The organism is Rhizobium sp. NLR8a (genome assembly GCF_019685235.1).
Taxonomy (GTDB): Bacteria; Pseudomonadota; Alphaproteobacteria; order Rhizobiales; family Rhizobiaceae; genus Rhizobium.
Genome location: NZ_JABDWI010000004.1, coordinates 166,430 through 222,075 on the forward strand (window position 1 = coordinate 166,430; position 55,646 = coordinate 222,075).

Annotated in this window: 53 protein-coding genes, 1 tRNA gene and 3 pseudogenes (2 of these 57 running past the window's edge); 29 read left to right on the forward strand and 28 right to left on the reverse strand. The window is 61.6% G+C overall.

Annotated elements, in window-relative coordinates; all coding sequences use genetic code 11:
* From HJC04_RS09050 to HJC04_RS09060, 3 genes are all read right to left on the reverse strand, one after another.
* Positions 1–1,931: the 5' portion of a methyl-accepting chemotaxis protein gene (locus HJC04_RS09050; RefSeq protein ID WP_221145809.1), read on the reverse strand. It extends 424 nt beyond the left edge of the window; 1,931 of the gene's 2,355 nt are visible here — the first part of the coding sequence; its start codon is at positions 1,929–1,931; its stop codon lies beyond the left edge, outside the window.
* Positions 1,932–2,171: 240 nt separating this feature from the next.
* Complete coding sequence (locus tag HJC04_RS09055; protein WP_210629423.1) at positions 2,172–3,071, reverse strand: ribokinase; 900 nt, start codon at positions 3,069–3,071, stop codon at positions 2,172–2,174.
* 79 nt (positions 3,072–3,150) lie between these two features.
* Complete coding sequence (locus HJC04_RS09060) at positions 3,151–4,374, reverse strand: DNA recombination protein RmuC (protein WP_221145816.1); 1,224 nt, start codon at positions 4,372–4,374, stop codon at positions 3,151–3,153.
* A gap of 196 nt (positions 4,375–4,570) precedes the next feature.
* On the opposite strand from HJC04_RS09060, the gene HJC04_RS09065 reads away from it, so the two are divergent.
* From HJC04_RS09065 to truA, 5 genes and pseudogenes are all read left to right on the forward strand, one after another.
* On the forward strand, positions 4,571–6,067 hold the full coding sequence (locus HJC04_RS09065; RefSeq protein ID WP_221145824.1) for a globin-coupled sensor protein: 1,497 nt from the start codon (positions 4,571–4,573) through the stop codon (positions 6,065–6,067).
* Between the two features lie 98 nt (positions 6,068–6,165).
* Positions 6,166–6,681 (forward strand): peptide deformylase, encoded by a 516-nt coding sequence (def, locus tag HJC04_RS09070; protein WP_088390317.1) that lies wholly within the window; start codon positions 6,166–6,168, stop codon positions 6,679–6,681.
* Between the two features lie 17 nt (positions 6,682–6,698).
* A pseudogene (locus tag HJC04_RS09075) lies at positions 6,699–6,788 on the forward strand (type II toxin-antitoxin system VapC family toxin); the annotation flags it as partial.
* Positions 6,789–6,808: 20 nt separating this feature from the next.
* Positions 6,809–7,744 (forward strand): methionyl-tRNA formyltransferase, encoded by a 936-nt coding sequence (gene fmt / locus HJC04_RS09080; RefSeq protein WP_221145826.1) that lies wholly within the window; start codon positions 6,809–6,811, stop codon positions 7,742–7,744.
* Positions 7,744–8,544, forward strand: a complete 801-nt coding sequence (truA, locus tag HJC04_RS09085) for a tRNA pseudouridine(38-40) synthase TruA (RefSeq protein WP_210629419.1) — start codon at positions 7,744–7,746, stop codon at positions 8,542–8,544. Before fmt ends, truA begins: the two co-directional genes overlap by 1 nt.
* An 18-nt stretch (positions 8,545–8,562) precedes the next feature.
* Here truA and HJC04_RS09090 read toward each other — a convergent pair whose 3' ends face one another.
* From HJC04_RS09090 to dapD, 3 genes are all read right to left on the reverse strand, one after another.
* Positions 8,563–9,159, reverse strand: coding sequence for a hypothetical protein (locus HJC04_RS09090; protein ID WP_210629418.1), 597 nt, complete (start codon positions 9,157–9,159; stop codon positions 8,563–8,565).
* Entirely contained in the window at positions 9,146–10,339 is a 1,194-nt protein-coding gene (dapE, locus tag HJC04_RS09095) for a succinyl-diaminopimelate desuccinylase (RefSeq protein ID WP_210631702.1), read from the reverse strand. Before dapE ends, HJC04_RS09090 begins: the two co-directional genes overlap by 14 nt.
* A gap of 101 nt (positions 10,340–10,440) precedes the next feature.
* A complete protein-coding gene (dapD, locus tag HJC04_RS09100) occupies positions 10,441–11,301 on the reverse strand; it encodes a 2,3,4,5-tetrahydropyridine-2,6-dicarboxylate N-succinyltransferase (protein ID WP_085776755.1) in 861 nt (286 codons plus the stop codon).
* 194 nt (positions 11,302–11,495) lie between these two features.
* On the opposite strand from dapD, the gene HJC04_RS09105 reads away from it, so the two are divergent.
* On the forward strand, positions 11,496–12,359 hold the full coding sequence (locus HJC04_RS09105; RefSeq protein ID WP_210629417.1) for an LOG family protein: 864 nt from the start codon (positions 11,496–11,498) through the stop codon (positions 12,357–12,359).
* A gap of 58 nt (positions 12,360–12,417) precedes the next feature.
* Here the strand turns inward: HJC04_RS09105 and HJC04_RS09110 are convergent, their stop codons facing one another.
* On the reverse strand, positions 12,418–13,035 hold the full coding sequence (locus HJC04_RS09110; RefSeq protein ID WP_210629416.1) for an EF-hand domain-containing protein: 618 nt from the start codon (positions 13,033–13,035) through the stop codon (positions 12,418–12,420).
* A 108-nt stretch (positions 13,036–13,143) separates the two neighbouring features.
* Positions 13,144–13,860, reverse strand: a complete 717-nt coding sequence (locus tag HJC04_RS09115; protein ID WP_210629415.1) for a pyrimidine 5'-nucleotidase — start codon at positions 13,858–13,860, stop codon at positions 13,144–13,146.
* Between the two features lie 103 nt (positions 13,861–13,963).
* Here HJC04_RS09115 and HJC04_RS09120 point away from each other — a divergent pair, with 103 nt between their 5' ends.
* Entirely contained in the window at positions 13,964–15,037 is a 1,074-nt protein-coding gene (locus tag HJC04_RS09120; RefSeq protein WP_221145829.1) for a bifunctional transcriptional activator/DNA repair enzyme AdaA, read from the forward strand.
* A complete protein-coding gene (locus HJC04_RS09125; RefSeq protein ID WP_221145831.1) occupies positions 15,034–15,804 on the forward strand; it encodes an isocitrate lyase/phosphoenolpyruvate mutase family protein in 771 nt (256 codons plus the stop codon). Before HJC04_RS09120 ends, HJC04_RS09125 begins: the two co-directional genes overlap by 4 nt.
* Before the next feature lie 66 nt (positions 15,805–15,870).
* Here HJC04_RS09125 and HJC04_RS09130 read toward each other — a convergent pair whose 3' ends face one another.
* Positions 15,871–17,019, reverse strand: coding sequence for an alpha-hydroxy acid oxidase (locus tag HJC04_RS09130; protein WP_221145833.1), 1,149 nt, complete (start codon positions 17,017–17,019; stop codon positions 15,871–15,873).
* A gap of 557 nt (positions 17,020–17,576) precedes the next feature.
* The gene (gene argB, locus HJC04_RS09135) at positions 17,577–18,464 is read right to left on the reverse strand and encodes an acetylglutamate kinase (protein WP_210629409.1); all 888 of its coding nucleotides are present in this window, start codon (positions 18,462–18,464) and stop codon (positions 17,577–17,579) included.
* 145 nt (positions 18,465–18,609) lie between these two features.
* On the opposite strand from argB, the gene HJC04_RS09140 reads away from it, so the two are divergent.
* From HJC04_RS09140 to HJC04_RS09150, 3 genes are all read left to right on the forward strand, one after another.
* Entirely contained in the window at positions 18,610–19,149 is a 540-nt protein-coding gene (locus tag HJC04_RS09140) for a sigma-70 family RNA polymerase sigma factor (RefSeq protein WP_210629408.1), read from the forward strand.
* Positions 19,146–19,865 (forward strand): anti-sigma factor domain-containing protein, encoded by a 720-nt coding sequence (locus HJC04_RS09145; RefSeq protein WP_210629407.1) that lies wholly within the window; start codon positions 19,146–19,148, stop codon positions 19,863–19,865. Before HJC04_RS09140 ends, HJC04_RS09145 begins: the two co-directional genes overlap by 4 nt.
* Before the next feature lie 126 nt (positions 19,866–19,991).
* Positions 19,992–20,549 carry a fasciclin domain-containing protein gene (locus HJC04_RS09150; protein ID WP_221145835.1) on the forward strand — a complete coding sequence of 186 codons (558 nt, stop codon included), beginning with the start codon at positions 19,992–19,994 and terminating at the stop codon, positions 20,547–20,549.
* A 113-nt stretch (positions 20,550–20,662) separates the two neighbouring features.
* Here the strand turns inward: HJC04_RS09150 and HJC04_RS09155 are convergent, their stop codons facing one another.
* The 8 genes from HJC04_RS09155 to rpmH all read right to left on the reverse strand — a co-directional run bounded on the left by HJC04_RS09155 (position 20,663) and on the right by rpmH (position 26,366).
* A complete protein-coding gene (locus tag HJC04_RS09155; RefSeq protein WP_221145837.1) occupies positions 20,663–21,739 on the reverse strand; it encodes a sensor histidine kinase in 1,077 nt (358 codons plus the stop codon).
* Between the two features lie 232 nt (positions 21,740–21,971).
* Positions 21,972–22,247 carry a hypothetical protein gene (locus tag HJC04_RS09160; protein ID WP_210629405.1) on the reverse strand — a complete coding sequence of 92 codons (276 nt, stop codon included), beginning with the start codon at positions 22,245–22,247 and terminating at the stop codon, positions 21,972–21,974.
* A 164-nt stretch (positions 22,248–22,411) separates the two neighbouring features.
* Positions 22,412–22,636 carry a hypothetical protein gene (locus tag HJC04_RS09165; RefSeq protein ID WP_221145839.1) on the reverse strand — a complete coding sequence of 75 codons (225 nt, stop codon included), beginning with the start codon at positions 22,634–22,636 and terminating at the stop codon, positions 22,412–22,414.
* A 130-nt stretch (positions 22,637–22,766) separates the two neighbouring features.
* Positions 22,767–22,976: a cold-shock protein gene (locus tag HJC04_RS09170; RefSeq protein WP_016737600.1), complete on the reverse strand. Its 210-nt coding sequence runs from the start codon at positions 22,974–22,976 to the stop codon at positions 22,767–22,769.
* 243 nt (positions 22,977–23,219) lie between these two features.
* Positions 23,220–23,873: a ribosome biogenesis GTP-binding protein YihA/YsxC gene (yihA, locus tag HJC04_RS09175; protein ID WP_221124288.1), complete on the reverse strand. Its 654-nt coding sequence runs from the start codon at positions 23,871–23,873 to the stop codon at positions 23,220–23,222.
* A 139-nt stretch (positions 23,874–24,012) separates the two neighbouring features.
* Positions 24,013–25,809 carry a membrane protein insertase YidC gene (gene yidC, locus HJC04_RS09180; RefSeq protein WP_210629401.1) on the reverse strand — a complete coding sequence of 599 codons (1,797 nt, stop codon included), beginning with the start codon at positions 25,807–25,809 and terminating at the stop codon, positions 24,013–24,015.
* Complete coding sequence (rnpA, locus tag HJC04_RS09185) at positions 25,809–26,210, reverse strand: ribonuclease P protein component (RefSeq protein ID WP_210629400.1); 402 nt, start codon at positions 26,208–26,210, stop codon at positions 25,809–25,811. Before rnpA ends, yidC begins: the two co-directional genes overlap by 1 nt.
* Before the next feature lie 21 nt (positions 26,211–26,231).
* Positions 26,232–26,366: a 50S ribosomal protein L34 gene (rpmH, locus tag HJC04_RS09190; RefSeq protein ID WP_008524438.1), complete on the reverse strand. Its 135-nt coding sequence runs from the start codon at positions 26,364–26,366 to the stop codon at positions 26,232–26,234.
* A gap of 418 nt (positions 26,367–26,784) precedes the next feature.
* Between rpmH and HJC04_RS09195 the strand changes: the two genes are divergently transcribed.
* From HJC04_RS09195 to HJC04_RS09210, 4 genes are all read left to right on the forward strand, one after another.
* Positions 26,785–28,782 carry a methyl-accepting chemotaxis protein gene (locus tag HJC04_RS09195; protein WP_221124287.1) on the forward strand — a complete coding sequence of 666 codons (1,998 nt, stop codon included), beginning with the start codon at positions 26,785–26,787 and terminating at the stop codon, positions 28,780–28,782.
* A gap of 371 nt (positions 28,783–29,153) precedes the next feature.
* On the forward strand, positions 29,154–30,671 hold the full coding sequence (locus tag HJC04_RS09200) for an ATP-binding protein (protein WP_221124286.1): 1,518 nt from the start codon (positions 29,154–29,156) through the stop codon (positions 30,669–30,671).
* 123 nt (positions 30,672–30,794) lie between these two features.
* A tRNA-Arg gene (locus tag HJC04_RS09205) sits at positions 30,795–30,871 on the forward strand.
* A gap of 101 nt (positions 30,872–30,972) precedes the next feature.
* Positions 30,973–32,793 (forward strand): site-specific integrase, encoded by a 1,821-nt coding sequence (locus HJC04_RS09210; RefSeq protein ID WP_259668833.1) that lies wholly within the window; start codon positions 30,973–30,975, stop codon positions 32,791–32,793.
* 87 nt (positions 32,794–32,880) lie between these two features.
* Here HJC04_RS09210 and HJC04_RS09215 read toward each other — a convergent pair whose 3' ends face one another.
* Both HJC04_RS09215 and HJC04_RS09220 read right to left on the reverse strand, forming a co-directional pair.
* The gene (locus HJC04_RS09215; RefSeq protein ID WP_221145841.1) at positions 32,881–33,549 is read right to left on the reverse strand and encodes a hypothetical protein; all 669 of its coding nucleotides are present in this window, start codon (positions 33,547–33,549) and stop codon (positions 32,881–32,883) included.
* Positions 33,550–34,233: 684 nt separating this feature from the next.
* Entirely contained in the window at positions 34,234–35,019 is a 786-nt protein-coding gene (locus tag HJC04_RS09220; protein WP_311044462.1) for a recombinase family protein, read from the reverse strand.
* A 252-nt stretch (positions 35,020–35,271) separates the two neighbouring features.
* Here HJC04_RS09220 and HJC04_RS09225 point away from each other — a divergent pair, with 252 nt between their 5' ends.
* Together HJC04_RS09225 and HJC04_RS09230 are read left to right on the forward strand one after the other, a co-directional pair.
* The gene (locus tag HJC04_RS09225) at positions 35,272–36,207 is read left to right on the forward strand and encodes an STM4504/CBY_0614 family protein (protein WP_221145845.1); all 936 of its coding nucleotides are present in this window, start codon (positions 35,272–35,274) and stop codon (positions 36,205–36,207) included.
* A 146-nt stretch (positions 36,208–36,353) separates the two neighbouring features.
* A complete protein-coding gene (locus HJC04_RS09230; RefSeq protein WP_221145847.1) occupies positions 36,354–37,247 on the forward strand; it encodes a DUF2806 domain-containing protein in 894 nt (297 codons plus the stop codon).
* Positions 37,248–37,475: 228 nt separating this feature from the next.
* Here the strand turns inward: HJC04_RS09230 and HJC04_RS09235 are convergent, their stop codons facing one another.
* Both HJC04_RS09235 and HJC04_RS09240 read right to left on the reverse strand, forming a co-directional pair.
* The gene (locus HJC04_RS09235) at positions 37,476–37,721 is read right to left on the reverse strand and encodes a DUF982 domain-containing protein (protein WP_064707810.1); all 246 of its coding nucleotides are present in this window, start codon (positions 37,719–37,721) and stop codon (positions 37,476–37,478) included.
* 191 nt (positions 37,722–37,912) lie between these two features.
* Positions 37,913–38,338 carry a hypothetical protein gene (locus HJC04_RS09240; protein ID WP_221124285.1) on the reverse strand — a complete coding sequence of 142 codons (426 nt, stop codon included), beginning with the start codon at positions 38,336–38,338 and terminating at the stop codon, positions 37,913–37,915.
* Between the two features lie 237 nt (positions 38,339–38,575).
* Here HJC04_RS09240 and HJC04_RS09245 point away from each other — a divergent pair, with 237 nt between their 5' ends.
* The 9 genes and pseudogenes from HJC04_RS09245 to HJC04_RS09280 all read left to right on the forward strand — a co-directional run bounded on the left by HJC04_RS09245 (position 38,576) and on the right by HJC04_RS09280 (position 47,267).
* A complete protein-coding gene (locus HJC04_RS09245) occupies positions 38,576–39,163 on the forward strand; it encodes a hypothetical protein (RefSeq protein WP_210629395.1) in 588 nt (195 codons plus the stop codon).
* 203 nt (positions 39,164–39,366) lie between these two features.
* A complete protein-coding gene (locus HJC04_RS09250; RefSeq protein ID WP_221124284.1) occupies positions 39,367–39,687 on the forward strand; it encodes a hypothetical protein in 321 nt (106 codons plus the stop codon).
* Between the two features lie 189 nt (positions 39,688–39,876).
* A pseudogene (locus HJC04_RS31660) lies at positions 39,877–40,243 on the forward strand (cell surface protein).
* Positions 40,244–40,396: 153 nt separating this feature from the next.
* Positions 40,397–40,693 (forward strand): hypothetical protein, encoded by a 297-nt coding sequence (locus tag HJC04_RS09255; RefSeq protein WP_221124283.1) that lies wholly within the window; start codon positions 40,397–40,399, stop codon positions 40,691–40,693.
* 246 nt (positions 40,694–40,939) lie between these two features.
* Positions 40,940–41,602: a class I SAM-dependent methyltransferase gene (locus tag HJC04_RS09260; RefSeq protein ID WP_210629392.1), complete on the forward strand. Its 663-nt coding sequence runs from the start codon at positions 40,940–40,942 to the stop codon at positions 41,600–41,602.
* 329 nt (positions 41,603–41,931) lie between these two features.
* Positions 41,932–42,813, forward strand: a complete 882-nt coding sequence (locus HJC04_RS09265; protein WP_210629391.1) for an aldo/keto reductase — start codon at positions 41,932–41,934, stop codon at positions 42,811–42,813.
* A 596-nt stretch (positions 42,814–43,409) separates the two neighbouring features.
* Positions 43,410–44,687 carry an alpha/beta hydrolase gene (locus tag HJC04_RS09270; RefSeq protein ID WP_210629390.1) on the forward strand — a complete coding sequence of 426 codons (1,278 nt, stop codon included), beginning with the start codon at positions 43,410–43,412 and terminating at the stop codon, positions 44,685–44,687.
* 185 nt (positions 44,688–44,872) lie between these two features.
* Complete coding sequence (locus HJC04_RS09275; protein ID WP_210629389.1) at positions 44,873–46,123, forward strand: FAD-binding oxidoreductase; 1,251 nt, start codon at positions 44,873–44,875, stop codon at positions 46,121–46,123.
* Positions 46,124–46,229: 106 nt separating this feature from the next.
* The gene (locus HJC04_RS09280; RefSeq protein WP_210629388.1) at positions 46,230–47,267 is read left to right on the forward strand and encodes a proline racemase family protein; all 1,038 of its coding nucleotides are present in this window, start codon (positions 46,230–46,232) and stop codon (positions 47,265–47,267) included.
* Between the two features lie 264 nt (positions 47,268–47,531).
* Here the strand turns inward: HJC04_RS09280 and HJC04_RS09285 are convergent, their stop codons facing one another.
* The 4 genes from HJC04_RS09285 to HJC04_RS09300 all read right to left on the reverse strand — a co-directional run bounded on the left by HJC04_RS09285 (position 47,532) and on the right by HJC04_RS09300 (position 52,182).
* Positions 47,532–47,942: a GFA family protein gene (locus tag HJC04_RS09285; RefSeq protein WP_210629387.1), complete on the reverse strand. Its 411-nt coding sequence runs from the start codon at positions 47,940–47,942 to the stop codon at positions 47,532–47,534.
* A gap of 329 nt (positions 47,943–48,271) precedes the next feature.
* A complete protein-coding gene (locus tag HJC04_RS09290) occupies positions 48,272–49,819 on the reverse strand; it encodes a bifunctional diguanylate cyclase/phosphodiesterase (protein ID WP_221124282.1) in 1,548 nt (515 codons plus the stop codon).
* A gap of 383 nt (positions 49,820–50,202) precedes the next feature.
* A complete protein-coding gene (locus HJC04_RS09295) occupies positions 50,203–50,559 on the reverse strand; it encodes a nuclear transport factor 2 family protein (protein ID WP_210629385.1) in 357 nt (118 codons plus the stop codon).
* Between the two features lie 90 nt (positions 50,560–50,649).
* On the reverse strand, positions 50,650–52,182 hold the full coding sequence (locus HJC04_RS09300) for a winged helix-turn-helix domain-containing protein (protein ID WP_221124281.1): 1,533 nt from the start codon (positions 52,180–52,182) through the stop codon (positions 50,650–50,652).
* Between the two features lie 116 nt (positions 52,183–52,298).
* On the opposite strand from HJC04_RS09300, the pseudogene HJC04_RS09305 reads away from it, so the two are divergent.
* Positions 52,299–52,732 (forward strand): annotated as a pseudogene (locus HJC04_RS09305) (cupin domain-containing protein).
* A gap of 92 nt (positions 52,733–52,824) precedes the next feature.
* A complete protein-coding gene (locus HJC04_RS09310; protein ID WP_221145849.1) occupies positions 52,825–53,307 on the forward strand; it encodes a RidA family protein in 483 nt (160 codons plus the stop codon).
* Positions 53,308–53,325: 18 nt separating this feature from the next.
* Here the strand turns inward: HJC04_RS09310 and HJC04_RS09315 are convergent, their stop codons facing one another.
* Both HJC04_RS09315 and HJC04_RS09320 read right to left on the reverse strand, forming a co-directional pair.
* On the reverse strand, positions 53,326–53,799 hold the full coding sequence (locus HJC04_RS09315; RefSeq protein WP_221145851.1) for an RbsD/FucU family protein: 474 nt from the start codon (positions 53,797–53,799) through the stop codon (positions 53,326–53,328).
* Positions 53,783–55,030: an ROK family transcriptional regulator gene (locus HJC04_RS09320; protein ID WP_210629380.1), complete on the reverse strand. Its 1,248-nt coding sequence runs from the start codon at positions 55,028–55,030 to the stop codon at positions 53,783–53,785. The genes HJC04_RS09315 and HJC04_RS09320 overlap by 17 nt, the downstream gene beginning before the upstream one ends.
* A 312-nt stretch (positions 55,031–55,342) precedes the next feature.
* Between HJC04_RS09320 and HJC04_RS09325 the strand changes: the two genes are divergently transcribed.
* Positions 55,343–55,646, forward strand: partial view of a sugar ABC transporter substrate-binding protein gene (locus tag HJC04_RS09325; protein WP_184460047.1) — the 5' portion only. 716 nt of this gene lie beyond the right edge of the window; the window shows 304 of its 1,020 coding nt (coding positions 1–304); the start codon lies at positions 55,343–55,345; its stop codon lies off the right edge, out of view.

Genomic DNA, 55,646 nt, shown 5'->3' on the forward strand with positions numbered 1-55,646 from the left:
CCGACGAGATCGACGCCTTCCTTGACCTGGACGGCCGAGGTGTTGATCAGCGTCTTGATCTCCTTGGCGGCATTGGCCGAACGCTGCGCGAGTTCACGCACTTCCTGGGCGACGACAGCAAAACCCTTGCCGGCTTCGCCGGCGCGCGCCGCTTCGACGCCGGCGTTCAGTGCCAGCAGGTTGGTCTGGAAGGCGATTTCGTCGATGACGCCGATGATCCGCGAAACCTCCGTCGAAGACTGCTCGATCCCTTGCATGGAGGCGATGGCTTTCTGCACCACTTCGCCGGATTTTTCGGCATCCTGGCAGGCGAGGTTGACGTTGTCGGCAGCCGTGCGTGCATTCTCGGCACTCGAATCGACCTGGGCGGTGAGCTCATTCAGCGCTGCCGCCGTCTCTTCCAGGCTTGCCGCCTGTTGCTCGGTGCGTTTGGCGAGGTCGGAAGCGCTGTTGCTGATCTCCCCGGTGCCGGCGCCGATATTGACGACACTGAGGTTCATTGTAACGATGGTCTCTTCGAGGCTTGCTAGCGCGGCATTGAAATCCTGTTTCAGCTTGCCGTATTCGCCGGGAAATTCGTCGGTGATGCGGTGACCGAGATTGCCCCGCGACAGCTCCGAAAGACCGGCGCCGACGATCGAGACGATCTGGCGCTGCAGCGATAGCGATTCCTGGCGTTCCGATTCAGAACGGCCGCGCTCGGCCTCCGCGGCCCCCCGCTCTCTGGCGGCTTCGTCTTCGAGTCGCCTGGAGTCGGCGAGCTTGAAGCGGAAGCCTTCGAGCGCCTTGGCGACCGAACCGACTTCGTCGGTACGATCCTGCCCCGTGACCGGCACGGCATATTCGCCGTCGCTGAGGGTTTTGACGCTGGCGACAAGGCTGCCGAGCGGCCGCTGCACGAGTGAGCGGACGGCGAAATAGAGCGCGAGCATCACCGCGCCGAGCACGATCAGGCCGGTGGCGATCATCATGTAAGTCTGGTCTTGTACCGGCGCGTTGATCGCGGCGTGCGGGACGTCGACAAGCACGAGCCAGGTGGCATTGACGCCGGGGACCTCGAACGGATAGACGACGCGGTCGAAGGGATCGAAGCCGTCATAGGTGAGGTTGCGGACGAGGCCGGGCTGCTTGTTCGACAGCGCCGCCTTGACGACGTCGGCGCCTTCGCCGTCATATTGCTTCGTCATCAGGTCGGGGATCGGTGCGACGATCCAGTTGCCGGCCTGGGACAGCAGCGTCACCCGGCCCGAGCCGAAGGGATGCAGCGCCTGCAGCTTGTCGGTCAGCGACTTCAGCGAGATGTCGACACCGCCGACACCGATCATCTTGCCGCCCGATATGACGGGATAGGCAATGGACGTCAGCAGCGTCGGCACATCTGTTCCCTGGGCGAGGTAGGGGGTCGTGATCGCGCCCTTGCCACTGTCGGCAGCAAGCTTCCACCATTCGGCGGTATAATCATTGTCGAAGGTGGAGTACTGGATTCCACCGTCCTTGGTCTTCGACCAATAGGGCGTGAAGGCGCCGTTCTTGTTCGTGCCTTCGTCATTATTGTTGGCGATCTCGGTGGTCTTGCCGTCGAGCGCGCCGAGCTGCTCGCAGAACCAGCTGCCGAAGGCAAAGGCGTTCTGTTCGAGATTAGCTTTCAGCACGTTGATCATGCCCCTGCGGTCGAGCGACTTGCCTTCGTGGGCTCGACCGATCACGCCTGTCATGCTGCGTGCGGCACTGGCGAGTTCGCCGACATTGGCGGCGATTTCGTTGGCGATCGCTTTCGCCTCGAGATTGGCTTGGTCCATCGTCAGCGTCTGGACGCGGTCCCGGGTCTGGCCGATGAGGAAGAGATTCGAAACGATGAGAACAAGCGCGATAGCGACGCCGGTGATGACGATGAGCTTCGCCGCAAGCGATTTCATGCGAAAAATGAACATGGGGTCCTCGGGCAAGGATACGCCGAACGTGCATTCTCCGGCGCAGGAGCGAAGGCATGGCTCCGTCATGGAGCAGCCGCATCAGCCGCGGATCCGCAAGCGCGAAGACCCGGCGATCACTGGGAAGATCGCCGGAGACCTCTTAAATTTGAGTGAAACTTTAGCGGTTTGTATGATGAAAGCCGCAGAAATCTCCCTTAAAATTGAAGGAGATCTGGCGAGTTTCGCAGGCAGGCTAGCCTATATTCTGTCTGCGACTTCCTCACTCACAGGAATCGACGGTTGCGCTCCTGATTTGAGACATGCGAGTGAACCGGCGACTGCCGCCCGGTGCAGCGCCGTCCGAAAGTCGAGGCCCTCGTCGAGACTGGCGGCGAGATAGCCGCAGAAGGTGTCGCCTGCCCCGACCGTATCGACAGGATCGATCGCCAGCCCTTGCGCCCGTGAAATGACCCCATCCCGGATGGCGATGACGCCATCGCCGCCGAGCGTCACGATCAGGGTCTGGCCGGTTTCCTGATGCAGGCGGACAAGCGCTGCCTCGCGCGCTTGTGCGTCCATGCCGTCCTGTCCGGCAAGCCGCTCGAACTCGGTCTCATTGGCAATGACGATATCGGCCAGGCGACCGAGGCGCGGTGCATCGGGGATCAAGGGGGCGAGGTTGAGGATGCTGGTGATGCCCTTGGCGCGCGCGGCCGAGAGCGCGCGTTCGACGGCCGCGACAGGCACCTCGAGCTGCAACATCAGCATGTCGCCTTCGTTCATGCGGCCGACCGCGATTTCCGCATCAGCTGGCGTGACCAGGCCGTTGGCGCCCGGAACCACGGCGATCATGTTCTCGCCGTCGGCGCCGACCAGGATCAGCGCCGTGCCCGTGGGGCCGTCGACATGCTTCACGAGGGAGAGATCGGTTCCCGCCGCATCGAGCAGGGCAAGTGCATCGGCGGCAAAAGCATCCTTGCCGACGGCGCCGACCATGTGCACATAGCGGCCGGCGCGGCGGGCTGCCAGCGCCTGGTTGGCGCCCTTGCCGCCGGCAGCCGTGGCAAAACCGTTGCCGGCCACCGTCTCGCCGGGCTTCGGCAGTCGCTCGGTCGTGGCGATGAGATCCATGTTGATGGATCCGAAAACTGTGATCATCAGGCTGTCCCGTCTTTTAGAGCATGCGAATGACATCATGCCCCTGCTATTCCATGGGGCGAGACACTGCCCGAAGCGGTCACTCCTCGTCAACCACCCGAAGCTTGAGAAGGCCGGTACGGCTTTCCACCGATTTGGCCGGAGCCTCGCCATCGCGGGCGGGCTTGGCGTCACCGCCTGCCTCGAATTCCAGCGCCTCGATCTTGGCGCCGCGCCTGGTGAGCTTGTCGGCTGACGTGACCACCATGTCGATATCTTTCTGCGCCATGGCGAAGTGGCCCTGCAGCTTGCGCACCCGCTCGTCGAGGCGGCCGAGATCGTCCATCAGCAGTGCCACCTCGCCCTGGATCAGATGCGCCTGCGCCTGCATGCGCTGGTCTTTCAGCACCGCCTGGATGACCTGGATCGACAGCATCAGAAGTGATGGCGAGACGATGACGATGCGCGCTCGGTGTGCCTTCTGCACCAGCGGCTCGAAGTTCTCGTGGATCTCCGCGAAGATCGATTCCGACGGCACGAAGAGAAAGGCCGTCTCCTGGGTTTCCCCCTGAATCAGATATTTCTCCGAAATATCCCGGATATGGATCTCCATATCGCGGCGGAACTGCTGGCCGGCGATCTTGGCGGCCTCGGGGCTGCCGGCGTCACGGATGGCGTTCCAGGCTTCGAGCGGGAACTTCGCATCGATGACAAGCGGCGGCGCGCCGTTCGGCATGCGGATCGTGCAGTCCGGCCGCGAGCCGTTGGAGAGCGTCTGCTGGAAGGCATAGGCGCCCATCGGCAGGCCGTCGGCGACGATCGTCTCCATCCGCGACTGGCCAAAGGCGCCGCGCGTCTGCTTGTTCGAGAGAATCGCCTGCAGTCCGACGACGTCCTTGGCGAGCGTCTGGATATTGTTCTGCGCCGCATCGATGACCGCCAGCCGCTCCTGCAGCCGCTGCAGATTCTCATGCGTCGATTTCGTCTGCTCGGTGATCGTCGAGCTGACGCGCTGCGACATGCCGTCGAGACGTTGGCTGATTGCCTGATTGAGCTCGCTCTGACGCGCGCCGAAAACCTCGGCCATGGCCGTGATGCGGCCCTGCATCTCCGCCTGGATCTTCAAAAGCTCGGCCATGCGCGCCTCGCTTTCGCCAGCCCGCAGGCTCGCCTCCTCCGCCTGCTCGCGGCGGAGGCTGATGCCGCGCAAGAGAAGGATGATCACCAGAAGCACAAAGGCGATGAGAACGCCGCCGGCAAGCGCCAGCATGGCCGGACTGAGCGAGGCGACGGAGAGGGCGAGCGATTCGGGATGAACGGTCATGCCGCAACCATAACAGAAGATGGGGCAATATATAGATCAAAACGTGAACAAAATCGGCAATTCCCAATATCCTCTCTGTCGCTTTCCTCGCCGACGCGGAAAATCGCTGCCAGTTTAATCATTGCTCAACCATATTGGCCAAAATCTGTGCCAATGAATTCCCTCCCGCGCCGTTGCGCCAAGTACAGAGATTTCCATGACATCCCAGCAGACCGACAGTGCCCTCAGACAGCGTCTCGATTTCATCGAACTGGACGAGGCGGCGCGCCGGTCGATGCGGGATATCAGCCCCGTCATATCAGAGCTGATCGGCGCTGCCCTCGATAAGTTTTATGCCAAGATCGCCAGGACCCCCGCCGTATCGGCTTTTTTCGCCGATAAGAACCATGTCGCCCACGCCAAGAAGCACCAGCAGGATCATTGGAGCAAGCTTGCCGGCGGCGCCTTCGACGAGAGCTATGTGGACGGCGTGACCGCGGTCGGCCGAACGCATGCCCGCATCGGGCTGGAGCCGCGCTGGTATGTCGGCGGCTACGCCCTTGTCATGTCCGAACTCGTCAAGGGCATCATGGAGAAGCAGTGGCCGTCGGTCTTCGCGCGCCAGCAGGGCAAACTGCTCGCCGAGAAGCTGTCGGCGGTCATCAAGGCGGGCATGCTCGACATGGATTATTCCATCTCGGTCTATCTCGAGACGCTTGAAGCCAAACGCCAGGCTCTTGAAGAGCAGCGCGCCCAAGCCCAATCCGACCAGGCGCTTGCGCTCGAGCAGCTGCGCCGCGGCCTGGAGGCGCTGTCGAACGGCGATCTCGAGGCTACCCTGCCGTCCGACCTGCCAGGTGATTTCCGGCAAATGGCCGAGGATTACAATCGTGCCGTCAAGGCGCTTCGCCAGTCCTTTGCATCGGTGCGGGACACGTCCGGCCATATCATGAACGGCGCCGACGTCATTTCCAATGCGACCAACGACCTGGCGTTGCGCACTGCCCAGCAGGCGGCGGGCGTCGAGGAGAGCTCGGCCGCCCTGCAGCAGCTTTCCGTCAGCGTCGGCCAGACGGCCGCCAATGCCGAGAAGGCTTCGGACGCCGTACGCGAGACGCAGCAGAAGGCGAAGAATTCGGGTGAGCTCGTCACCAGCGCCGTTTCGGCGATGGCCGGCATCGAGAAATCCTCGACGGAGATTTCCAAGATCATCGGCGTCATCGACGAAATCGCCTTCCAGACCAATCTTCTGGCGCTGAACGCCGGCGTCGAGGCAGCGCGCGCCGGCGATGCCGGCAAGGGTTTTGCCGTTGTCGCCCAGGAAGTGCGCCAACTTGCCCAGCGCACGGCCGAGGCTGCCAAGGAGATCAAGAACCTGATCTCGCAGAGCTCGACCCAGGTCAATGAGGGTGTCGGCATCGTCTCCAGCACTGGCGAAGCGCTGAACGACATGATCGGCCGCATCGACATCATCAACCGCTTCGTCGCCGATATCGCCGCCGCCGCTCGCGATCAGGCGACCGGCGTCAACGAGGTCAGCGTGGCAATCCGCAGCATGGGCGAGATCACCCAGCAGAATTCCGGCATGGTTGAGCGCACGTCGGCGGAAACCGGTCGCCTCAAGGACGAGGTGGACCAATTGATCGAATTGCTGCGCCGCTTCCGCGCCCGCTCGGAAGGCCCTGCCGTCGTCGCGGCTCGCCGGGTGGCGTGAGGCGAATATGGCGAAATTCCGGGCGGGGATGCAAAAAAGCGCCTTCCCCGCGCGCCGGATAATTCCATAGCGGGAAAAGATGGGTTATGGGAACGCCCATGACCATCAAGCCACTCATCATTCTTCCCGACCCCGTTCTTCGTCAGCTCTCCAAGCCGATCGAGCGTGTGGATGCCGACCTGCAGCGCCTTGCCGACGACATGCTGGAAACCATGTACGACGCGCCGGGCATCGGCCTTGCCGCAATCCAGATCGGCGTGCCGCGCCGCATGCTGGTCATCGACGTCTCCCGCGAGGGCGAGGAAAAGCAGCCGCAGGTCTTCATCAATCCGGAGATCGTCAAATCGTCCGACGAGCGCTCAGTCTATGAGGAAGGCTGCCTGTCGATTCCTGATTATTATGCCGAGGTCGAGCGGCCGGCTGCCGTCTCGGTCAAGTATCTCGACCGCAACGGCAAGGAACAGACAGTGGAAGCCGACGGGCTGCTCGCCACCTGCCTGCAGCACGAGATCGACCACTTGAACGGCGTGCTTTTCATCGACCATATCTCGCGGCTGAAGCGGGAGATGGTGATCAAGAAGTTCACCAAGGCTGCGAAATCCAAGGCGCTCTGATAACGCAATGAGAATTGGTCGGGAACGGCGCACTGCTCGCCACCCGCAGGACCAGCGATTTCGAGGGGCTTGATCTCAAGCTCGTAAACCCGTTTGAAGACGGCTGATCCTCAACTGGCGAGATAAAATGTCTCTTCGCATCATCTTCATGGGAACCCCGGAGTTCTCGGTTCCGACCCTGCGCCTGCTCGTCGATGCCGGCCATAGCATCGTCGCCGTCTATACGCAGCCGCCGCGGCCGGGGGGCCGGCGCGGGCTCGATCTGCAGAAATCGCCGGTGCATCAGGCGGCCGAACTGCTCGGTCTGCCGGTCTTCACGCCGGTCAATTTCAAGGATCCAGAGGAGCGCGAGAAGTTTGCCGCGTTCAAGGCCGATGTCGCCGTCGTCGTCGCCTACGGGCTGCTGCTGCCGGAGGCGGTTTTGAACGGCACCCGCGAGGGCTGCTATAACGGCCATGCCTCGCTGCTGCCGCGCTGGCGGGGTGCCGCGCCGATCCAGCGGGCGATCATGGCCGGCGATGCAAAGACCGGAATGATGGTGATGAAGATGGACAAGGGGCTCGACACCGGCGCTGTCGCGCTGACCCGCGAGGTCGAGATTGGCCCGAACATGACGGCAGGCGAACTGCACGACCGACTGATGCAGGTCGGCGCCAAGGCGATGGCGGAAGCCATGGTGAAGCTTGAAATGAACGACCTGCCACTGACGCCTCAGCCGGAAGACGGCGTGCTTTATGCCGCCAAGATCGACAAGGCCGAGACGCGCATCGACTTCGCCAGGCAGGCGCGGGATGTGCACAACCATATCCGCGGTTTGGCGCCGTTTCCGGGCGCCTGGTTCGAGCTTGAGATCGGCGGCAGGCCTGAACGGGTGAAGGTCCTGGGCTCAGAGCTGGCTGAGGGGCAGGGGACGGCCGGACAGTTGCTGACCGACGATCTGGTCGTCGCCTGCGCCTCTGGCGCAGTGCGGCTGACACGGCTGCAAAAAGCAGGCGGCAAGCCGCTCGCCGCGGCCGATTTCCTCAGGGGCACGCCGCTTGCGGCGGGCACGAGGCTTTCCTGATGCCGCGTTTCCGCATGACCGTCGAATATGACGGCGGCTCCTATGTCGGCTGGCAGCGGCAGGAGAATGGGCCCTCGGTGCAGGGGGCGATTGAGGCGGCAGTACTGTCGCTGACCGGCGAGACCGTGTCGATCCGCGGCGCCGGCCGCACCGATTCCGGCGTCCATGCCATGGGACAGGTGATCCATGCCGATCTTTCCAAGGCCTGGTCGCCTTACAAGCTGCAGAACGCGTTGAATGCGCATCTGAGGCTTGCCGGCGAGCGTGTCTCCATTCTCGACGTCGAGGCGGTTCCCGATTTTTTCGATGCCCGCTTTTCGGCGCTGCGGCGCCATTACCTCTATCGCATCGTCAGCCGCCGGGCGCCGCTGGCGCTCGAAGCCGGCAAGGCCTGGTGGGTGCCGAAGGCGCTCGATCACGAAGTCATGCACGCCGCCGCCCAGAAGCTGGTCGGCCGGCATGACTTCTCCACCTTCCGCTCCGCCCATTGTCAGGCGAACAGCCCGGTGCGCACGCTCGACCGGCTTGATGTGACGCGCAGCGGCGAACTGATTGAAATCCGCGCCACCGCGCAGAGCTTCCTCCACAACCAGATCCGTTCCTTCGCCGGCACGCTGAAGCTCGCCGGCGAAGGCAAATGGACGCCCGAAGATGTGCAGGCAGCGCTGGAGGCGCGCGACCGCAAGGCCTGCGGCCCGGTGGCGCCGCCCGAAGGGCTCTATTTCATGCAGGTGGATTATCCCGAGGTGATCACCGACCGGCGCAGGCCCGCCGATGAAAACGACGATGATCTGTCGTAAAGCCTCCGCCGAGGCTGGTCAGGCCGGATAAATGCCGAGGAAGTGCTGCAGATATTCCGAAAGGATCATCGACGGCACCAGCAGCACCAGCGTCAGCGCCCCGACCATCAGCGCGTGATCGTGGCAGATCATTCTGAGAATGCGCGCCAAAGCGAAGACTTGCGCCAGCATGAAGGCGAGCAGCAGCAGCGAGACGAGGCCGACGGTGCCGGGCAGGAAGAACACCAGAGCCAGCAGCAGACCGTTGATATAGGAGAGCGGTACGCCGAGCCAGTTGACGCTGACGACGACGGGGGCGAAGCGCTCGCCCATGCGGAAGGCAAGCAGCAGCAGTCCGGCAAAGACCAGCGGCACGAACCAGTTGGCGACCTCGACGAGGCCGAGCCTGATGTAGAAGGCAAAGTCGACATCGGCCTCCGGCGGCATCGACCGCAGGAAGGCCTGTCGCCACCAGAGCCAGGAAATGCCCATCGGCGGCAGGCACCAGGCCATTGCCCAAAACGATCGGTTGACGCCGCGCTCCGACAGATCGAGGAAGCGGAAGCCGCGCGGATCCATCCGGATCAGCAGCCAGAGGCCGGCCAGGTAATACTGGACTTCCCTAAGACCCGGCATGGGCGAACCAGCGGTCGATGAAAGTCTCGTAGATCGCCGTCAGCGTCTCCAGATCGGCAACAGTGACGCGTTCGTCGACCATGTGCATCGTCTGGCCGACCAAGCCGAACTCGACGACCGGGCAATAGTCCTTGATGAAGCGCGCATCCGACGTGCCGCCGGTGGTCGAAAGCGCCGGGGACCGGCCGGCCACACTTTCGACGGCAGACGACAGCGAAGCGATCAGGGCGTTGTTGCGGGTCAGGAAGACATGGCTTGGCCGGTCGGCCCAGACGATATCGTATCTGACCGGCTCGCGGCCCGGACGCAACTGGCCATGGCCGGCGGCGGCTTCGAGTCGGCGCAGGATTTCGGCGCGCAGCGTTTCGACGGTCCAGCTGTCGTTGAAGCGGATGTTGAAGCTTGCCGATGCCTTGGCCGGAATGACGTTCGTCGCAGGATTGCCGACATCGACCGTCGTCACTTCGAGGTTCGACGGCTGGAAATCGTCGGTGCCGCCGTCGAAAGGCGGATCCATCAGCGCCTGCGTCAGCTGCAGCATGCCGCGCACCGGATTGTCGGCAAGGTGCGGGTAGGCGGCATGGCCCTGAACGCCGTGTACGATGATCCTGCCCGACAGCGAGCCGCGCCGGCCGATCTTGATCATGTCGCCGAGCCGGTCCGGATTGGTCGGTTCTCCCACAAGGCAGGCGTCCCAGCGTTCGCCGCGCTCCGCCGCCCATTGCAGCAGTTTGATCGTGCCGTTGATCGCCGGGCCTTCTTCGTCGCCGGTGATCAGGAAAGAGACCGAGCCGGCCGGCGGCCCGTGTTTTTCGATATGGCGGGCGACGGCGGCGACGAAACAGGCGATGCCGCCCTTCATGTCGACGGCGCCGCGTCCGAAGAGCTCGCCCTTTGATATCTCCGCGGCAAAAGGCGGGTGCGTCCAGGCAGCTTCATCGCCAACCGGCACGACATCGGTATGGCCGGCAAACATCAGATGCGGTCCGTCGCCGCCGAGGCGGGCATAGAGGTTCTCGATGTCGGGTGTTCCCTCTTCGCTCGCCTTCACTTTGTCGACGTTGAAGCCGAGCGGTGCGAGCATCGCTTCCAACGCCGTCAGCGCGCCGCCTTCGGCTGGTGTGACGGAGGGGCAGCGAATCAGCGTCTGCAGATTGGCGACGGGATCGGTAGCGGTCATGGCGGTCGAACTATCCGGCGGGAATGGCAAAGACATGGCAAGGCGAGGCCGCCTCGCCCAAAAAGACGTCGCCTGTTTACCGGATCAATGCCCCGGTGTCATCAATCTCTGAGCAGCTCGTTGATACCGGTCTTTGAGCGGGTCTGTTCGTCGACGCGCTTGACGATGACGGCGCAGTAGAGGTGTGGCGCCGGCTGGCCGTTTGCCATCGTCGCATTGGCCGAGGCCATCGAGCCGGCGACGACGACCGAATAGGGCGGCACCTCGCCGTACATCACCTCGCCGGTGGCGCGATCGACGATCTTGGTCGACTTGCCGATATAGACGCCCATGCCGAGCACCGAGCCTTCGCGGATGATGCAGCCTTCGACCACTTCGGAACGGGCGCCGATGAAGCAATTGTCCTCGATGATGGTCGGGCCGGCCTGCATCGGTTCGAGCACGCCGCCGATGCCGACGCCGCCGGAGAGATGCACGTGTTTGCCGATCTGCGCGCAGGAGCCGACCGTCGCCCATGTGTCGACCATCGTGCCTTCGCCGACATAGGCGCCGAGATTGACGAAGGAGGGCATCAGGATCGCATTCGGGGCGATATAGGCCGAGCGGCGCACGACGCAATTCGGCACGGCGCGGAAGCCCGCGGCGCGGAACTGGTTTTCGCCCCAATTCTCGAACTTCGAGGGAACCTTGTCCCACCAGGTGGAGTTGCCGGAGCCGCCCTTGACCACCTCCATGTCGTTGAGGCGGAAGGACAAGAGCACCGCCTTTTTCAGCCACTGATTGACCGTCCAGGCGCCGTCGGCGCCGCGGGTCGCGACGCGGGCCTTGCCGGAATCGAGCAGATCGAGCGCCGCTTCGACCGCATCACGGACCTCGCCCTTCGTCGACACGTTCACATTGTCGCGATTGTCGAAGGCAGCTTCGATGGTCTTTTCCAGGGATGCGAGGTCGGTGGCGCTCATGAGAATTCCTTAAACTTCGATCTTTATCGTGGAGACGGCGGAGTCTCCGGAGATGCGATCGGCGTGGGTTTGTCCTGCTCTACAGCATGCACCCGTAGAACGGAATGATTTTTCGAACAAGATCATACCTGGTTTCAAGGCGTTATAGCGACATATCCGGTTTCACGGCCGGCAATACTGAAAGGCATTTCGACATGGCAAAGGGACGAAACGGCGGTTCGCGGCGCAAGGATGGCGTATGGGACCCGTTGAAGAGCAGCTCGACCGACAGGCAGCGCGCCGAAGCCGTGCCGAAGACGCCGCAGACGTTGTCGCCGGCCTATCGCCTCGCCTATGTCGACGAGGATTTCCTCTGCCGCGAGGAGTTGCGGCCGATCCGGCTGCAGCTGGAGCTCTTGAAGACCGAGATGATGCTGACCGAACGCGGCATCCGCTCGACCGTCGTCATGTTCGGCGGCGCCCGTATTCCCGCCCCCGGCCAGAGTGCCTGGGCGGCGCGCAACGACATCCAGCGCGCCAATCTGGAGGCGGCCTCCATCTATTATGACGAGGCGCGCAAATTTGCCCGGCTCTGCTCGAAATATTCGGCGGGCTTCGACTTTCAGGAATATGTCATCGTCACCGGCGGCGGCCCCGGCGTCATGGAGGCGGGCAATCGCGGTGCGGCCGACGAGGGCGCACCCTCCATCGGTCTCAACATCGTGCTGCCGCACGAACAGGCTCCGAACGTCTATGTCACGCCGGAACTCAGCTTCAACTTCCACTATTTCGCCATTCGCAAGATGCATTTCATGGTGCGCGCCAAGGCAATCGCGGTCTTTCCCGGCGGCTTCGGAACGCTCGACGAATTCTTCGAATGCCTGACGCTGATCCAGACCGGCCGCATGGAACGTCTGCCGCTGATCCTTTTCGGCGAGGCCTTCTGGCGCCGCATCATCAATTTCGAGGCCTTGGCCGAATTCGGCACGATCGCACCCGACGATGTCAAGCTGATCAGCTTCGTCGACACCGCCGACGCCGCATGGAAGATCGTCCAGGATTTCTACGAACACTCGTAAGACACGTCTCTTTCCCCGTCGCAACGGGGAAAGAGCAAGGGCAATGGTTCGTCCGCCCTTACAGCAGCGGCCGATCCGGCATGTCGTCGATCGAGATGACGCCGTCCTTGTCGCGGTCCATCCGCGTAAACAGCTTGTCGAAGGCGGCGACCGCCTCCTGTTTGGAAATCTGGCCGTTTTCGTCGGTGTCGATCCGATGCATCATCATCGAGGCGTGCATGATGTTGCCGCCGTGGCGCATCCAGCGATGACCATCATGGCCGTCGCGCGGCGGCCGCCCGGATTCGCTGTCCGGCATGTCGGGCGCGGCGTTCGCGTCCTTCTCGTCGCCGGCGTCCTGCTTGTGCTGATCTCTCATCGCCTGCAGCTGCGTCTGGCGGTACTGGCGGATTTCGCCGGGCGTCAGCGACCCGTCATTGTTGGTGTCGATCGCAGCGAAGATCTTGTCGAGGCCGCTGCTCGCCTCCTCCTTGGAGACCTTTCCGTCCTTGTTCGCGTCGAACTCCTTGAGCATGCGGACATAGGTGATTTCAAGGAAGGCGTCGCGGCCCGGTCGGTCCATGCCGGCATGATGCGGGCGCGGTCCGTCGCCCGGTGCGGCAAAGCTTGCCCCGGCTGCGACGCCGAAGATAAGGACGGAGGAGAGCGCTGCCAGTATCGGCTTGTTGCGGTACATCGTATTTCCCTTTCGTAAGGTGTCCCCTCACGAAAGACGCTACGGCAGCGGGCCTCAAAGACCCAGTTAAACATCGGTAAGTTGGGTGAAACTTTCGTAACCTGGCGGTCAGCCGCCGGATCTGGTCACCTTGCCGAGAAATGCAACGAGGTCGTCGGTGACGAAATCGATGTGATCCTCGTCGCCGCTGGTCTTTTCCCACCATTCGACGACGGTCTCTTCCAGATTGCGCGGCACCAGCAGCACGGTCTGCATGCCAAGCGCCTTCGGCACGGTCAGATTGCGCGGCAGATCCTCGAACATCGCCGCCTTGTTCGTTTCGACGCGCTTTAGCGCCGCAAACTTGTCGTAGGTCGCCTGCGCCGGCTTCGGCACGTAATCGGCGGCGACGATGTCGAAGATATCGTCGAAATGCTCGAGAATGCCGAGCGCTCCGGCGGTCATTTCGGCATGTTTGACGCTGCCATTGGTGAAGATGAATTTGCGCCCCGGCAGCGCCTTGATCGCTTCTCCGAGTTCGGGCTGTGGCATCAGCGCCGAATAGTCGATCTCATGGGCCTTTTCGAGGAAGTCGTTCGGGTCGATGCCGTGATGGATCATCAGGCCCTGCAACGTCGTGCCGTGGTCGAGATAATACTGCTTCTGCAGCTTGCGCGCTTCTTCCCGTTCCATCTGTAACAGCGCCGCGACATAGGCGGTCATGTTCTTGTCGATCTGCGCGAAAAGATTGATGTGATGGGGATAGAGGGTGTTGTCGAGGTCGAACACCCAGTCTGTCACGTGTTCGAAATCGGCTTTTTCAGGCGTACGGTCGATCTTGGTCATGGCCGCCCTTATCGCACGGCTGCTCGCCCAAGGAAATCGACAAGAAAAAATAGACGCCCGATTTTCGGCGGACGCGGCCGGCGTTGGATGTTAGAAAGCGCACATGCTTTTCCAACGCCCCGACGACGATACGCTCTATGATGCCCTGATTGCGCGCAGCGCCGATTATGAGGGCCAAGCCTATGTCTGCGTGAAGACGACGGGCATCTTCTGCCGCCTAACCTGCCCGGCGCGCAAGCCGAAGCGGGAAAACACGTTCTTCCTCGAGACGATTGCCGCCTGCATGCATTCCGGCTTCCGCCCCTGCCGGCGCTGCAGGCCGCTGGAACAGCCCGGCAGGGAACCGGTCGTCGATCTGCTGCTTGCCGCGCTCGACGACGAGCCGGAGGTTCGCTGGTGTGAGGATGAGCTCGTGCGCCGGGGCCTTGATCCCTCGACCGTGCGGCGCGCCTTCAAGCGGGCGCTCGGCATGACCTTCCATGACATCGTCCGCTATATCAGGCTCGGAGAAGCGGCCCGGCAGCTGGCGGATGGGGCGCGTGTCATCGATGCCCAGATCGACGCCGGGTACGAATCGTCGAGCGGTTTCCGGTCGGCGTTCCAGCGGCTCGTCGGCAAGGCGCCGGAGCTCTCGCAGAATCGCGAGCTGCTCTTTGCCGATTGGTTCGATACGCCGCTCGGACCGATGATCGCGGTCGCCGACAAGACACACTTGCATCTTCTCGAATTTCACGATCGCAAGGCGCTGCCGAGCGAACTGGCAGTGCTGCAGAAGCGCGTCCGCTCCTCCGTCGCGATCGGCCGCACCCTGGTGATCGATCAGATCGAGGCGGAGATCCGCGATTATTTCGAAGGTCGGCTGACCGTCTTCAGGACGCCTCTGGCGCTTGGCGGCACGCCCTTCGAAAAGCATGTCTGGGCAAGCCTGATGGAGATCCCCCTCGGGCAGACGCGCGCCTATGGCGATCTCGCCAGGGAGATGGAGAGGCCGGAGGTCGTGCGTGCAGTCGGCCGCGCCAATGGCGCCAACCAGCTTGCCATCATCGTGCCCTGTCACCGTATCCTCGGCGCCGATGGTTCTTTGACCGGTTACGGCGGCGGGCTCTGGCGCAAGCAATGGCTGCTGCGGCACGAAGAGAAGATCAGTACGCAAGCAAGGATGGAGGAGACAGCATGAACCAGACTGAAAAGGCCAAGGCATTCGCCGCGCTTCACCGGAAGGGCGATCCGATCGTGCTCTACAATATCTGGGACGCCGGCACGGCAAAGGCCATTGCCGATGCCGGCGCCAAGGCGCTTGCGACGGGAAGCTGGTCGGTCGCCGCCGCCCACGGCTTTGCCGACGGCGAGAAACTGCCGATGTCGGTGCTTGTGGAGACGGCCAAATCCATCACCGATGCCGTCGACCTGCCGCTTTCGGTCGATTTCGAAGGCGCTTATTCCGCAGATCCTGACAGGGCGGCCGCCAATGTCGCCGAGCTGATGGAGGTCGGCGCCATCGGCATCAATTTCGAGGACCGTGTGGTCTCGGGCGACGGACTTTATCCTGTCGAGAGCCAGGCGGCCCGCATCCGCGCCATTCGCGCCATGGCCGACGGCAGAGACATCGCCTTCTTCATCAACGCCCGCACCGACCTTTTTCTGGCCGAGAGCGATCTCTCCAAACATGCCGGCCTGGTGGACGAGGCGATCGAGCGGGGCAGGGCCTATGCGGCAGCGGGCGGCAACGGCTTCTTCGTGCCCGGCCTGATCGAGCCCGCCTTGATCGAAAAGATCTGCGCGGCATCGTCGCTGCCGGTCAACATCATGATGCGGGCAGGCGCCCCCGAAGTGAAAACCCTGGCAAAGCTCGGCGTCGGCCGCATCAGCTATGGGCCGGGACCCTACCGGTCGATGATGGAAAAGCTGAAGCAGGCGGCGGCGGCGATTTATAGCCAGCTCTGAAGCCAATACGCTCGAGGGCCGCATCCGCACGAAAGGTTGCGGCCCGCAGCGACATCGCGTTTGCGCTCAAGAGCGGAAGCGCAGATTGCGCCGCGTCAGCTGGTCGACCGAGGTGCAGCCCATCAGCTTCATGTCGCGCTCGATCTCGGTGCGCATCGTCTCCAGCGCGCGTTCGACGCCGGGCTGTCCGGCAGCGGCGAGGGGGAAGAGATAGTAGCGGCCGAGGCCGACGGCCTTCGCGCCGAGCGACAGGGCCTTCAGAACATGCGTTCCCCGCTGCACGCCGCCATCCATCATCACGTCGATGCGGTCGCCGACGGCATCGACGATCTCGGCGAGCTGGTCGAAGGCGCTGCGCGAGCCGTCGAGCTGGCGTCCGCCATGATTGGAAAGCACGATGCCGGTGCAGCCGATCTCGACCGCGCGCTTGGCGTCCTCAACCGACATGATGCCCTTCAGGCAGAATTGCCCGCCCCAGGCCTGCACCATGTCAGCCACGTCGTTCCATGACATGGAGGGGTCGAGCATTTCGGTGAAGTAGCGGCTGATCGACAGCGCGCCGCCGTCCATCTTGACGTGGTTTTCGAGCTGCGGCAGCCGGAACGCCTCATGCGTCATCCAGTCGATCGCCCAGGACGGCTTGATGGCAAACTGCATCATGCCGGCGAGATTGAGCTTGAAGGGAATGGCAAAACCGGTGCGCTTGTCGCGCTCGCGGTTCCCGCCGGTGATGCTGTCGACCGTCAGCATCATCGCCTGCACACCGGCATTTTTCGCCCGCGCCATCATTTCGTGGTTCAGCCCGCGGTCCTTGTGGAAATAGAACTGATAGACCTGTGGCCCGTCGCTGATCTGCCTGGCCTCCTCCAGGCTGATCGTGCCGAGTGAGGAGACGCCGAACATCGTGCCGTGTTTTGCCGCTGCCGCCGCGACCGCCCGTTCCCCCTGGTGGTGAAACAGCCGCTGCAACGCCGTCGGCGAGCAATAGACCGGCATGGCGAGCTTCTGCCCCATGACCGTCACCGACATGTCGACCTCGGCCACGCCTCTGAGAACGTCGGGCACCAGATCACAATTTTCGAAAGCCGCGCTATTGCGCCGATAGGTCACCTCGTCATCGGCGGCACCATCGATATAGTCGAAGATCGGCCCGGGAAGACGCTGTTTGGCCATGCGCCGGAAATCGTGGAAATTATAGCAGTCTGTAAGGCGCATCTCTTGCTCGACCCGTTTATATTTCGGGCCGCAACCTAAAGCACGATTCGAAATCTTGCCAAGGCTTCATTATACGATTTGCGACCTCTCGAACGGGATATCGTCATTTAGGGGCGATGGATCCGCGCGAAGATCGACAACCACGGCATCTTCCAACACCTCTATTCCGGCGCCGCATACATCTCATAGCCGCGGCATCGGGCAATCTCTTCATGGACGCGGCACCCACCAACCTCCCTCTGCTGAGGTGCGCAGGCCGAAGGCCGGAGCCTCGAAGGACACGCGCCAACGCCGCTCCTTGCATTCATCAATCGTCCGAGCACCCGCCTCGCCCTTCGAGGCCCCTTCGGGGGCCGGGGTGAGGCTCTCTTGGGCTTTGGCGCTTCATCTCCGACGCAGCCGATGCAGAAGCTACGCTACCTTGCTCCGGCAAATCCTATGCCGTCGGGTCACCGGATAAACGAGCGCGGGGAGGAGGGACGAGCTGGGCAGCCGCTGCGCCCGTGCGCGGCGTGTAAAAGATGCGCCCTTCGTTCCGCTGAGGGGCGCAGCCTTGATCAGGGAACGATCAGCGTTCCGATGCCGTGCTCGGTGAAAATCTCGAGCAGGACGGAATGGGCGGTCTTGCCGTTCAGGATGACGACGCCCTGGACGCCGGCCCTGATCGCATCGATGCAGGTCTCGACCTTCGGGATCATGCCGCCTGAGATCGTGCCGTCGGCGATCAGCGCATGCGCTTCGGCGACGGAAAGCTCCTTGATCAGCTGACCTTTCTTGTCGAGCACGCCGGGCACGTCGGTCAGGAACAGCAGACGGGTGGCGTTGAGCGCGCCGGCTATGGCGCCGGCGAAAGTGTCGGCGTTGATATTGTAGGTGGCTCCGTCGCGCCCCGGCGCCACGGGCGCGATGACCGGGATCATCTCGGAGCGGGCGAGCAGATCGAGCAGCGTGCGGTCAACCTCGACCACTTCGCCGACGAAGCCGAGATCAAGCACCCGCTCGATGTTGGAATCCGGATCTTTAATGGTCTTGCGCGCCTTTTCGGCGAAGACCATGTTGCCGTCCTTGCCGCAAAGGCCGATCGCCCATTCGCCGGTCTGGTTGATCAGCGCGACGATCTCCTTGTTGATCGAGCCAGCGAGCACCATCTCGACGATCTCGACCGTCTTCTGGTCGGTAACGCGAAGCCCGCCTTCGAATTTCGATTCGATGCCCATCTTGGTCAGCATGGCGCCGATCTGCGGGCCGCCGCCGTGAACGACGATCGGGTTGACGCCCGACTGCTTCAAAAGCGCGATATCGCTGGCAAAGGCCTTGCCGAGCTCGGGATTGCCCATCGCATGGCCGCCGTACTTCACCACGATCGTCTTGTTTTCATAACGCTGCATGAAAGGCAGCGCCTGGGCGAGAAGACGTGCCTGGATTTCGCTTTCGGACTCGTTCATGGGGACCCCGCAGGAGTTGATCGCGGGCCTTTTATCGCAAGTTTCTGACAGAGGGAATAATCCAGAGGGCAATAGTTTTTCGTATCTGGCGCGGAGCCGGTGGCCCTGACCGTCCGGCATACGTGAGCATGATATGAGGAACTGCATGCAAGGCGATGAGATTGCAGACCTGATCGGCCGCGTCGCGCTTGGCGACCGCACGGCCTTTACGGCTCTCTACAACCAGACCGGACCGAAACTTTTTGCGATCTGCCTGCGCATCTTGAAGGATCGCATGGAAGCCGAGGAGGCCCTGCAGGAAGTCTATATCAGCATCTGGCAGAGGGCCCGAGGCTTCCAGGCAGCCGCGGGTTCGTCCTCGGCATGGCTCTCGGCGATTGCCCGCAACCGGTCGATCGATGCGCTGCGGGCGCGCAAGCCCGTCGCCGACGAAATCGACAGCGCCTACGATCTTGCCGATGCCGCACCCGACCCGGAAAGGCAGACGGTGACGAAGGATGAAGGAAGGCGGATTGACACCTGCATGGAAGAGTTGGAAGCTGATCGTGCGGTCGCGGTGAAACGGGCTTATGTCGAAGGGCTGAGCTATCAGGAACTGGCGGATCAGTTCGGCGTTCCGCTGAACACGATGCGGACCTGGCTCAGGCGCAGCCTCTTGAAACTGAGAGAGTGCATGGAACGATGACATCGCCCGACAAAAGCAAGGGAGACCGCTCCCGCGACGAGGTTCTCGCCGGCGAATATGTGCTTGGCGTCCTATCGCTGCAGGATCGCCGGGTGGTGGAAGAACGCATGCGCCACGATCGGCCCTTTGCCGCCATCGTCAGCCGCTGGGAAACCAACCTTTCCGCCTTCAACGACGAATATGACGGCGTCGCGCCGAGCCGGGAAACCTTCAAGCAGATCGAGTCTCGGTTGTTCGGCGATGCCGGAAAGCCCGGATCCTTTTCGCAGGGACTGTGGAATTCGGCGGTCTTCTGGCGCTCACTGGCCTTCGCCTGCATCGTCGTTGCCGTCAGCGCCGTCATCTTCGCCTCCGGCCTCGTACCCCAGCCGCAGGGGCCGGCACCGCTGGTCGCCGAACTTTCGGGCCAAAACAACGCCATCAATCTCCGCGCCTCCTACGAGATCCAGAGCGGTCGGCTGAAGATCGTGCCGGTCGCAGCCGGCAAGCCGGAGGAGAAGTCGCTGGAACTCTGGCTGGTGCCGGGCAGTGGCGTGCCGAAATCGCTCGGCGTCTTCCAGCCGGGCGAAAGCGGCGAGCTCGTCATTCCCGCCGAACTGCGCAAGAATCTTGCCGACGGCGCAAACCTTGCCGTCAGCCTCGAACCTTTCGGCGGTTCGCCGACGGGGCAGGCGACCGGTCCGGTCATCGCGAGCGGCACGGTGCACCGGCCATAACGCTGGCTAGAACGAAAATCATCTCTCCTGCCTGAAACTCTTCGGCGCTGCCTTTCGTAGTTCGAAATGTCGGGACGACGCTCAGGCATAAAGCCGGCGGACAGTGCCCGGCCAGAGGAGAAAATCATGACCAAGAATTTGTTGCGCGGCCTCACCTTCGCGGCTGCCATTTCAGCCGTGGCCTTCGCCGCTTATGCGAAGAACCCCAAGGTCGGCGGCGCTGCGATGTTCGAAACCAAAAACATCGTCGAAAATGCCGTAAACTCCAAGGATCACACGACGCTGGTCGCCGCCGTCAAGGCTGCCGGTCTCGTCGGCACGCTCGAGAGCAAAGGGCCCTTCACCGTTTTTGCGCCGACCAACGAGGCTTTCGCCGCCTTGCCCAAGGGCACCGTCGATACTTTGCTGAAGCCGGAGAACAAGGCGACGCTCACAAAGGTTCTGACCTGCCACGTGGTGGCGGCCGACGCGATGGCGAGGACCGTCGCCAAGATGATCAAGGATGACGGCGGCGAACACGACATCACGACGGTCGGCGGCTGCGTGATCAAAGCCAGGGAGGATATGGGCAAGATCACGTTGACCGACGAAAACGGCACTGTCGCCCATGTGACCATCGCCGATGTCAAGCAGTCGAACGGCGTCATCCACGTCGTCGACAAGGTTCTGCTGCCGAAGATGTAAGTGTGTGTATCGGCGGAGGGCGCGCTCTTCGGGCGCGCTCCAAACCACCTGCGATTGGTGCCCAGCGTCTAGCGGTTCCGCTAGCTAATGGAGCGGCGGCGCCGCTGATATAGCTATTGGGCCGCTTCGACTCTTGGGAACGCGAGCGAGACACTCATTCCCCTGCCGGGGGAAGAGCTGACTTCGACCTGGGCGCGGGCGTTCTGTTTCAGGGACTGGATGATCATGGCGCTCAGTTTTCCGGCGTTCGGCCAAGGCACATTCTCAGGAAGGCCGACCCCGTTATCGGCGACAGTGATCCTGCATCCGGTGTCGCTGACGACACAACGCAGCGTGATCTCTCCGCCATCCCGCCCTACGAAGGCATGCTTGAATGTGTTGGTCAGGAGCTCGTTAACGACGAGTCCGGCAGGCATTGCCACGTTCACGGAAACCGGCCAGGTGTCCACCTTCATGTCGATTCGGATCCCTTCCACAGCGTGGGCGGCCATGACCGACGCGGCGATCTGGCTCACATAGCTGCCGAGATCGATCATCGCGCCTTTGTCTTCGTCCGACAGTGCGCGGTAAAGCAGAGCCAAGGCTTCGATCCGACCCGCAAGACGTGCAAACCGCTCGCTTTCCTCGTTCTTTTGAGCATTACGCGCTTCCATTCGGATCAGCGCCGTTATCATCTGCAGATTGTTCTTCACACGATGCTGAAGTTCTCGCAGAAGGACATCCTTCTCGGCCAGCAGCTCGCTGAAGCTCTGGCCACCGGTCACCTCATTGCGGGCAGCGAAGGCGACCAGACGGAAAAGCGGGACGTCATCATCATTGACGATCGTGTTTGACCACACGTCGATAGTCACATCGCTTTCCGGTTCTGCCACGAGCGAGAAGGCGCCAATATATTCCTCCGCCGTGGTCACAGCGGCTGCAAGCGTTGTCTCCCCGGAGACTGCACTGCAATTCACCTCGATGTCCGCCCAGCGTTTCCCCTCCACCTGTCTGGCGGTCAGCGCTGTCAGCCGTTCGAATTCGAGGTTTACGTAAATTAGCTTTTCACAGGTGCCGAGCTCGGAGACCGCCACTGCAAATGGGACATGATCGAGAAAGTGTCGAAACCGATCGTCATCGAGGGCTTCGGCAAGATGGGGCAGGTTGCCGACGCCTTCTGGCGAAAGGGCTTCGTCTTTGCTGTCAGTCATGGATGGTTTCTCGCGGACGCCGCTGCGCTTCAACAGCATGAGATCAAGCGTTGCTTCAAAAACTGCGATGGCGCAAGCACAATCGATGTCGCACGTCTAAACAGCCGGTGTTCAAATGCTGCAACTGTCAGGGATCTCGATGCTCTGCAGCTGCCGTGAACGCGGCGGTCGACGTTACTGGTCGGCAGGCCTCTGTTGGCCGCAAGATCATGCGTCAGCGTCGGTCGCGAGCTTACGCCCGGTCAAAAGTGAACGAGGTCAGTAGCGTGGTGACAAAATTGCTGGCCCTTTCTTTGACCAGAACTTCCGTCCACTCGTCCGTCCCGCGCAGCCGCAAATCCGTATAAATACTGTCCACGGCTGCCTCCTCTATGCGCTTGATATGCGACTTGAACGACGCCTCGCCGCCGCCATGATACATGTCTCGGATCACCATGCGCAAAATCTCCTGGATGGCGATCTGCCATGCTGTATTGATCGACTGGAGTTCCTTCGTATCCTCTGCCATTGCGGTGTCCTTTGATATGAGTGAACTGTCAGCACGGTCTGCCCGTCCTGTTGCCGCTTTTTGAACCCGCTGAGGCGATGCGGTGCGGTTCGTGCGCGAGAACCGGCGCAGCTCGGCATGTCTGCGGGCAGCCACATAGGGCTCGCAGCGACCTTCTCCGGTGATCAGAAGGCTTTGGCGCGTTTCGCAAGGAGAGCAGACAAGGCCGAGGCGCGAGCGTCGCGTTGCTTCGCCAGCCGTGCTTCCCGCAATCGCATCGTCTTTGCCTGTTGCGACTGGGCGTGGGATTCCAGCTCTTCCATCGCCTTGTTCTTCGCGAAAAACTGGGACTGGATGTTGCCGAAGGCGATCTCTGCCCGTTGACGCGATTTGCTGTATGTTTCTGTCATTTCTTCTCCGATATTGAAGGGCTCGACTGCGAGCGAAAACAAAAAGGCCAGGCAGATTGCCCGGCCTTAAATGAATCGGTGCTTCCGGCAGTGCCAGTACATCCGTGGTCAAAGGGAAGCAGATACCGATTTAAGCCTTCTGGAGATTGCAAGCGGACATTTTGCCCGACTTGTGGTCTCGCTCGAGATCGAAGCCGATCTTCTGGCCTTCGACGAGTTCGCGCATTCCGGCACGCTCGACGGCGGAGATATGAACGAAGGCGTCAGCACCGCCATTGTCGGGCTGAATGAAGCCGAAGCCCTTGGTGGAGTTGAACCATTTAACTGTGCCAGTGGTCATGATGAACCCTTTCATAGCAATATTGAGAAACCGCAAGGCGTCAACGCGATGCGGATGGTGGTAACGATTTTTGAAAGGAAGTTCGTTCAGGCCGCGGTGCTAATCGCGCGATAACCAAGCCAGCAAGCAAAATTCGATAAGCACTATATAGGTCGCCTATTCCGGCGCGTCAACCTTTAGTTTTTCTGTTTGATGGTAAAATAAACTTTTAGCTGTTTCAGCGAGTGCATGGAGGTCGGATCGTTATTTCCAGTTTGCTATCCCGACAGTTTCCGCGATCGCCTGGCGTAAATCATCGAGTCCGTCGCCCTTTTCGGACGAGGTGGACAGCACATAGGGATAGGCGGCCGGGCGCTTGCGGATCTTCTCCGCCGTTTCAGCAAGAAGCTTCGGCACGGCCGGCGCCTTGATCTTGTCGGTCTTGGTCAGCACCACCTGGTAGGAGACGGCCGCTTTGTCGAGCAGATCAAGCACCTCCTCGTCGTTCTTCTTGATGCCGTGGCGGCTGTCGATCAGCACGTAGACGCGCTTCAGCGTCGCACGGCCGCGCAGATAATCGAAGACGAGCTTCGTCCATTTGTCGACCTGCTCTTTCGGCGCCTGCGCATAGCCGTAGCCCGGCATGTCGACGATCGCCATCGGCGGCAGGTCGCCCGCTTCGCCGGAATAGCCGTCCGGAACGAAATAATTGAGCTCCTGCGTGCGTCCCGGCGTGTTCGACGTGCGCGCCAGGCCCTTCTGGCCGACCAGCGCATTGATCAGCGACGACTTGCCGACATTCGAGCGTCCGGCAAAGGCGACTTCCAACGGCCCTTCCGGCGGCAGGAAGTTGAGCGACGGGACGCCGCGGATAAAGATCCATGGGTGGCCGAAGAGCGGCTTTTCGGTTTCGGGCATGCGGGCTCGGCAATCTCGGGGTTCGGTCTTCTGTCGGCTTCGTGGTTTTACGGGCGGATGTCAAGCTTTCAGGCGGGCAGCGTCTTGCGTACGAGGCGGCCGGAAATGAAAAGCCCCGCCGGAGCGGGGCTTGTGGGCATCATTTCGACGGCGCCGTCTTTCGTCGGAACAGACCCTTCAGATTGTCGAAGAGTTCGATCTTCACGCCGTGGCGCTTCATGATCACCGACTGCTGGATCACCGAGAGCGTGTTGTTCCAGGCCCAGTAGATGACGAGACCGGCCGGGAAGCTTGCCAACATGAACATGAACACCAGCGGCATCCAGTTGAAGATCATTGCCTGCGTCGGATCGGGTGGCGTCGGGTTCATGCGCATCTGCAGGAACATGGTGACGCCCATGATCAGCGGCCAGACACCGAGATGCAGGAAGGTCGGCGCCTCGAAGGGCAGCAGGCCGAACAGATTGACGATCGTCGTCGGATCGGGCGCCGAAAGGTCCTTGATCCAGCCGAAGAAAGGCGCGTGCCGCATCTCGATGGTGATGTAGATCACCTTGTAGAGCGAGAAGAAGATCGGGATCTGCAGCGCCACCGGCCAGCAGCCGGCGATGGGGTTGATCTTCTCGTCCTTGTAGAGCTGCATCGTCGCCTGCTGCAGCGCCATGCGGTCGTCGCCGAATTTCGCCTTCAGCTCCTCCATCTTCGGCTGCATGCGCTTCATGTTCGCCATCGAAGCGTACTGCTTGCTGGCGAGCGGGAAAAACAGCGCCTTGACGACGATCGTGGTGCACAGGATCGCCACGCCGAAATTGCCGAAGAAGCGATAGAAGAAGTCCATCAGCTTGAACATCGGCTTGGTGATGAAATAGAACCAGCCCCAGTCGATCAGCCGGTCAAACTTGGGGATCGAATAGGAGGCCTCGTAGCCGTCGATAACAGGCACTTCCTTGGCGCCGGCGAAAACGAGGTTCTTGAGCTCGATCGACTGACCTGGCGCAACTGTGAAGGCGTCATCTTTGTAGTCGGCCTGATAACGCGGCTGACCGTCAGAAAAATAAGAGAATTTCGCCTCATATGCAGCGCTCTGCGGCGGAACGATCGTCGCCGCCCAGTATTTGTCGGTAATGCCAAGCCAGCCGCCGGTGGATTTCGCCGGCGACACGGCTTCTTTCTCGACGGCGCTATACTTGCTTTCGATCAGGCCGTCGTCGCCGATGACGCCGATAAAGCCCTCATGCAGGACGTAGACGGACGGCGTCGTCGGCTTGTTGTAGCGCATCACGCGGCCGTAGGAGGAGAGCGAGGCGGGCGCCTGGCCGGTATTTTCGATCTTGTCGACGACGGTGAACATGTAGCGCTCGTCGACGGAAATCGTGCGGGTGAAGGTCAGGCCCTTGTCATTGGTATAGGAGAGCGTCACCGGTGTCTTCTCGGTGAGTTTGGCGCCCTCCGGAGCCGTCCACAGCGTCGACGGACCAGGGACGGTGCCCGTGGCGTCGCTGCCGATATAGCCGAGCTCCGTGAAGTAACCATCCTTGGTTTCGGCCGGGCTGAACAGCGTGATGGTCGGGCTCGAGTCGTCGACGGTCTCGTGATAGCCCTTGAGCTTCAGATCGTCGAGCCGGGCGCCGGCAAGGTTGATCGAGCCGGAAAGCGCAGCAGTATCGATGGCGATGCGCGGCGTCTTTTCGAGCGCCTGCTCGCGCGTCGCCGTCGCGGCCGCCTGGCCGGACGGGGCCGCGCCGGTCGTCTGGGCAGGTGCCTGGCCGCCGCCTGCCGCAGGCTGCTGCGTCTGCTCGGTCTGCTGTTGCGCCTTCTGGGCTTCCTGCGTCTTGCGCTGGGCTTCGATGCGCGGATTCATATAGAGAAACTGCCAGCCGAGGACGATCAGCACCGAGAGAGCGATCGCAATGAAATAATTGCGGTTGTTTTCCATCATACGTTCCTGGGGCGTCCGTCTCCGGAGCGCCGGTGTTTCGGCCTGGTTTCCACGCGAAGCTTCAGCTCCGCGGCCAATTCCTGGAAGGACGCATCAAGTACATCCCTGCGCGCGACAACCACATAGTCGTGTCCGGGCTGCATTGCAAATCCCGCATGAAGCCGCACCGCCTCTTTCAGGCGGCGGCGCATACGGTTCCGTTCGACCGCGTTGCCATGTTTTTTGGTGACTGTAAAACCGACGCGCGCCTGGCTGTCGGGTTCCTTCCGGTCGAGCACTTCGAGCAGGAAGAGGCCGCCGCGGCGTTTTTCGCCTTCGCGCGCGGCAAGAAACTGCGGGCGGCTTTTCAGCCGCCCGACAGTGTGTTTCTTCTCACTGGTCGTCAATTCGCCCGCCATCTCTTCTCGGGCAACCCGGCCTTAAGCCGAGAGACGCTTGCGGCCCTGCGCGCGGCGGGCAGCGATGACCTTGCGGCCACCCTTCGTGGACATGCGCGCACGGAAGCCGTGGCGACGCTTGCGAACAAGCTTGGATGGTTGATAGGTACGCTTCATTTATTTAAACACCGCGGAGTGCGGCCCTTCTTGAATTTGCATGATGCAAGGAGCGTTGTTTTTCGAACGGGCGGGCCATGAAGGCCTTGGGTGACCGGACGTGCGGCGGCTTATACGGATGAAGGCCGCCAAAGTCAATTATATCAGATCATTTCACTGGTAATGCTGATCGGCGCTTGGTTTTCGCACGCAAGTGTTAACAAGTTTGCTTTGCTCTGACAGGTTGTACTTTGTCGCAGCCGCGATAGAAAATCATGATTTTCAGCGACTTGCGTTCGGGGCGGGCGCCGGCATCGCTCATTCTCAGTGACATAATCGTAAATATTAGAAATCCAACTTTAAGGAATTTCGCCGATAGTCGGCTCATCGGCTGGGAATTTGCTTTCCAGGCAGTTTGGGGTAGCTAGGAGGCACTGCATTGAAGATCCGCGGGAAAATTAATTTGCTGGTTTGCGTGATGGGCGCGGTGGCGCTTCTGATCGGCGCAACGGCATTGTCGGCCATGCACGAATACAGCCGCAACCTCACGGCCTACGAGCAGGCCGCCGCCCGCGCCTATGCCGGCGAGCGCCTCAACCGTTTCGTTACCGCGGTCGTCATGGAATCGCGTGGCATCTATGCGGCCAAGACGATCAAGGATACGCCGAATTTCGCCAAGGGCATCACGGCCGCTCTCGACGAGATCGATAAGGTCATCGCCGGCTGGGCGCCGCTCGTTCCCGAAAGCGAGAAGGTCGATTTCGCCAAGCTCGTCTCCCGCGCCGCCGAATTCCGCACCTTCCGCACGGAAACGGCCCGCCTCGGCACGGAAGTCGGGCCCGAGGCCGCCAGCCAGCAGGGCAACAATGAGGCCAATCGCGCCAACCGCAAGGCCTTCCAGGCTGAAATCGACGCGGTCGTCGCGACCGACAAGGCAGCGCTCGAAGCCGTCAACGCCGAGATCGAAAGTTTCCGCTCCTGGGTCCTGATGCTCGTGCTCAGCATTACCGGCATCGGTATCGCGGTCGGCATCGGCATGGGCTTTTATATCGGCACCAGCCATCTGAGCCGCCCGATCAAGCGTGTCACCCACGCGATCAAGGAGGTCGCCAACGGCAATTTCGACGCCGAGGTTCCCTTTGCCGGCCGCAAGGACGAAATCGGCGAGATGGCCGCCGCGGTGGCGGTCTTCAAGGAGAACGGCCTTGCCGTCAAGCGCCTGAACGCCCAAGAGGCGGCGATGCGCGCCAAGAGCGATGACCTGCAGTCGAGCATGTCCGTCGTCGTGGCCGCGGCTGCGGCCGGCGATTTCAGCCATCGCATCGACAAGGATTATCAGGACGAGAACCTCAATCAGTTCGCCGGCAATATCAACACGCTGCTGTCGAGCGTCGATGCCGGCATCGGCGAGACCCGCCGCGTCATCGCAAGCCTTGCCGAAGGCGACCTCACCCAGACGATGAACGGCAATTTCCAGGGCGCCTTCGCCGAGCTGCAGCAGAACGTCAACAACAGCTTCGTAACGCTGCAGGCGACGATGCGCGAAGTGCGCGAGACGACCGAAGCGATGAACGGCAACACCGCCGAGTTGCGCAATGCCAGCGACGACCTCTCGAAGCGCACCGAGCAGCAGGCGGCAGCGCTCGAACAGACCTCTGCGGCACTCGACGAGATTACCGCCGTCGTCCAGAACTCGACCGAGCGGGCGCATGAAGCAACCGTCATGGTGTCCGAAGCCAAGGAAAATGCCGGCCGCTCCGGCGTCGTCGTCCGCAACGCCGTCGAGGCTATGGGCCGCATCGAGCAGGCCTCGCGCGAAATCAGCCAGATCATCAACGTCATTGATGAGATCGCCTTCCAGACCAACCTCCTGGCACTGAACGCCGGCGTCGAAGCCGCCCGCGCCGGCGAGGCCGGCAAGGGCTTCGCGGTGGTCGCGCAGGAAGTGCGCGAACTCGCCCAGCGTTCGGCGACGGCCGCCAAGGACATCAAGGCGCTGATCACCAAGTCCGGCGACGAGGTGCAGGTCGGCGTCAAGCTCGTCCAGGCGACCGGTGAGGCTCTGTCCGAAATCGGCACCCGCGTCATCGCCATCAACGACCATATCCATTCGATCGCCACGGCCGCGGTCGAACAGTCGACCGGCCTCAAGGAGGTCAACACCGCCGTCAACCAGATGGATCAGGTGACCCAGCAGAATGCCGCGATGGTGGAGGAAACCTCTGCCGCCACGCACCGGCTTTCGGCCGAAGCCAATGGGCTGGTACATCTCATCGCCCGCTTCAAGCTGTCGGATGCGGCGGCGCCCGTGGCGCTTGTGCGCAACGAGCCGCACAGGCAGCCGGTTGCCTCGCCCGCCCGCCGGGCGATCGCCAAGGTCGCCCGCGCCTTCGGCGGCAGTTCCGCCCCGGCCGAACAGAGCTGGGAAGAGTTCTGATTTTCCATAATAGAAGACTTTTCCAATGCCTGGCTTTTGCCCCTCACCCTCACCCTCACCCTCGCCCTCTCCCCGTAAAATGGGGCGAGGGGACGTGCCCCACGAGAGGTTGGCGACGGACGGAGAGATCACGGCATATTCCCTTCGCCCCGCGAGTGGGGAGAAGGTGCCGGCAGGCGGATGAGGGGCTGCCCCTTGCGCCAACCAGAGAGCTACTGCACCAACATAACGAAAGCACGACGCCGCCCCCGGGCGGCGTTTTGTTGTGACGAGGTGACGCTGCTCGCAAAGATTTGAAAGCGGAGCGTCTTGGTCTAATATAAGAACCCTACGGTGAGGGCGGCGAGCGCTGCCGATCGGGCGAGATGACCATGCCGGTTCGAGACCAGGGCGAAGATCCTTCGGCTGACATCCCGGCGGCCGGCGAGGCTGCCAAGGGGCGGTGTCCGTCCGGCTTGTTCGGCGGGCTGTCTGGCAAGCTGCTCTGGCTCACCGTCGTCTTCATCATGCTCGCCGAGATCCTGATTTTCTTTCCCTCGGTCGCCAGCATGCGGATGCGCTGGCTGCAGGACAGGCTGAACACGGCCGCCGCCGCCGCCATCGTCATCGACGGGCTGCAGCCGATCGAGCTGCCGCGCGCCCTGCAGAAGGAAACGCTGGAGGCGACCGGCACCAAGGCGATCGTGCTGCGCAAGGAGGGCACTTCGCGGCTGCTGGCGACGACCGACATGCCGACCTCCGTCGACGAATCCTACGATCTCACCGACGTGCCGCCGCTGACGGCGATCCGCGACGCGCTCGATACCCTGATCTTCGGCGGCAGCAGGATGATCCGCGTCTACGGCCCCGTCGGCGAAAACAAGGTCGGCGTCGAGGTTGTCATGAAGGACCGGCCGCTGCGCACGGCGATGTTTGCTTATTCCCGCAACGTGCTGCTGCTTTCGGTGCTGATTTCGCTCTTCACGGCGACGCTGATCTTCTTTGCGATCAACCGCATTCTCATCGGCCCGATTCGCCGGCTAACCGGCAGCATGCAGCAATTCTCCTCCGATCCCGAGAACCCGGCCCACATCTATATCGGAGACGGCGGCCGTGACGAGCTGGCGGTGGCCGGCCGCAATCTCACCTCGATGCAGATGGAGCTGCAGAAGACGCTGAAGCAGCAGAAGAACCTTGCCGCTCTTGGCCTCGCCGTTTCCAAGATCAATCACGATATGCGCAATATCCTGGCTTCCGCGCAGCTGATGTCGGACCGGCTCGTCGATGTCGATGATCCGATGGTCAAGAGCTTCGCGCCGAAGCTGCTGCGCACCATCGACCGCGCCGTCGGCTATACGACGGAGGTGCTGTCCTACGGCAAGGCGAGCGAATCGGCGCCGCGCCGCCGCCACGTCCGGCTGCTGGGACTGACTCAGGACGTCAGGGACATGCTGGCGATCGATCCGCAAAGCGGCATCGAGTTTGTCGAACAGTTCGCTGCCGATCTCGAGATCGATGCCGACGGCGAGCAGCTTTTCCGGGTCATTCACAATCTCTGCCGCAACGCCCTGCAGGCGCTGACATCACCGGGCGAGGGCGGCCCCGGCGCCATCAGGCGCATCACCGTCTCCGCCCAGCGTGTCGGCAGCGTCGTCAGCATCACCGTGGACGATACCGGCCCCGGCATGCCGCTGAAGGCGCGCCAGAACCTCTTTGCCGCCTTCCGCGGCTCGGCCCGTTCCGGCGGCACCGGCCTCGGCCTGACCATCGCCCGCGAACTGGTGCTCGCCCATGGCGGCACGATCGCGCTGGTGGAAAAGCCGACGGTCGGCACCCAATTCCGCATCGAGATCCCCGATCGCCCGGTTTCGCTGGACGATTACCGCAACCGAACGCATGGCGAGAAGTGACGGAATTTCAGCCGGCGCGGCCGCAAGCAGGCAAAGACGCGATTTTTTTCGAAATGCTCTTGCAATGTCCGAAAGGACCCTTTAGAGGATCGCCCACGCAAGCGGCACCGCCGCAATTTGCACGCACCCGTAGCTCAGCTGGATAGAGCACCAGACTACGAATCTGGGGGTCAGGAGTTCGAATCTCTTCGGGTGCGCCATTCTTTTCCTAATGCATTGAAGCTGAAAAACATCTAGGGTTTCAGAACCTTAGCGAGAGCCGCCTAGTACACAACGGTATCGCACAAGGGTGGGACACTCGATGGCAGGGCTCAGCTATATGCAGAGACGGACTTCAGGCATCTACGAGTTTCGAAAGCGGCTTCCTCAGGAGCTAGCCGGAAAGCCAGCGCCCAAGAACCCTCCCGCTGCCCTCTCAGAACTCATCAATCCCGACACAGGACGCTTCAAGCGAGAGCTTACGGTCTCCCTCAAGACCAACAACTTTGCGGATGCTAAGCGTAGGGACATGAGGGAGGCTCTGAGGGTCACCGACCTCTTCGCCTTGGCCTCGCGATACCAGAGAGGGGAAGTGGGTGGCGAGATGGTCTCACTTCTGCGCTTGCCCTCAGTTGAGGAGATCGAGGCCGATATCATCGCCGCCTTGCTCAAGGAGGACGAGACTGAAAGGGAGCAGGGCGACGCGCGGCGCTACATGCAAACCCCTGAGGAGCGGGCCCAGTGGCCAGACCTTTTAGACCCCGGCTTCGGTCAGCTCGGGATGGCAGAAGGGCACCTTGAGGCCAAGCAAGACTGGCTTGAGACCCTCTCGAAGGAGTACCGCTCAGCCTACGCCAGCCGCAACCCCGACATCGTGAAGGCGGAACTTCATGCCTACCTCAAGGCTGGCAACTATCCGATAGACCCCTCATCACCCTATTACCGAGAGGCGGGCCTTGCGGTCCTTAGGGGTCACGTCAAAGCCTACGACCTCATGCTGAAGAGGCAGGAAGGTGAGGATGTCCCGACCCCCAGCCCTAGCCCGGCCAAGGGGCCGACCCTCTCGGGAGCCTTCGAGGCGTGGCGTCAGGGCACCCCCGCGAGGGGTGGCAAGAAGGCATCCCCCAGCACTGTCAGGGAGGCGGAGAGGGCCGTCAGGTACTTTACGGAATGGCATGGGGACTTGCGCCTGGGCGACATCACCAAGGAGAAGGCAAGAGACTTCCGCACCAATGGGCTCGCAAAGATACCCACGAGGCTCACCGGAAAGCAGCGCTCAATGTCGCTCAGAGCCCTCGTCAAGAGCGGTGATGGTGGGCAGGAACTCATTCATGCGGCAAGCGTCAACAAGTATCTAAACCTCTTGGCGGCCATCGTGAGCGCCTGTGAGCGGGAGGGGCTCATGGACAGTCTCCCCGGCTTCAGCAATCCCTTCACCAAGCTTGGCCTCACCATCGACAAGCGGAATGATCTCAATCGCCGGGAGCCCTTCTCAGAGGCGAGCCTCAAGGCTCTATTCAATAGCGGGGTCTATGAGCGGGGCGAGAGGCCGCTGGGTGGTGGCGGGGAGGCCGCCTACTGGGTGCCGCTCATCGCCCTCTTCTCCGGGGCGCGGCTCAATGAAATCGCTCAGTTGCGCCTTAGGGACCTGAGGCAGGATTTAGAGACTGGCTTGTGGTTCATCGACATAGGGACTGAGGGTGATCGGTCGATTAAGACGGCTAGCTCTCGAAGGCAGGTCCCATTGCATCCTGAGCTTATCAGGCTCGGCCTTCTCCGCTATCGCCAACATCGGCTTGATAGGGACCGCAATGACACCGCCAGCTTGTGGCCCGACATCAAGTCTGCCGATGAGGCCTACCGCTCAACGGCGTGGTCTAAATGGTTCAATCGCTACTTACGGACCTCGGTTGGTATCAAAGACCCATCGATCGTCTTTCACTCCCTGCGGCATACCTTCAAGCGGTTGGCGCGGGATGCTGGCCTTTCGGAAGAGCTTCATGACGCCTTGACCGGCCATGCGGGAGGCGGCGGGGTGGGCCGAAGCTACGGCTCTGGGTTTGGCTTGAGGGCTCTCGGAGAGGCTATGGCGAGGATAGGGGTCCCATCACCTGTCAAGGCTCTGCCAGAGTGGGGGGCCTGAAGGTGGGGCACAGGGGCAGGCTCCGAGACGGGCAGGAGGGGCCGAACCCCTTCAACATCCTCCCCCCGTCTCAGCCTTGGGGTCTGGCTACTCGCCTATGACCCGTAGGAAGTTATGGCCATGCTTGATGTCGTAAAGCCGGAAGGCCCCCCGAAGCATGGCGAGATAGTCGGTCTTGCTGAGCAGCTTCGAGAGACCCCAGCTTTCGGCCCGCTCATCGTAGTCCGCAAGGGCGGCCTCGAAGGCCTCCCGGCGTCCCCTTGTGTTCCGCTGGGGGCCGGGAATGATGGCGAGATTGCTAGCTATTAGGAGGTGATGGTCTTCCCTCATCTTCACTAGCTCTCCCTTCTGGGCGTCAGCAAGGAGCCGCTGAAGGGTAATGCCCATGCCCCTCCGAGAGAACATTTCGAGATAGTGATACTCGTCGCCCCCCTTCTGGTTTTTATCGAGGTAGGCTCCTCCGTTGAATAGCGAGAGGCCTCGAAGGGCAGCGAAGCCCTCGGGCTCGATGAGGCGCTCATTGCGGCGCTTGATGGTGAAGGCGATGAGGCCAGACTCGGGGTCATAGCGAGCAGCACTAAGGGAGCCCTGAGGCAGGCCTTGAAGGAGGACTTCAGGGTTGGGGATGGGTTGGTCACTCTCCCCTATCACCTCCTTGCCATTGAGGGTCTTGGTGGCGGCATTGAGATAGCTCAGGAGTGCCTGAACTGCCTCCGGAGTGGTGGGGGCGTAGGTGCGAATGTCTATGCGTGTCATAAGGGGTTAGCCTTTCTGTTGGGCGCAGTGGGTCAGCTCCCGGGCTGGTGCTCCGAGAGGTGGCCGTGCGCTAAGTTGTGAGGTGGTCTGGGGTTCGGCAGTATGGTCGTATTGGCAGAGAGCCGGTGCCCAAGTGTCCTTGGGATCGATGACATCTCGGGATTGGCTCTCAGTGCGTGACGCCCTTCGGCGGCCTCAATGGGGCGGTAGGGTGCCGGACGGAGGGTGGTCTCTCCGCCTCTCCTCTGTCCTTGCGGTAGTCCCTCAGGTCGAGGTCTAAGAGGAGGGTAGGGGCTGCTCAGGGCAGCACTAGAGGTGAGGCTTTAGGGCTCGGTGATGATAGGGGGCTAGCTCGTGACTAGTCACCACAAGGAAACTTTGAGCCTCCCCTTTCAGATAATGCGTCCTATTTCGGCCAGCGGTATTGCAGACGGCAAGAAGCAGGTTACACGCTGTGTGCTTGCGTGCTTCCCCTGAGCGAAGATGCGTTGATAGCCCAATGAATAACGCCAATCCCAGCGGGGCCGCTCAGGGGAGAAGCCTTTTGCTCAACTAAGGGCTGACCGGGAGCTTCCTCTTCACATAATGAGGGCTAATTCTTTTCGAGCAATCCATTCCTCAAAGCGCCACCGCATCGAAAAATCCTACCGGCGAGCGCAACGGGCCTTAGGGCCTGATCGCGACCTATGAGAACGCCAAGCGCTCTCTCAGCCGGATTACACTCTGAGCCGTCCAGTGCCCGCCCCGTGGGGACCGGAAGCCCCTTGCGTTCAACTCCCCGGCCAATCCCCGCGCGGACATGGTTGAGGAGGGATCGATATCGCTCAGGACTTCACGGAACTCCTCAGCCCGTTCCTGAGCGCCAGCTTTCACGGTTGCCACAGCCGCCCCGTTACCGATCCCCTTGAGGCAAGCCGCACCATTCGGGTTTCCCAAGCGCAAGGGCCGCGTCGTGCCGTCTTCGAGCCGCCTTACGGGTTCCTGCCCCAGCGCCTCTAGCTGTGCCCGCTCCCGAGCCAAGGCTTCGCGCTTAACTGCGAGAGCTGCCTTAGTGCGCGCCTGAATCATCTTCCGCTCGTGCTCAGCCACCAACGCCAGAACCCCAATGGTCAGGTCACAGGCATCGGGCATGTCTGCGGCTACGAACTTCGCGCCACTGTCACGCAGAGCCAACAAGAAGGCAGCATTGCGGCTGAGCCGATCTAGCTTGGCGATGATGAGCGTTGCCTTGGCGTGTTTGGCGTGCCTCAGCGCGGCCTGAAGTTGGGGCCGGTTGTTCGCCTTGCCGCTCTCGACCTCGACGTATTCGCAAAGGTGGTCTGCGGGGCCATAGGAGCCCACTGAGCGGCCCCGGATGTACGAGGCGACTGCTTCACGCTGAGCGTCCAGCCCGAGTCCTGAGGCTCCTTGGCGGGCCGTAGAGACGCGAAGGTACGAGACGTAACGCTGGCGTGGTTCGGCGTCCCCCACCTTGCCGACTTCGGGGCGGCTCTGGGCACGCGCTCTACGCTGGGACGCTGTTGGGCTGGGCTTGTCACGGGACGGCATCTGGCGGACCTCAGGAGCAACTTCATTCCCAAACAGTGTAACGACGGTTAGGCAGTTTGTGAAGGGGCAGCGAGGGATTCGTTTGTCCTGTCAATCGACATATACGTGGATAGACGCTAGCGCCCGAATGTGGCCGAATGTTCCACGAACCAGCGACCGGGAAAGGCGATTCGAATGGCCGTGTATGAGTTGTACTCAAAGAGGCAGCAGCGCCTTAGCGGTGCCGAGCCCGACGTTTATCGATATGACGTCATACCGCAGAGGCTACGCGTCCAAATCATTCATATTCTCGACAGAGCCTTAGGAAGCAGGGAGGACGCCGCTAGCAGTCGCGGGCAAGTAGAGAATACGTACCGTCTAATCGTATCGACACTGAGGCAGGAGCTTGGTGTGTTTCTTCTGCCGCCTTCAAACCGAGAAGGGAACCCTTATACGGAATTACGAGATTTTTTCCTTGGTGCCTCAAGCGCAGAGACTTGCCTAGACGTAATTGAGCTTGCATTTCGAGCTGTTGATCGCCTAACCCGTACCATCGATTACTCAAACACTAGAGGCTATAATGAGCGCGCCGACGAGGCAATTGACGACCTCAATATCAGGTTCAAAGAGAATGCGGTCGGCTATCAATACATCGATGGGGAAATCGTCCGGGTAGACTCGGAGTTGATACATGCGGAGGCCGTGAAGCCTGCCCTGCGCCTCTTGAACACCAAGGACTATGCTGGCCCGCATCAAGAGTTCCTGAGCGCCTATGAGCATTACCGCGAGGGCAAGAACAAGGAAGCCTTGAATGACTGCCTCAAGGCCTTCGAGAGCACCATGAAGGCGATCTGCGACAAGAGGGGCTGGACCTACAAGCCGGGAGATACGGCCAAGCCGCTAATCGACGTTATATACGCGAACGGCCTTGTGCCACCATTCTGGCAGAACCAGTTCGCTTCTCTTCGGGGTCTTCTGGAAAGCAGTATTCCCCCGGCTAGGAACAAGCAAAGCGGCCATGGTCAAGGAGCGGTGCCCACAACAGTTCCCAACCACATGGCCGCCTACATGCTGCACATGACTGCCTCGACCCTTGTCTTCCTCACAACGGCAGAGCAAAGCCTCCCTTAGGCGGCAGGTAGGAGTGTGTGTGTTTCCTCGGTATTGGGTCCCATCAAGGCGGCACGTGGGGGAACCTGCCGGTCACTGGCACGTAGGTGACCTCTCAAATATCTGACCCCAATTATGTTTGTCGCCAATCAGAGGTTCTAGAAGTCATGGTTCTGCCCGTTCAGATTGTCCTCGGGAAGACTGGGGAAGCCTTAGTCAATCGTGTGTCGAACGCAATCGGCGTTGTCTTTGAGCCCCACCGAATGAGGCGAGAGGCGAGAGCGAAAATTGACGTCGCTGAGGCTGAAACGAAAGCCGAGATTATCCGAGCTGAAGGCAGGCTGAAGATTAGCGAGATTGAAGCTCGTGGCCTTCAACGGATGATTTATGAGGAGGGACGGAACCAGGAAAATATTGAATCCATAACCGCGAAGGCCATTCCGCATTTATCTAAAGATGCAAAACCTGAAGACCTCGAAGAGGATTTCGTAAGATATCTTTTCGACAAGGCTAAGCTGGTATCAAATGAAGACATGCAAGAAATGTGGGCAAAGATACTTGCGGGCGAGGCTAACGCGGCCGGTTCTTTCTCCAGGCGATCAATTGATTTGGTTTCTCAGTTGAGTAAAGCTGATGCTGAGTTGTTTACGAAGTTTGTAAGAAGCGTATGGATAATAGGAAAACCGGTGCCAATCATTACAAACGCTGATGAGGTTGATAGAAACGACGAGACCAGATTTTCTTTTGGTGAACTCCAGCATCTCGAAAGCATCGGATTAATCACCTTCTCAGGCACCGGCACCTATACCCGAACCGGAATTGGGAAGACAGGGCGTGCGTTCTATTATGGCTGCCCCGTCGATCTAGAGTTTTCTTCAGATGGACCAAATAGTATTTTGGTAGGGATGGCTCTTCTTACGGCGACCGGGGTGGAAATCGCGTCTTTATCCGGAGCGGAATCAAGCATCCCCGCATTCGAAAAGGGTCTGCAACACCTCTTGAGTCAGAATATAGCGGTCTCAATCCCCATCGAAGCCAAGCAAGCTTATCTTGCTCTCTAGATGCCCTTGCCAAAGCGAGATGAATGGTACACTTTGAGTGCGCGGCTCGATCATAAGTGGTTTAACTTCAATGCGTTGTGAGTGATTGTGGCGTTTCTCTTCGGGTGCGCCATTCTTCCCAAATGCATCAGCAAAGTTCCAGGCGCCCGAAATCGGTGCCGCTCCAATCAGCGCTTCGCTCCTCGCTTCGCCTCCTTGGAGGCTTGAACAATAGCTGGGGCGGCCGCCTCATTCCTTGATGGGAATCCCGGCTTCGATTGCAGCTTCGATGAACGCCTGCCGCGCCTCTTCCCGGCTTCGTTTCCCAGATATGACATCGGCGCAAACCGCACACGCTCTGTCGAGCGCAGGCCCCTCTTCGGTCGGCCAGTCTTCGATCAGCGCCCATGTTGCGGCCTGGGTCGTCTGGATGACCACCCATTGATCCGGGCCTTCAAGGGCAAGCGTCACCGGCTTCTTCCATAGGGTTTGCATAATGCAGGATCTCCGCTGCGTCTTCTCGGCCACCTGCTCGCCTAAGGCAATTGTTCCGGCGTGTCGAGATGCCGTCTGAACGAGACGTTTTCCGGAGCAGTGAGCTGCTTACTGAAACACCGGCATATTATTTCCGGCCGCCGCTTCTCGTCGGCCGCTGCCGTCTTTGCCGCAAGGCAGCAAGGCAAAAGCTATTGAGCGTTCGGATGCTCTCTCTCATAGGCCTCCCTTTCTTCCTTCCCGAACACGGCGGAGTAAAAGCCGCTGCAAACCAGATATGAGCACGTATCCGGGTTGCCCGTTTGCCATCCGGGCTGGCAGAGGACGACGCGATGGAATTTGGCATTGCAAAGCCCGTGGTTTGCCAGAAGCCGCGGATCGTTTCCGAAATACGCGCTTATGGCTTGCTCGCGAGTCCATGCAGGAACGACCTTCCAATCAGCGGCGCCGCCCTCAGCGCTCACATTGCCGGTCGCGCAGAACGACCAATTCGATATCGTGATCGGTTGATCGCAGGGAAACGCCTGGACGGCGCTTCCCAGCAAGAGCGAAATCAATGCCAGCAATCGGCTGCTGTAACCCACCATGAACTTTTCCCCCATGCAGATCATTCGCATCCTGCCCTCCAAACGGTGATCGGGTCTAATCCGAATCCTAAGATTATTTTCCTAGTTCTTGAAACGTTCTTACGCTAGATTGCACGCTGTTGCAACCATGGAATGTTGAATGTCGAAGAATTTTGTAGCGATTGGCGCAGTGGGCGCTTGGGCGGGTCTTTCCCTCTGCATGCGGGAAAAAACCAGTTCTTCTGCTGCTTGCCGGAAGGACGTGCTCGCAGCCGGGGCGAGGGGCTGATGGCGGAATTCAACTCTCGTGACAAGAGCCGCACCAGTTCCGGCAAGACGCGATCGCTGGTGCGCAAACACACCGCGCCGCCGAGCGCCAGCGATGACGGCAGCCTGCGATGGCAATGGTTGACGATCCAGCTACTGGAATCGGCGGCCTTTACCACCTTGAGTGCGAATGCCTGCCGCGCCTTCTTCCGCATCGTCATCGAGCACCTCTCGCATGCCGCGTTGCAGAATGGCAGGCTTGTCGTGACGCATCACCAGTTCGTCTCCTACGGCGTCACCGGAGAATATGTGGCCGATGCGCTCGACGAGCTTGAATATAAGGGGCTCGTAAAGGTCCGCCGCGGCCGGGCCGGAAGCGGGGTCGCCCATCCCAACCTGTTCACGCTCACCTTCGTCGGCGACCTTGAAGGCGCGCCGCCGACCGACGAGTGGAAGCGGTGCACGGCGGAAAGGTGCCGGAAATGGTCCGAGACCGACCGCAAAATCGCCGCCGACAAACGCGGCCGCCTCGGCCGGAAGAAAAAAACCTCGCTTCGGGATCCCGAAATTCGTCCGCTTCGGGATTCCGAAATTCGCCGCGCTTCGTAAGCTTTTCGGCTGAGCGGAAACGCAATGATTTCAACGCCGCAGCCTATTTCGGGATTCCGAGGTGCTATATAGATTTTGGTGGGGGTTCCCGGCGTGGAGCGTGACGACCGTCCTCGGTCGGCAGCGGCATTGGTTTTCCCGCATGCTTAGCTTCGCGCAACCTTCCTGATGTATTCGCAGGCCTGATGATCTCGGAGGAATGCATGACGGTGGGAATTTTTCGGGTCCTGGCGATTCTCGCGACGATAGCCGCCCTTGCCGGCTGCATCGACCATGCCAACGAGCCGGTGCTGCTGGCAGTCGGCGTACCGGTCAATCCGCCGTCCGTTGCGCACAGCCTTTGCATGACCGACGGCAATGCCATGTATGGCGAGGCGAAGCGCCAGTATGAGCTGCGCGCCCAGTTGACCGGATATGCGCAGGCCGATGCGTTCGAAGCGGAAACCGTGGCGCGCGCCGCCGCCCATCGCCAGTATGTCGCCTGTCTCTCGGCCCAAGGTTACCGGGCATTATACGCGAATTGAAAACAGAGAATTCGCATTCTTGACCAGCGCCGGATCGCGCCATTCTGCTGTTACAGCTTTCACGTTTTCTCGCGAAAAACTCACGCCGGATCGCCTGCAATCACGAGTTTTGGAAGTTTCGCACGCGCTGGGAAGCGCGCCCTTCGTGTCGGCATTTTCTCAGGTTAAATCCACGAAGGAGGGTTTAACATGAAGATCTTCAATTTGTCCGTTCCGCCATTGCGTTCAGTGTACTTCTCGCCCTTGCGCCGATCGGCCAAGCTGAGGCCGCTCCCGTTCAAACGGTTCGACCGCCCGATATTTCCGAAGCAAAAACCGTGCAATATAAGCCGCATGCCGGTCTCTGGCAGGGCTATCGAGGTTTCCGAACGGAGCGCCCCGGCACCCACCGTCACTCCGATGGCTACTGGTACCCGCTTGCCGCCTTCGGCGATGAGGCCGGCGCCACCGACTCCATCGTCCGCCAACCCGTCGACAGGCCGGTGGCTCCGACGATGTGCAACCCTACGTTTTCGGGGTCGATCGGTCCAGCATGCCCTGTGATAACGGCTATTGAGCCGGCAAATGAAAAAGGCGGCGCGTGCCGCCTTTTTCCTGTTCGGGCGCCGCTCACATGTTCGTGACCTCTATTGCGTCGCGGTAGATTGTGACAAATCCGCTTCCTACCTCCTCGGCGTAAATCACCCGATCCTCCCAAGGAGATGACAATATGACGACGTTCAAGAGCGGCCTGGCCGCCGCGGTCCTCGGTGCGATGCTTGGCCTTGCCACCTTCGCGGCGCAAGCGGCTCCCTTCCAGTCGAGCGCGACGCAGCAGGGTTCGGTCAAGCAGCAGGTTGTCGAGCATGAGACCCGCCTGCAGCACGACAGGAGCACGACCGGTTCGATCGGTGAAGGCAACCCGAAGGGCATGGCCTCGCCCTACATGATGAACCCGAAGAAGCCCCTGAACATGGATTGCAAGCTCGGCTTCAATCCGACCAGCAGTTCCGGCTGCAACTATTAACGCGGCGCTTTGCGGTGGCGACCAGGCCATCGCGGTGAGGGGCGGCTTCCCGGCCGCCCTTTTTGCCGCAGACGAGGGCGCTCGCTATGTCATAGCTGCATAGATGCAAAAATGCCGGACGCCAGTGGGAAAAGAGGTGGGAAATGCCGGCTCACAAGGGCGATTGACGTCTCTGCCTTGGAATTGCCATGCTAGCCGCGATGGTCGCATTCATAATCAATTGAATTTCAGACAGGTGGGACAGTCATGACCGCAAAGGCTGCATGCTCGGATTTCCTGCATTTTTTCCGCTCCTGGATTAGCAATCCGCTTCGGGTGGCCGCCATCGCGCCGTCGGGTGATTCACTTGCCAGGATCATGACCAGCGAAATTGCGGCGCTCGACGGGCCGATCATCGAGCTCGGCCCCGGCACGGGCGTCTTCACCCGGGCGCTCCTTGCCCGCGGCATCAGCGAGACGGATCTGACGCTGATCGAATACGGCCCGGAATTCATCGATGCGCTGCAGGCGCGGTTCCCGGCGGCGCGCATATTACAGATGGACGCGGCCCACCTTGCCCAGGCCGATATTTTCGAAGGCGAACCGGTCGGCGCCGTCATCAGCGGGCTGCCGCTTCTGTCGATGTCGCCGCGCAAGATCGCCTCGATCCTTGCCGGCGTCTTCACCTATATGCGCCCGGGCGGAGCCGTCTATCAATTCACCTATGGTCCGCGCTGCCCGGTGCCGCGGCCGATCCTCGATCGCCTCGGCCTGAAGGCGGTGCGCATCGGCGGTACGGTTCGCAACCTCCCGCCAGCCTCCGTCTACCGGATCTCGCGCCGCAAGCCGCTGGAACTCTCGCGCGAGCGCCTGAGATACCGCGAGGCGGACATCGAAGTCGCCGCCTTTTCCGGCGAATCGGCCGGCTGAACGCGGCAACGGCTGAGCGGAAGCGACAGGCTTCGTCGCAGCCCGGCCGATATTCCGGCGCACCGCAGCGGCGCCGGTCGAAGGACGATGTTTTCGGCCCCTCCCTGTTATCCCGTCGGGGTCGTCCTATATGTGCAAGCGTCGCCACGGCCGCATGTCCGATATCGCCGCGGCGGCCGGGTCATCACCATGCCGGGCATCACCAGACCCGGCAGACATTCAGAACTGGATCCATCCTCGCCAGCCCGGCATCCCGGCCTTGGCGAAGCGGGCGGCTTCGGCCATTTCATCGACATTGAATGATTTTAGTGACGAAGGGAGGAAAGATCATGTTCAGTCACAACGCAGCCAAGTCAGGAACCTTCAGGATCGGCGGCGAGATCGAGGTCAATCGTCTCGGCTTCGGCGCCATGCGCGTTACCGGCAAGGGGATCTGGGGCGAGCCCGATGACCATGCCGAGTCCATGCGGACGCTGAAGCGCCTGCCGGAGCTTGGCGTCAATTTCATCGATACGGCCGATTCCTACGGCCCCGATGTCTCCGAATGGCTGATCAAGGAGGCGCTGCATCCCTATGACGCGGGATCCGTCATCGCCACCAAGGGCGGCCTCACCCGCCACGGTCCCGACATCTGGCTGCCCGTCGGCCGTCCGGAATATCTGATCCAGCAGGCGCATAAGAGCCTGCGCAATCTCGGCGTCGAGCAGATCGATCTGTGGCAGCTTCACCGCATCGATCCGAAGGTGCCTGCCAAGGAGCAGTTCGACGCGATCAGATCGCTGCTCGATGCCGGCCTCATCCGCCATGCGGGCTTGAGCGAAGTCTCCGTCGCCGAGATCGAGGCGGCCTCGAAGCACTTCAAGGTCGCCACCGTCCAGAACCGCTACAACCTCGTCGATCGCACCAGCGAAGACGTGCTCGATTATTGCGCCAAGCACAATATCGGCTTCATCCCCTGGTATCCGCTCGCCGCCGGCGATCTTGCCAAATCAGGCTCGCTGCTCGATACGATCGCCAGGAAGCACAATGCCGCTCCCAGCCAGGTCGCGCTCGCCTGGGTGCTGAAGCGCAGCCCGGTGATGCTGCCGATCCCCGGCACCTCGAAGGTCAGGCACCTGGAAGAAAACGTCGCGGCGGTGGACATCACGCTGTCCGATGAGGAGTTTACCGCGCTGGACGCCGAGGGCAGGAAGGTCTTCAAGGCCGCTTGAGGAGTGATGCAAGCGGCGGCCCCCTCACCCTAACCCTCTCTCCGCTCGCGGGGCGAGGGGACGTGCCCTGGGAAAGGTTGGCGAGGGACGGAGAGGTTGCCGCATATCCCTTCGCCCCGTTTACGGGGGTCCGAAGGACGGGACGAGACCCGCGGCTCGACCCAGGCAGAGGTGCCGGCAGGCGGATGAGGGGCTGCCGCCACTGCCACATCTTTCAGCAAATTTTGACCACCCGGTCAAAGATGCCGCAAAATGAGGCGCGCACTGCCGCTTGAAGTGGCGAGCATTGCGCTCATTGCATTGCTGCATTGCGGTAATTTCGCTATTCCCGATCAAATGAATGGGGTATCACTATCTTCGTAAGCAGCGCACTCCTCCTCCCAAGCGCTCTTACATCGGACCGGCAACACTCCTCCTCCCAGTTGTCGGTCAGGATCAAGAGCCTGGCGCACCTCCTCCCGCGCCAGGCTCTTTTCTTTTCCCCTCATGCCATTTCGCCGGCGCTGCTTTGCCGTGCACAATTTGACTCGACAGCCTTCGCCGGACTATTTGAACCTGTGCCGTCTGTCCGGCGCGTGAACCGGTTGGAGTTAGTCATGATCGGCAGATGGCGCGGCTCGCATGCGGCTCTGACAGGGCTTCTGGTCGCAACGATGGTGCTCGCCGGCTGCGGCGGCCGACCGGTCGGGGTGATGCAGGCGGCCGGCACCGTGCCTCCGGGCACGTCGAAGGTCGATCTCCTGGTGGCGACGACGCGCGCTGCCGATGACAACCCGGCCGTGCTTTTCTCCGGCGAACGCGGCACGGGGCTTGCCGTTAACGCCGTCGATGTCTCGATTCCGCCGGAAGCCAACCGCACGGTCGGCCAGGTGCAATGGCCGAAGCGCCTGCCGGCCGATCCGCTCCGTGACTTCGTCACCGTTTCCGTCGATCCGCTCGAGGGCGAGCGGGCAGGCGAGAGCTGGCTGAAAACCCATATGCCGAAGAGCCGCCGCGTGCTCGTCTTCGTGCACGGCTTCAACAACCGTTATGAAGACGCGGTCTATCGTTTCGCGCAGATCGTCCACGATTCGCATGCCGACGTTGCGCCCGTCGTCTTCACCTGGCCGTCGCGCGCCAGCATCTTCGATTACAATTACGACAAGGAAAGCACCAACTATTCCCGCGATGCGCTGGAAGAGCTGCTGACCCGCACCGCCGCCAATCCCGCCGTCAGCGACGTCACCGTCATGGCCCATTCGATGGGCACCTGGCTGACCGTCGAAGCACTCCGGCAGATGGCGATCCGCAACGGTCACGTCGCTTCGAAGATCAACAATGTCATCCTTGCCTCGCCGGATCTCGATGTCGACGTCTTCGGCCGGCAGTTCATGAGCCTCGGCAAGGACCGGCCGCATTTCACCATCTTCGTCTCCAGGGATGATCGGGCGCTGGCGCTGTCGCGGCGCATCTCGGGCAATATCGACCGGCTCGGCCAGATCGATCCTTCCGCCGAGCCTTACCGCAGCAAGCTGGAGGCGGCCGGCATCACCGTGCTCGATCTCACCAAGCTCAAGGGCGGCGACCGGCTGAACCACGGCAAATTCGCCGAAAGCCCGGAAGTGGTGAAGCTGATCGGCGACCGGCTGATTGCCGGCCAGACGATCACCGATTCCAATGTCGGCCTCGGCGAGGCCGTCGGCGCGGTGGCGATGGGGGCGGCTCAGACGGCCGGAAGTGCGGTCAGCGTCGCCGTCAGCACGCCGATCGCAATCTTCGATCCGCGCACCCGGCGCAACTACGATGCGCAGCTGAAGCGGCTCGGCCAGTCGATGGACAACACCGTCGGTTCGGTCGGTGACAGTGTCGGCGCCGGCCTGCCCGAAAGCCAGTAAGAATTCCGCGGAGTAATTCCAGCAAAAGTGCACGGCGGTTTCGCGTTTCGGAATTGCGTAAATCCAAAAGGTTAGAGCGGTTCCGCGTTTCCGTGAAAAACTGAACCGCTCTAGGCAGCATCGCTGATCTGATATATCAGGTTTGCGAACGGCGATACTGTATGCCGTGCGGGTGGGTTGATCGCATGACGGATGAGACGAAGAAGAAGGTGGCTGTCGTCGGCGCGGGCGTGATCGGCGCCTCGATCGCTTTCGATTTGCAGCGGCGCGGATTTCAGGTCACGCTGATCGACAAGGGTGAGCCCGGACGTGGCACCTCTTTCGGCAATATGGCGAGCATCGCGCTCGATTTCGCCGCCGGCTCCGGCCCTTCGACCTGGAAGAAGATCCCCGGCTGGCTGCTCGACCCCGAAGGCCCGGTCTGGCTGCGGCCGTCCTATGCCGCCAAGATGCTGCCCTGGTTCCTGCGCTTCCTCGCCGCCGGCCGGCCTTCGCGCTTGAGGGAGATCGAGGATGCCGGCATGAGCCTGTCGCTGCGGGCGCTCGCCGATTTCCGCGAAATGCTGAAGGCGATCGGCGCATCCGATCTGCTGACCGAGGAAGGTTGCCTGGCGATCTACGAGACGGAGGCTGAGTTTACCGCCGATCGCGGCCACCTCGCCATGATGCAGCGCTACGGCCTCGAATTCGAGGTGTTGAGCAACGGCGCCATCCAATATTATGAGCCCGCCCTGTCGTCTGTCATCGCCAAAGCGGTGCTGCTCCCCGACAATAAGTCGGTCCGCGATCCCTACAAGCTGGTGGTCAAACTGACCGACGCCGCCCTGGCGGCCGGCGCAACCTTCGTCTCCGGCACCGTGAGGAATATCGAGCGCAAGGGCGATGGCAGCGTCGTCGTCCTCCTCGACAATGGCAGCCGTGTCGAGGCGGCTTCCGTTGTGCTTGCCGCCGGCGTCCACACCCGTTTCCTGGCGGCCAAGCTCGGCGAACCGATCCCGCTGGAGACCGAGCGCGGTTATCACACGCAGATCATGAAGCCCGGCATTTCCATGCGTTACTCGCTGATCTGGCCGCATCGCGCCTTCATGGTGACGCCGACTGCCGGCGGCATCCGCGTCGGCGGCAATGTCGAGCTGGCCGGGCTTGACGCCGCTCCCGATTTCCGCCGTCCGCGGGTGCTGGTGCGCCACGCCCAGCGCGCGCTTCCCGGGCTGAAGGCCGAGGAGACGACGGAATGGATGGGTCACCGCCCGGCCTTGCCCGATACGATCCCGATCATTTCGCCGTCCTCGAAGATGCCGGGGGTTTTTTATGCCACCGGCCATGGCCATCTCGGCCTGACATATGCCGCGACGACAGCGCGGTTGATCGGCGATATGGTGAGCGGAGCAAAACCGTCGGTCGACATGACCCCGTTCCGGATAGACCGATACTGAGCAATTCCAGGAAAAGTGTGAAGCGGTTTTCCGTTCGGAATTGCGTTAAAACAAGTTAGAACCGCGTCGGCGGCATCAGCCGTCACGTCCGAACTGGAGTTTCGAGATGAGATGGAAGCGCACGATCCAGCTGCTGGACGTTCATGCCGAGGGCGAGATCGGTCGCGTCGCGATCGGCGGCGTTCCGAAGATCCCCGGCGATACCATCGCCGCCCAGCTGCATTGGCTGAACACCGATCCGAAGGGTGACGAGCTTCGCCGCTTTCTCTGCCTGGAGCCGCGCGGTGCTCCGATCGGCTCGGTCAACCTGCTGCTGCCGGCGAGGCACCCCGACGCCGACGCTGCTTTCATCATCCTGCAGCCCGACCAGGCACATGCGAGCTCCGGCTCGAACTCGATCTGCGTGACGACGGCCTTGCTCGAATCCGGCATCGTCGAAATGAAGGAGCCGGAGACGATCGTGACGCTGGAGACCGCGGCCGGTCTCGTCAAGGCGGTGGCGACCTGCCGCGACGGGCGCTGCGAGAAGGTGAAGCTCACCATGGTGCCCTCCTTCGTCCATGAGCTCGACATCGGGATCGACACGCCCCATTGGGGAAAGATCAAAGCCGATCTCTGCTATGGCGGTATCTTCTATGCCCTCGTCGATGTCGGCCAGATCAATCTCACGATCGAGAAGGCCAATGCGGCCGGCCTCGTCCAGGCCGGCATGATCCTGAAAGAGCTGATCAACCGCGACCTTAAGGTCGTCCATCCCGAAATCCCGGCGATTTCAGGCGTCGCCTATGTGATGTTCCGCGATATCGAGCCGGACGGCACGGTGCGCACCTGCACCACCATGTGGCCAGGCCGGGCCGACCGCTCCCCCTGCGGCACCGGCAATTCCGCCAATCTCGCCACCCTTTATGCCCGCGGCAAGGCCAAGGTCGGTGACGTCTTCACCTCGAAGTCGATCATTGGCTCGGAATTCGAGGTCGGCCTGCAGGCAGTGACCGAAGTCGCCGGCCGCCCGGCGGTCATCCCCACCATCACCGGCCGCGGCTTCACCTTCGGCCTCACCCAGGTCGCGCTCGATCCCTTCGACCCGCACCCCGGCGGCTTTGCTTTGACGGATGTCTGGGGGCCGCAAGCTGGGGAGATTTGAGCGGCGTCGAACCGAGGAGATTGGGCAAGCCGGCCCCTCATCCGGCTGCCGCCACCTTCTCCCTGTAAACGGGGCGAAGGGACCATGCCGCGACCTCTCCGTTCCCCACCAACCTCTCGCAGGGCATGTCCCCTCGCCCCGTTTACGGGGGGTCCGCAGGACGGGTCGAGACCAGTGGCTCGACCCAGGTAAGGGCTAGGGTGAGTGGCAGCCATTATGCGCAACCGGACCGCAATGACCTTGGACCGAGGCTCCCAGCTTGATTTAAGTCCGGCCGCTTGGACGGCCCTGGAAATGCTCGACCGTTTCCGCAAGCTGCACCCATCCATGTTTCGATTGCTCGAATACCGATAGTTCAGGCGGCGCAAAGGCCGGGTCGGCAAGTGACCCGATCGCCACCCCGATCCAAAGTGGCGCGGCATCGGCCTTCCAATAGACGGTCGACCCACACGTTGGACAGAAATGCATGCGGACCTGACGACCGCTGTCGGCGGTCCGAATGAATTCCGTAGACGTTCCAGATATTTCGACACAGTCAATCGAGTAGAACGCATTGGCGCTGAACGGTGCACCGGTTCGCCGCTGGCAGGCATAACAGTGACACAGCGCAGTCAATCGTGGTGGTTCGCTAAGCTTCAATTGGAGAGCGCCACAGGCGCATTGGGCATCGGCCATGGAAACTCCTTCCGCTTGCGCGGTGAGATACGTTGACATTGTGGGCTGAGGAGCAGGCCGGAACCGAGACTCACTGCGGTCGGCGTTGCGCAAGGGCCGAGACCTGATGCAGTTTCAGGCTCGCGAATACCAGCGTAAATCGGCAAACTGCCGAAGTCTAGAGCATGTCGCGCAATTGCGTGCAGCGGTCTTGCGCTGAAGACAGGCGAAAACAGAAGATGTGCAGCATGACACGCGAGCCCACCTGACCATTTGTTTAATACTGGCCGCTCGTCTTTCGAAACAGTGCGACAAGACTTCCAAGCCAGCCTCGACGACCCGTCGGCGCATCAGCGACGTTGCGCTATCCTGGCGCTGACCTGATCTGCGGCAAGGCTCTCGGCCGGCGCCGGCCTGCCAAGCAGGTAACCTTGGCCGATATCGCAGCCGAGATCCTGAAGCCGTTGAAGTTGGCTTTCCTCTTCGATGCCTTCGGCCGTTATCGTCACGCCGAGGCCCGCGCCGAGAGCGATAATGGCCTTGATCACCTTGTCCTGCTTGTCGTTGGTTTGGAACGAAGCGACGAAACTCCGATCGATCTTGATCTTGTCGAACCGGTAGTTCGAGAGCTGCGAGAGGCTGGAATAGCCCGTGCCGAAGTCGTCGAGAGCAATCCGGACGCCGGCGTTCACCAGATCGTCGAGGACGATTCGTGCGGTGACGGCATCCTGGATGATGGCGCTCTCCGTCACCTCCAGCTCGATCCTGTGCGCGGGCAGGCCGACATCGCCCAATATCTTCAGAATCCTGAGGCCCAGCAACCGGTCGCTCAGCTGGATCGGAGACAGGTTGAACGACAGAACCAGATGATTTGGCCAGGAAAGCGCATCGCCACAGGCACGGCGCAGCAGTTGGTCCGTCAGGTCGACGATCAGACCGGCCTCTTCCGCCACGGGAATGAACTCGTTCGGCGGGATGAATTCGCCGGATGCCGTCTTCCAGCGCGCCAGCGCTTCGAAGCCGATAATTTCCTTCGTCTTCAGGTCGACGAGAGGTTGATAATAAGGAACGATCTCAGCGTTCTTGATGGCGGCTCGCAGATTCGCTTCCACCCGGATCCGCTTCGCCAACTCCTCCTGCATCGAAGGGACGAAGGGCTTCACCAGATTGCGCCCCTGCTTTTTCGCCACATACATCGCACAGTCCGAATGGCGAATGACCTGGCTTAGATCGTCGCCGTTTTCAGGATGGAGCGCGAGTCCGACACTGGCGCCGAGATCGACGGCGACGCCATTGAATGTGAAGGGCTTGCTGATCGCGTTCACGATGCGGTTCCCCAAAGCGACGAGATCGGCATTTCCGGTGCGCCGCGCCAGAACGACGAACTCGTCGCCACCGAGGCGGAAAACGCGCTCACGCGGAAAGAGGGAAGAAAGCCGCTGAGCGACGGCCTTCAGCACCGCATCGCCGTGATCGTGCCCGAGGAGGTCGTTGATCTTCTTGAAGCCGTCGAGATCGATGCTGAACACGGCATAGCTTTCGGGCGCCCGTTGATCGATCATCGATTGCGCGCAGACGGACTCCAGAAATCTGCGGTTAGGCAATTCGGTCAGCGTGTCGTGACAGGCAATCCAGTCCACGTTCTTTTCGGCCTGCAGCCTGCGGTTAACCTCTATCGAGAGATCCCGGATCCTCAGCGCCGAGTAGATCAGCCCGAGAAAGCCGGACATGTTGAGGGCAAGCAGCGCGTGGTCCAGCGGAAAGTCATCATGCTTCTCGATGAACTCATCCAGCCCCTCATGCCATTGGAAGCGCCAGGACAGGCAGAAGAGAAGCAGGAAGATCAGGAGCCAGGCCAATATCTCCATCTGCGGTCTGGTGGGTCGGATGCGAGGCATATGAACAGGCTCCTGGTGTGTGAAGAGCCATCATGGCCAGCCAGCAGACCGCATCGTCCGCGACAGTTTTCCATCGGCAACCCCGTCGCCGTAGGACGGCATCGACGGGATAGAAGGCCGCCACAACTCATTTGGGCGGAGTGAAAGCGTCGGCAATTCGATATCGGTTAGCTGCGCGGCATCGAAAAGTCCGGAATATCAGTGTGGTCTTCGAAGGTTAACCGCGCGTTTCCGGGTCCGAGACGTGGACGGTTCGCTGCGCGCAACGGATATCTTCGTCGCAAATTGGACGCGGCTCATTGCGCTCGACGCCGAAACCGACGTGCTACATCTTGGCCATCAAAGGCCCGTCGGGGAGAGGGGGGTGATCCGGCTCGCCGAATTCAGGCGGCATCCCGAATGTCGAAGCGGGTCACCTTGCCGTCCCGGAACCGGAACATGTGCCCGACCGTCTTCTGTCCTTGAAGGGGTTGGCCTTGCAGGTCACGGACCGACTGCCGGACGTCGGCGATGATTGCGCCGTCCGCTGTCCGGTGAAAACCGAAGGGCTCGACGTGGGGATCAATCATCGACCACTGACGCGTCCAATATTCCCGCACCGCCTCGCGCCCATGGACGTGGCCGCCATCCATGCCGTTGGCCCAGACGACATCTTCGGCCAGCGCTGCCAGCACGGCGTCTATGTCCCGTGAGTTGAAGCGCTCGTAGATGTGTTGAAGAATTTTGACATCGCCGTCCATTGCTCTCTCCTTTCAGAGGTGCGGGGTTGCGTTTCGAGCCCGCTTCGCGACGAACCATCTCCTTCATTTTGCTCTAAGCGGTCAACCGGTTCAAAGCTCCGCCTCGCGCAGCAGCCCGTTCAGGCGGACCGCCCATTCCGTGTTGCCAGCTCTGAACGGACCGAGCGCATCGCCGGCTGGTTCGGGAAGATCGCTTGCCGCGGCGGCAAAGCGGTGCGCCTGCTGGCGATCTCCCAAGGCCCGGTGGCAGCACGCCTGAATGCGCAGCAGCGCCGGCCAGTCAGGCCGCGCCTTCAGCGCCGTACGCCCGGTCTCGAGCGCGCCGTCGACGTCGCCGGAAAAGAACCGTGCGAGCATCAGCAGGCTGAACCAGACGCCGTTCTGCGGATCGTGCGGGTTGAGTTCGAGGCCGTGCGCCAAGGGCTTCAGCGCGCCGGCCGCATCGCCGCAAAACAGGCGAGCCATGCCGAGGACGAGATGCCCCAGGGCGAAGCTCGAACCGAGCTCGATCGCCCGTTCCGCCGCCAGGATCGCCTGCTCGGGTCTGCCCGTGTAAACCGACACGATCGCCAGCGCATAGTGTGAGTACGGATTTCGCGCGTCGAGATAGATGGCCCGCAGCGCCGCATCCAATCCTTCCTTGCCGTCTTCCGCAGGGTTATCAGTCCAGCCGTAGGCGATCAGGCCGGCATTCACCCGCGCCCGCCAGATCTGCGCTTCCGGAAGCATGGGGTCGAGCCCAGCCGCGTCGCGGAAGAAACGGCGTGCGAGAAGGTGGGTGGGCTGCGTGACCTTGTGAAAATTGAACGTGCCTTGCCGCACGAGATCCCAGGCCGTGATGTTGCCGGTATGGGGAGCAACCGGAAGCCCGTGGCGCAGCAGCAGCTCGGGTTCGACCGCCGCTGCAATCCGCTCGGCGATGGCGTCCTGCACGGCGAAGAGCTCGGCCAGCTGAAGATCGTAATGTTCGGACCAGATCGTGGCGCCTTTCGCGGTCTCGGCGAGGTGCACCGATATGCGGATCCGATTGCCGCTCTGGCGGATCGCCCCATCCACCAGGAAATCGACGCCGAGGTCGCGCGCGACAGACTGCGGATCCTTCGAGCCATTCCTCCTGCTGAAACTCGCCCCCCGTGAAGCGACGCGGAACCATCTGAACCGGGCAAGCGCCATGATCAGGTCGTCGGCGACACCGTCGGCGAGATATTGTCTTTCAGCATCGCCGCCCAGATTTTCGAACGGCAGGACGGCAATTCCCGGGATCGGACCGGCCTCGGCATGCCGGCCGCTATCGGCGCCGTCAGTGCGGCTCTCCACCTCACCGGAAAATCTGTAGCCGACCCGAGGGACCGTGACGATCCATTCGCCGCCGTCCGATGCGGGTCCGAGCAGCTTGCGAAGGGCGGCAATCTGAACGGAAAGATTGCTTTCCTCGACGGCCAATCCCGGCCAAACGGCGTCCATCAGGGCGGACTTCGAGACCACACCGCCCTGTGCCGAAAGCAGTGCGGCGAGCAGCGAGGCGCCGCGGGCGCCGATGGCGACAGGCCTGTTGTCGCGGAGCAGACATCCGTTCTCGGCAATGAACCTGAGGTGACCGAATGCAAGGGGCTGCGTGTTCATGGCCGCAATGATACGCCGATTTCGCAGCTTTTCGGAATTTTTCGGCTCTGCTTCAGGACTTGCGCCGGCTGAGCGCGCAGAGTGGCGCCATCGCAGCGGTCGAAGTGGTGAGAGCGATGACGAACCAGGCAACGCAGTCGAAGAAATCCGAACCATTCCTTGCGAGCGTCGTGCGCGCGGCGGCAGCCATGTCGCCAGGCAGGGATCGGTCTATTGTTCCGGCGTCTCGGCGGAAAGCACCGGATCAACCATGCTGTGGCTCGGGACGATTTCGCTGCCCGCGGGGCGGCGAACCGGCGCCCACCGCCATGAGGGACACGAGACGGCGCTTTTGATGACCGCCGGTCGGGAGATCGAGATCTGGTCGGGAGCAGCGCTGGAACGGTGTGAAACGGTTCGCCCCGGCGATTACCTGTTCATTCCGGCCGGCGTTCCGCATGTCGCCGTCAACCGCAGCAGCGAAGACGGCGAATTTCTCGGCGCTCGCAACGACCCCGCAGCCAATGAGAGCGTCGTTCTCATGCCGGAGCTCGACGCGATCGTCCCCTGATGCATGTCGCCCGGAACCCTGCAACGGCTCCGGAGCGCAAAACCGCCACAGGCTTTTGCGCGGCATGCTCCAACCACACCGGGAGGTGCATTATGGCCATCATCGAACGCCGTCTGGCCGAAATGGGTCTGGAATTGCCCGAGCCTTTGAAGGTTCGCGAGGGGCTGCGTTTGCCCTTCGCCTGGGTTCGCCTGCGCGGCACGCGCGCTTACATTTCCGGTCATGTCGCGTGCAACCGCGATGGAACACTGGCAAATCCCCTTGGCAAGGTGGGCGCCGAGGTTTCGCCGGAGGAGGGCTACGCGTCGGCGCAGCTCGTTGCGCTCGCCCATCTCGCCAGCCTCAAGCGGACTGTCGGAGACCTCGATCGGGTCACGGCATGGCTTCGCGTCTTCGCCATGGTGAACGTTGCTTCTGACTTCAACGAAACGCCGCTGGTCACCAACGGCTATTCGGATCTGATCCTGGCGCTGTACGGGCCTGATGTCGGCGCCCATGCCCGCTCGTCCATCGGCATGGCCATCCCCTTGAATGCGCCGGTGAACTGCGAAGCGGAAGTCGAAATCGACGGGTGACGGAAGCGCACCGACGCTTTAGTAGACGAACGGATCGACCTCGCCCGGCCGGGCGCCTGCCTCCTTCGGATAGATCACCCCCTTGCGCAGGATGATGTTGGCATAGAGCCTGGGCTCGCTGGTCTGGATCAGCGCATGGGCGGCCCGCACCCGACCGTAGAAATCCTGGCCGACCAGCGGCACCACCTGGCGATGCGGCTCGTGGCGGGCGCAGCAGTCGATCATCTCCTCATGCACCGGATCGAGCTTGTCGCGCTCGGCCTTGACAGTCGAGCGGAAGATCGCTTCCGGCACGAAATCGTCGATCGGCAGCACGCTGAGCACGGCGTCGAGCACCGGGATGAGGTGGTGGCCGTCGAGCCGGATCAGCCGGCGGGCATCTTCGACTCCGGGATAATTGCCGTCGACGATGGCGATTTCGTCGCCGTGGCCCATGGCCCGAAGTGTGAAAAGCAATTCCGGGCTCAAGAGCGGATCAAGTCCCTTCAGCATGGTCTACCTCCTTGAAGAGTACGTTCTGGTCGGTGAGATAGCGCGCAAAGATCGGCAGGCTGGCGCCGCCGATGGCGCGTGCCTGCGCGCCGACCGCGCCCTCGATGATTTCGGGCATGACGACGCCCTGCAGGTCGAGCTTGGCGGCTTCGTCGATCGTCGCCTGCACGATGCGGCTGCGCACCCAATGGGGAAAGCCGCCGTCGATGACGGCGGCGCTGAAATCGACGATCGAGGCGGCGGCGACGATCGCCTGCGCGAGCGCCTTGGCGGTGTCCTGGATCCATGCCTCCATCGGCTCGCCGAAATCCACCCAGTCGTCGGCCGAATACCAGAGCGGCTCGGGATCGATGCCGCGCTCACGCAGCATGTTTTCCAGCACGAAGATCGAGGCGATTTCGAGCAATTGCTTGGTTTCGCCGTTCCTGTCGCGCACCGGCAGCGGCCCGATTGCGCCCGCCGTGCCGGTACGGCCGGAAAAGATCGCCGAATTCAGGACGATGCCGCCGCCGATGAAGGAGCCGATGAAGAAATAGACGAAGTCGGGATAGGACGGGCCGACGCCGAAGACGAGTTCGGCGCCACAGGCGCTGGTCGCATCATTCTGCAGGAAGACGGGATGGGAGACGCGCGCGGCGATATCGGCCTGCAGGTCGACATCCCGCCAGACCTCCATGGCGCCCGGCGGCGCTCCGACCTCATCGGCCCAGTTCCAGAGTTCGAAAGGCGCGGCGATGCCGAGGCCGGCAATGCGGCCGCGCTGCTTTTCGTCGAGCTGGTCTTCGATCTCGCGGATGCCCGAGGTGACGAAGGCGAGGATTTCATGCGGCAGCGGATAGGCATAGGTCCGGTGCAGCTGCATCCGGATGCGGCCGACGAAATCCATCAGCACCAGATCGGCGCTGCGCCGACCGATCTTCAGGCCGAAGGAATAGACGGCGTCGGGATTGAGATGCATCGGGATCGACGGCTGGCCGACCCGGCCGCGCACCGGCGCCCCGCGCGACAGCAGCCCTTCCTTTTCCAGGACCCGCATGATGACCGAGACGGTCTGGGCCGAAAGCCCGCTGCGGCGCGCGATATCGGCCTTCGACAGCGCGCCGTAAAGGCGCACCAGCGACAGCACGAGCCGTTCGTTATAGGCGCGCACCCTGACCTGGTTAGCACCACCGGCCGGATTTAAAATTGGCGGCGGGACCGGTGTGTGTTCCGGTCCATCCAAAGACGACATGGCCGCTCCTCCCGAGCGTTCGCCTCCTTCTCCTCATCGAAGGCGATTTAAAAACATGCAGCAGCTCAAGGCGGTACAGCGTCCTTCGCGTCTGAAACGCGCTGCGCTCGCTGTGCACCCTAATTCGGTCGAGCATGCCACATCGAATTAATAATTCAATTGGATTTATTTATTGACAAGCGGATTTCTTTCGCTCTTAATTGCCATCGTCAAGGGCACGGGCGGCTTTGGAGCGACAGCGACTGAGCGAAGTGTCATATTTTGAAAATTCCGGCCCGCAGAGGCGGCGCCGGCAAACTCTGGGAGGAGTTCATGAAGAAATCAGTTCTCGCTTTTGGCGCGCTCGCGCTCGGTGTCGCTTTTTCTGCTCCGGCGATGGCGGCTGACGTTTCCGCCTGCCTCATCACCAAGACCGACACCAATCCCTTTTTCGTCAAGATGAAGGAAGGTGCGACGGCCAAGGCCAAGGAACTCGGCGTTTCGCTGAAGTCCTACGCCGGCAAGATCGACGGTGACAGCGAAAGCCAGGTCGCAGCGATCGAAAGCTGCATCGCCGACGGCGCCAAGGGTATTCTGCTGACGGCCTCCGACACCAAGGGCATCGTGCCTGCGGTCA

Coding starts and splice junctions, on each gene's coding strand:
- HJC04_RS09055 (WP_210629423.1), bottom strand. CDS start 3,071: ATGATCACAGTTTTCGGATCCATCAACATGGATCTCATCGCCACGACC.
- HJC04_RS09060 (WP_221145816.1), bottom strand. CDS start 4,374: ATGACCGTTCATCCCGAATCGCTCGCCCTCTCCGTCGCCTCGCTCAGT.
- HJC04_RS09065 (WP_221145824.1), top strand. CDS start 4,571: ATGACATCCCAGCAGACCGACAGTGCCCTCAGACAGCGTCTCGATTTC.
- def (WP_088390317.1), top strand. CDS start 6,166: ATGACCATCAAGCCACTCATCATTCTTCCCGACCCCGTTCTTCGTCAG.
- fmt (WP_221145826.1), top strand. CDS start 6,809: ATGTCTCTTCGCATCATCTTCATGGGAACCCCGGAGTTCTCGGTTCCG.
- truA (WP_210629419.1), top strand. CDS start 7,744: ATGCCGCGTTTCCGCATGACCGTCGAATATGACGGCGGCTCCTATGTC.
- HJC04_RS09090 (WP_210629418.1), bottom strand. CDS start 9,159: ATGCCGGGTCTTAGGGAAGTCCAGTATTACCTGGCCGGCCTCTGGCTG.
- dapE (WP_210631702.1), bottom strand. CDS start 10,339: ATGACCGCTACCGATCCCGTCGCCAATCTGCAGACGCTGATTCGCTGC.
- dapD (WP_085776755.1), bottom strand. CDS start 11,301: ATGAGCGCCACCGACCTCGCATCCCTGGAAAAGACCATCGAAGCTGCC.
- HJC04_RS09105 (WP_210629417.1), top strand. CDS start 11,496: ATGGCAAAGGGACGAAACGGCGGTTCGCGGCGCAAGGATGGCGTATGG.
- HJC04_RS09110 (WP_210629416.1), bottom strand. CDS start 13,035: ATGTACCGCAACAAGCCGATACTGGCAGCGCTCTCCTCCGTCCTTATC.
- HJC04_RS09115 (WP_210629415.1), bottom strand. CDS start 13,860: ATGACCAAGATCGACCGTACGCCTGAAAAAGCCGATTTCGAACACGTG.
- HJC04_RS09120 (WP_221145829.1), top strand. CDS start 13,964: ATGCTTTTCCAACGCCCCGACGACGATACGCTCTATGATGCCCTGATT.
- HJC04_RS09125 (WP_221145831.1), top strand. CDS start 15,034: ATGAACCAGACTGAAAAGGCCAAGGCATTCGCCGCGCTTCACCGGAAG.
- HJC04_RS09130 (WP_221145833.1), bottom strand. CDS start 17,019: ATGCGCCTTACAGACTGCTATAATTTCCACGATTTCCGGCGCATGGCC.
- argB (WP_210629409.1), bottom strand. CDS start 18,464: ATGAACGAGTCCGAAAGCGAAATCCAGGCACGTCTTCTCGCCCAGGCG.
- HJC04_RS09140 (WP_210629408.1), top strand. CDS start 18,610: ATGCAAGGCGATGAGATTGCAGACCTGATCGGCCGCGTCGCGCTTGGC.
- HJC04_RS09145 (WP_210629407.1), top strand. CDS start 19,146: ATGACATCGCCCGACAAAAGCAAGGGAGACCGCTCCCGCGACGAGGTT.
- HJC04_RS09150 (WP_221145835.1), top strand. CDS start 19,992: ATGACCAAGAATTTGTTGCGCGGCCTCACCTTCGCGGCTGCCATTTCA.
- HJC04_RS09155 (WP_221145837.1), bottom strand. CDS start 21,739: ATGACTGACAGCAAAGACGAAGCCCTTTCGCCAGAAGGCGTCGGCAAC.
- HJC04_RS09160 (WP_210629405.1), bottom strand. CDS start 22,247: ATGGCAGAGGATACGAAGGAACTCCAGTCGATCAATACAGCATGGCAG.
- HJC04_RS09165 (WP_221145839.1), bottom strand. CDS start 22,636: ATGACAGAAACATACAGCAAATCGCGTCAACGGGCAGAGATCGCCTTC.
- HJC04_RS09170 (WP_016737600.1), bottom strand. CDS start 22,976: ATGACCACTGGCACAGTTAAATGGTTCAACTCCACCAAGGGCTTCGGC.
- yihA (WP_221124288.1), bottom strand. CDS start 23,873: ATGCCCGAAACCGAAAAGCCGCTCTTCGGCCACCCATGGATCTTTATC.
- yidC (WP_210629401.1), bottom strand. CDS start 25,809: ATGGAAAACAACCGCAATTATTTCATTGCGATCGCTCTCTCGGTGCTG.
- rnpA (WP_210629400.1), bottom strand. CDS start 26,210: ATGGCGGGCGAATTGACGACCAGTGAGAAGAAACACACTGTCGGGCGG.
- rpmH (WP_008524438.1), bottom strand. CDS start 26,366: ATGAAGCGTACCTATCAACCATCCAAGCTTGTTCGCAAGCGTCGCCAC.
- HJC04_RS09200 (WP_221124286.1), top strand. CDS start 29,154: ATGCCGGTTCGAGACCAGGGCGAAGATCCTTCGGCTGACATCCCGGCG.
- HJC04_RS09210 (WP_259668833.1), top strand. CDS start 30,973: ATGGCAGGGCTCAGCTATATGCAGAGACGGACTTCAGGCATCTACGAG.
- HJC04_RS09215 (WP_221145841.1), bottom strand. CDS start 33,549: ATGACACGCATAGACATTCGCACCTACGCCCCCACCACTCCGGAGGCA.
- HJC04_RS09225 (WP_221145845.1), top strand. CDS start 35,272: ATGGCCGTGTATGAGTTGTACTCAAAGAGGCAGCAGCGCCTTAGCGGT.
- HJC04_RS09230 (WP_221145847.1), top strand. CDS start 36,354: ATGGTTCTGCCCGTTCAGATTGTCCTCGGGAAGACTGGGGAAGCCTTA.
- HJC04_RS09235 (WP_064707810.1), bottom strand. CDS start 37,721: ATGCAAACCCTATGGAAGAAGCCGGTGACGCTTGCCCTTGAAGGCCCG.
- HJC04_RS09240 (WP_221124285.1), bottom strand. CDS start 38,338: ATGCGAATGATCTGCATGGGGGAAAAGTTCATGGTGGGTTACAGCAGC.
- HJC04_RS09245 (WP_210629395.1), top strand. CDS start 38,576: ATGGCGGAATTCAACTCTCGTGACAAGAGCCGCACCAGTTCCGGCAAG.
- HJC04_RS09250 (WP_221124284.1), top strand. CDS start 39,367: ATGACGGTGGGAATTTTTCGGGTCCTGGCGATTCTCGCGACGATAGCC.
- HJC04_RS09255 (WP_221124283.1), top strand. CDS start 40,397: ATGACGACGTTCAAGAGCGGCCTGGCCGCCGCGGTCCTCGGTGCGATG.
- HJC04_RS09260 (WP_210629392.1), top strand. CDS start 40,940: ATGACCGCAAAGGCTGCATGCTCGGATTTCCTGCATTTTTTCCGCTCC.
- HJC04_RS09265 (WP_210629391.1), top strand. CDS start 41,932: ATGTTCAGTCACAACGCAGCCAAGTCAGGAACCTTCAGGATCGGCGGC.
- HJC04_RS09270 (WP_210629390.1), top strand. CDS start 43,410: ATGATCGGCAGATGGCGCGGCTCGCATGCGGCTCTGACAGGGCTTCTG.
- HJC04_RS09275 (WP_210629389.1), top strand. CDS start 44,873: ATGACGGATGAGACGAAGAAGAAGGTGGCTGTCGTCGGCGCGGGCGTG.
- HJC04_RS09280 (WP_210629388.1), top strand. CDS start 46,230: ATGAGATGGAAGCGCACGATCCAGCTGCTGGACGTTCATGCCGAGGGC.
- HJC04_RS09285 (WP_210629387.1), bottom strand. CDS start 47,942: ATGGCCGATGCCCAATGCGCCTGTGGCGCTCTCCAATTGAAGCTTAGC.
- HJC04_RS09290 (WP_221124282.1), bottom strand. CDS start 49,819: ATGCCTCGCATCCGACCCACCAGACCGCAGATGGAGATATTGGCCTGG.
- HJC04_RS09295 (WP_210629385.1), bottom strand. CDS start 50,559: ATGGACGGCGATGTCAAAATTCTTCAACACATCTACGAGCGCTTCAAC.
- HJC04_RS09300 (WP_221124281.1), bottom strand. CDS start 52,182: ATGAACACGCAGCCCCTTGCATTCGGTCACCTCAGGTTCATTGCCGAG.
- HJC04_RS09310 (WP_221145849.1), top strand. CDS start 52,825: ATGGCCATCATCGAACGCCGTCTGGCCGAAATGGGTCTGGAATTGCCC.
- HJC04_RS09315 (WP_221145851.1), bottom strand. CDS start 53,799: ATGCTGAAGGGACTTGATCCGCTCTTGAGCCCGGAATTGCTTTTCACA.
- HJC04_RS09320 (WP_210629380.1), bottom strand. CDS start 55,030: ATGTCGTCTTTGGATGGACCGGAACACACACCGGTCCCGCCGCCAATT.